Origin of the sequence: Variovorax nitratireducens (assembly GCF_051216545.1) — a bacterium.
Taxonomy (GTDB): Bacteria; Pseudomonadota; Gammaproteobacteria; order Burkholderiales; family Burkholderiaceae_C; genus Variovorax.
Map to the genome: position 1 here is coordinate 395465 of NZ_JBPJZO010000003.1, position 55115 is coordinate 450579.

The window sequence follows — 55115 nt, forward strand, 5'->3', positions numbered from 1 at the left end:
CATCACTTTGAACGCGGTGATCCTGCCGGCATCGTCCCAGCTGATCATGTCGACGCCGTTCACGCCGATGCCGTCGATCTCGACCTGAAACTCCAGCACCGCGTGGTCGGCGGCAACGGTTTCGCGCACATAGCGAAAGCTGTCGTTGAAGAACACGTTGAAGGCGGCGCGCAGGTACTGCGCCGTGACAGTTTTGCCGACCTGCGGCGTGTGCACCACGGGCGAATGGAAAACCACCTGGTCCGACAACAGCGCATCGAGGCCGCGCATATTGCGACTGCGCACGAGTTCGTGCCAGGCCGCGAGGGCATCGTTGTGCATGGCTTGTCCTTGTTCGGTCACGGCAGTGACGGTTCGGGCATTTTGGCCCTGAGCTGGCGCAAAAAGCCATCGGCGGGTTGACCACCGGCGGCACGCTCCCTGGCCACCATCGACCAGGCCCGGGCGTACAGCCCGCGCCAGTAGTACGCCGTGGCCCACGAGGCGTATACATAGCGCTTGTCGGGCTCGATCTGCTCGGCCTTGAGGTACAGCGCCTCGGCCTTGCCGAGCAACTCGTCCCGTGCCGCCGGCACGAGGGCCTGGTCGTTCACGGCGCAGAGCGTGGTGATCCGCGCGGCATCGGGGTAGATGCCCTGGAACGACGGCGGATTGCGTTTGAGCGCTTCGTCCATCATGCGCATGGCGTCGCAGATCTTGCCCTGGTCGTGCAGCACCGAAGCAAAGCCGGCATAAGGCTCGGCGTTTCGCGGGTCGAGCAGCCAAGCCTGGTTGAAGCGTCGCACCGCCATGTCGAGGTTGTTCCTTTGATAGAACATGAAACCCTGCTCGGTCCAGACGCGCGCCGCTTTTTCGCGCGAGCCGTATTGCGCGCTGACCTCGGCGATGAAGCGTTGGTCTGCCACCTTCAGTTCCGGGATCTCTGCCCGGTTCACACCGCCATACAGGGGCAGTTCGTCGGGCTTGGGCACCAGCGGCGCGGCCCGGGCGCCCGCCGTCAGCCCCAGCGCCAACAGCAGGCCGACAGCGATCGCATTCCGTCGCAGGCAATTCATGGGCGGCTACAGCGGCGAAGCGATTCCAAGCTCGGAGCAAACGCGTGCGACCAGGGCTTTCAGGTCGGCGACCTCGGCCTCGAGCCGCGCAAGGTTGGCCTTGAGCGCCGCCACTTCACCCAGCGACACATCGGCGTCGGCCGACAGCGGCTCCGGGCCTGCCGCTGCTTCGGCCGGCGCGCCGCTGAGCAGGTGGGCCCAGCGGCTTTCCCGCGCGCCGGGCAGCCGGGCCAGCTTGACCACCAGCGCGCCCGCCGGGGGCTCCGCCATTTCCTCGAGAAAACCTTCGACTGACGAGATGTCGGCAAAGTTGTGCATGCGGTCGCAGGCAATGCGCAACTCCCCGGCCGTCTGCGGGCCGCGCAACATCAGCACGGTCAGCAGGATGACTGACTGCGACGGCAGATGCAGCACGCGGTCCGCGTTGTGCGCATAGCGAAAGCTCCGGCCACCGCTGGTTTCCGACACCAGGCTGTAGCCCCTCAGGCTGTCGAGCGCAGCCTGGGCCTGCGCGTCGGACACCTCCAGCACCGGATTGCGGCTGGTCTTCTGGTTGCAGCCGGACACCAGCGCGTTGAGCGTCAGCGGGTAGCTGTCGGGCACGGTGCGCTGCTTCTCGGCCAGCACGCCGAGCACGCGCGTTTCGAGCAGGGACAGCGTGGGCAGCGTCGCCGGCATCGCGCCTCAGGCCCCGTGAATGCGGCTGACCAGGGCCTTGGTGAACGCGGCGGTGGTGGCCGTGCCGCCCAGGTCGCCGGTGCGCACCTTGTCGAGGTTGAGCGTCTCGTCGATGGCGCGGCGCAGCTGTGTCGCTTTCTCGGGCAGCTTGCAGTGGTCGAGCATCAGCGCCGCGGCCAGCAGCAACGCGATCGGGTTGGCGATGCCCTTGCCGGCAATGTCGGGCGCCGAGCCGTGCACCGCTTCGAAAATCGCCGCGTCGGCGCCGATGTTGGCGCCCGGCGCCATGCCGAGCCCGCCGACCAGGCCGGCCACCAGGTCGGACAGGATGTCGCCGAAGAGGTTGGTCGTGACCAGCATGTCGAACTGCCAGGGGTTGAGCACCAGCTTCATCGCGCAGGCGTCGACGATGATGGTGTCGAGTTCGAACCGGCCCTTGTACTTTTCCTCGTACATCTGCAGGCCCGTCTCCAGAAACAGGCCGGTCAGCACCTTCATGATGTTGGCCTTGTGCACCAGCGTCACCTTCTTGCGACCGGTGGCGATGGCGGTCTCGAAGGCGTACTCGAGCACCCTGCGGCAACCCTGGCGGGTGTTGATGCCGGTGGCCATGCCGACGGCGTGCGGGTCGCCATCGATCCGCACATAGTGCTCGTGGCCGATGTAGAGGCCTTCGAGGTTCTCGCGCACCACCATCAGGTCGATCTTGTCGAAGCGCCCGCCCGGGATGATGGTGAGGGCCGGGCGCAGGTTGGCGTACAGCTGGAATTCCTCGCGCAGCCGCACGTTCGACGAGCGGTAACCGCCGCCCGACGGCGTTTCGAGCGGCCCCTTGAGGGCCAGGCGCGTGCGGCGAATGCTGTCGAGCGTGGCCGCCGGCAGCGGGTCGCCAGCCGCCTGCACGCCGCCGAGGCCGGCAATCTGGCGATCCCATTCGAACGGGGCCTTCAGCGCCTCGAGCGCGGCCAGCGTGGCATCGACGATCTCGGGGCCGATGCCGTCGCCGGGAATCAGGGTTGCGGGAATGGGGGTTATCGTCATCGGCAGCTTTCTTTCAGGTCGGGACACGGGACACTATATTTAGCCAGAAGCCGCGCAGCAGTTTGGCGCACCACCCGGCTTCGGGGTGTTGCCGCGCGGCAAGCAGCAGCGGCCGCCACCTAAAATGCCGCTCCTCTCTCCCAGAAAGCGCCCCTTCCCGATGTCCGCCCCGCGCAAGCTCTTCGTCACCACCGCCCTGCCGTATGCCAACGGCAAGTTCCACATCGGCCACATGATGGAATACATCCAGGCCGACATCTGGGTGCGGTTCCAGCGAATGAACCGGGCCGAGGTCAATTTCGTCTGCGCCGACGACGCGCATGGCGCCGCGATCACGATCGCGGCCGACAAGGAAGGCGTGTCGCCGCAGGCCTTCGTGGCCGCGATCGCGGCCGGGCGGAAGCCCTACCTCGACGGCTTCCACATCGCGTTCGACAACTGGCACTCGACCGACGCGCCCGAGAACCACGACCTGGCGCAACAGATCTACCGCGACCTGCGCGACAAGGCCGGGCTGATCGAAAGCAAGAGCGTCGAACAGTTCTACGACCCCGAAAAGCGCATGTTCCTGGCGGACCGCTTCATCAAGGGCGAGTGCCCGAACTGCCACGCCAAGGACCAGTACGGCGACAACTGCGAGGTGTGCGGCGCGGTCTATGCGCCGACCGAGCTGATCAACCCGTATTCGGCGCTGTCGGGCGCCAGGCCCGAGCTGCGCAGTTCCGAGCACTTCTTCTTCAAGCTCTCCGATCCGCGCTGCGAGGCCTACCTCAAGGAATGGACGGCCGCGCCGGGCCACGTGCAGCCCGAGGTGCAGAACAAGATCCGCGAGTGGCTCTACAAGGACGACGAAGGCAAGGGCGGCCTCGGCGACTGGGACATCAGCCGCGATGCACCCTACTTCGGCATCGAGATTCCCGAAGCGCCGGGCAAGTACTTTTACGTGTGGCTCGACGCGCCGGTGGGCTACCTCGCGTCGCTGAAGAACCTGCTGGACAAGCGCTGCATCGAATCCGGCGGCGACGGCATCTCCTACACCGAGTACATGGCCGACCCCGAGCTGGAGCAGGTGCACTTCATCGGCAAGGACATCATCACCTTCCACACGCTGTTCTGGCCCGCAATGCTGTACTTCAGCGGCCGCAAGGCGCCCGACCACATCTTCGTGCACGGCCACCTCACGGTGAGCGGCGAGAAGATGAGCAAGAGCCGCGGCACCGGCATCGACCCGCTGCGCTACCTGTCGGTCGGGCTCAACCCCGAGCACCTGCGCTACTACATCGCGGCCAAGCTCAGCGGCCGCAACGAGGACATCGACTTCAACCCCGACGACTTCGTGGCGCGCGTAAACAGCGACCTGGTCGGCAAGTACATCAACATCGCAAGCCGCAGCGCCGGCTTCATCGGCAAGCGCTTCGGCGGCAAGCTGGGCGAGGTGTCAGCCGACGGCGCCGAGCTGCTGGCCGCGCTGCGCGCCGAGGCCGGCAACCTGCGCGCGCTGTACGACGGGCGCGACTACGCCCGCGCGCTGCGCGACACCATGGCGCTGGCAGACCGCGTGAACGAATACGTCGACGCCAACAAGCCCTGGGAACTGGCCAAGAAGGCCGGCATGGAAGAGCGCCTGCACGACGTGTGCACGGTGTGCCTGGAGGCTTTCCGCCTGCTCACGCTGTACCTCAAGCCGGTGCTGCCGGCACTGGCCGCGAATGTCGAAGCCTTCCTGAAGATCGCGCCGCTCGAATGGGCCGACGCGGCAGGTGCGCTCGGCGCGGGCCATGCGATCAACGACTACAAGCACCTGATGCAGCGGGTCGACCCTGCGCTGGTCGACCAGCTGTTCGAGCCGGCCGAAGCAGCACCGGCGCCGGCGCCGGCCGCGGCTGTGGCCGCAGCAGCGACATCCGGCGGCAACCTGCCCGGCGGCGAGGCGATCGCGCCGCTGATCACCATCGACGACTTCGTGAAGATCGACCTGCGCCTGGCGAAGATCGTGGCCTGCGAAAAGGTCGAAGGCTCGACCAAGCTGCTGCGCCTGACGCTGGATGCCGGCGAGGGCCGCGAGCGCAACGTGCTCAGCGGCATCGCCTCGGCCTACCAGCCCGAACAATTGATTGGCAAGCTCACCGTGCTGGTCGCCAACCTGGCGCCGCGCAAGATGAAGTTCGGCATCAGCGAAGGCATGGTGCTCGCGGCCGGCCATGCCGACGAGAAGGCCAACCCCGGCATCCATGTGCTCGAGCCCTGGCCCGGTGCCACCCCCGGCATGCGGGTACGCTGACGCAGCACACCCCACAATAGGCGCCATGTCCTCCCGCCTGCAGCTCGCCCGCTTTCACCCGAGACTGATCGACGCGCTCCAGGACTACAACCGCGAGCGCTTCTTCAAGGATCTCGGTGCGGGCGCCACGGTCGGCATCGTGGCGCTGCCGCTGGCCATGGCCTTTGCCATCGCCTCGGGCCTGACACCCGAGGCCGGCATCTGGACGGCCATCATCGCGGGCTTCCTGATCTCGCTGCTGGGCGGCTCTGCGATACAGATTGGCGGGCCCGCCGGCGCGTTCATCGTGATCGTCTATGGCATCGTCGAGCGCTACGGCCTCGCGAACCTGCTGATCGCCACGGCTTGCGCCGGGGTGCTGCTGTTCCTGCTGGGGCTGTTCAAGCTCGGCACGCTGGTGCGCTACGTTCCGCTGTCGATCGTGGTCGGTTTCACCAATGGCATCGCCGTGCTGATTCTTTTGTCGCAGCTGAAGGATCTGCTCGGGCTGTCTATCGCGAAGATGCCGGCGGACGTGTTTTCGCAGTTGCGCACCATGGCGCAGCACCTCGACACCTTCAACCCCTATGCGATCGGCCTGGGGCTGGTCTGCCTGCTGGGGCTGTTCATCTGGCCGCTGCTGCTGCGCATCGATTCGCGGATCGGGCACGTGGTGCACCGCGTGGCCGGCCGCGTGACGATGACCCGCGCGGTACAGCGCGGCGCGCGCACGCCGGGCCCGATCGTCGCGCTGGTCACGCTCACGCTGGTGGCATGGGCGTTCGAGCTGCCGGTGGAAACCATCGGCACACGCTTCGGCGGCATTCCACAGGGTGTGCCCGCCTTTGCGCTGCCCAACTTTTCCTGGGAAACCGTGAAGCAGCTCGTCACGCCAACCCTCACGATCGCCTTGCTCGGCGCGATCGAATCGCTGCTGTGCGCGCGGGTTGCCGACCAGCTCAGCGGCCAGCCACGCCACGACCCGAACCAGGAATTGATGGCGCAAGGGATCGCAAACGTGGTGGTGCCGTTCTTCGGCGGCATGCCGGCCACCGGCACCATTGCGCGCACCGTGACGAACATCCGCTCGGGCGGCACGTCGCCGGTCGCGGGCATCGTGCACGCGGCGACGCTCCTGGTAATCGTGCTGCTGGCGGCACCACTGGCCTACCACGTGCCGTTGTCGGTGCTGGCCGGCATTCTGGTGTTCGTGGGCTGGAACATGGGCGAGTGGCGCGAGTTCACGCCGTACCGGCTGCGCCACTTCAGCCAGCATTACCGGCTGCTGATGCTGGGCACGTTTTTCCTGACGGTGGTGTTCGACCTCACTGTGGCGGTACAGGTGGGCATCGTGCTGGCCTGTGCGCTGTTCATCCGGCGCATGAGCGGGTTGTTCACGGTCGAGCTGGTGTCGCTGCAGCCGCCGGTGCTCACCTACAAGCTCTACGGCGCGCTGTTCTTCGGCGCAGCTGCCAAGCTCGACGAGGCGATCGCCGCGGTCGAGCGCGCGCCGCGCGGCATGACGGTGGTGCTCGACGCGATGCATCTGATTTCCATCGACGCCACCGGCATCGACGCGCTGCGCCAGTTGCACCGGGCCGTGCTTTCGCGCGACGGCGTGCTGTGCATCGAGTCAGTGCAGGCGCAGCCGCTCGAAGTGATGACGCGCTCGGGGTTCGCGGACGAACTGGCGACCGGCAAGCCGGCGCACGCCTGAATCGCGCCGCCTCAGTTCGCCTCGGTCGAGCGATCGGGCGACGAGCCGCTGCGCAGCACGCGCTGGTCGCTGTTCAGAACGGCTGTAAACACCATCGGCGAATTCGGCGGCTGCACCCAGCGCCATTCCCATTCGGTTTCGTTTCTGAGCGGATAAGGCGCGACCTTGGCAGGCTTGCCAAGCATCTTGCGCAGGTCTTCCATCGCCATGCCGGGTTGCACCCTGGCGAAGTTTTCTGGCGTCAGCACCTGGCGCAGCGCGCTCATCTTGCCGTCGGTGCCGATCGTGATCATGTAGTTCTTCTGGCCGGCCGGCTGGCGGTTGTATTCGAAGACGCGGCCGCCGCCGGGCGCATCCCAGATGTTCTCGGGCTGGCCGAACTTGGCGCGCACGTCGGCCTCGGTTGCCACGCCCTCCTCCAGTTCGCTGATGCGCTGTGGATCGCAGGCGGCCAGCAACAAGAGCCCGGCCATGGCGGCCGCAGTCCAGCCCGCCCGTGCGCCCCGAAAAATGCGTTGTGTCTTTTTCGCCATCCCATCCCCCTTAAAATTCGCCTCAAAGGCTCAGTCTATGTCCATCTTCAATCGCCCCCACTACACGTCCGAGATCACGAACTTCATCGAGGAGATGAAGCAGAAGAAGCCGACGCTCGAGGCCGAACAGCGCGCCGGCCGCGCCCTGCTGTGGGACAAGAATCTGGATCGCGGCCTGCAGGAAGAGTACGGCGAGGCCCGCGTGCCGCAGCAGCCCTACGTCTACCAGACGCTCGCCAAGTAGTGCCAATTCGGCCCGTCGCGCCCGCCAGTCCTGCGCGAGGCGCTATGAATTTCGCAGCAACCCCATGATTGGCAAGACTGCCCATTCGGTGCGCGACGCGGTCGAGGCCGACGGCACGGTGGTGCTCTCCACCATGCCCGACGTGATCGACCAGGTGGCATTGGCCCGGCTCTATGGCGAGCCGCTGTTCGCACTGCCGAACGACCTCTACATCCCGCCCGAAGCGCTGCAGGTGTTCCTGGAAGCCTTCGAAGGCCCGCTCGACCTGCTGCTCTACCTGATCCGCAAGCAGAACTTCAACATTCTCGACATCCCGATGGCCGGGCTGACGCGGCAATACCTGACTTACGTCGATGAGGTGCGCCGCACCAACCTCGAGCTGGCAGCCGAGTACCTGCTGATGGCGGCGATGCTGATCGAGATCAAGTCGCGCATGCTGCTGCCGCCGCGCAAGACGGCCGAAGGCGAGGAAGCCGAAGACCCGCGTGCGGAGCTGGTGCGTCGCCTGCTGGAATACGAGCAGACCAAGGTGCAGGCCGCCGCGATCAGTGCCATGCCGCAGGCCGGTCGCGATTTCTGGAAGGGACAGGTTTACATCGAGCAGTCGCTCAAGCCGCGCTTTCCCGATGTAAATGTGGTTGACCTGCGAGACGCCTGGGCCGACATCCTCAAGCGCGCCAAGCTCGTGCAGCACCACAAGATCTCGCGCGAGGAACTCAGCGTGCGCGAGCACATGAGCATCGTGCTGCGCAAGCTGCAGGGGCGCCAGTTCGTCGAGTTCGAGAACCTGTTCGACGTGACCCGCGGCACGCCCGTGCTGATCGTGACCTTCATCGCCCTGCTCGAACTCGGGAAGGAAACGCTGGTCGACATCACGCAGGCCGAGGCGTTTGCCCCCATCTACGTGCGGCTGGCGTATTCGCCGGCCTGACCCGACCCCGATCTCGTGCCATTGGATCCACTCCCGTTCGACGTGCTGATCGTCGGCAGCGGCCTGGCCGGCCTGTCGGCGGCGCTGCACCTGGCGCCGACCCATCGCGTCGCGGTGCTGACCAAGCGCGCACTGACCGATGGTGCCAGCGGCTGGGCGCAGGGCGGGATCGCCGCCGTGCTGGCCGAGGGCGACAGCTTCGAGTCGCATGTGCAAGACACGCTGGTCGCCGGTGCCGGCCTGTGCGACGACGCAGCCACCCGCTTCGTGGTCGAGCACGCGCCCGAGTGCATTGCCTGGCTGCGCGAACTGGGCGTGCCGTTCTCGCTGGAAGACGGCGCGCTGCATCTCACGCGCGAGGGTGGCCACAGCGCGCGGCGCATCGCGCACGTGACCGACGCCACCGGCGCCGCCGTGCAGCGCACCCTAGTCGACCAGGTGCGGCGCACGCCCGGCATCACGCTGTTCGAGCAGCACACGCTGGTGGATCTGATCGGCTCGGCGAAGCTGGGCCTGCCGGGGCCCAACCGATGCCTGGGGCTGTACGCGCTGGATGCGCAAACCGACGAAGTACTGACCTTCGCCGCGCCGCAGACCATCCTGGCGACCGGCGGCGCGGGCAAGGTCTACCTCTACACCACCAATCCCGACACGGCCACCGGCGATGGCATTGCAGCCGCCTGGCGCGCGGGCTGCGCAGTGGCGAACATGGAATTCATCCAGTTTCACCCGACCTGCCTGTACCACCCGCAAGCCAAGTCCTTCCTGATCTCGGAGGCGGTGCGCGGCGAAGGCGGACGGCTGCTGCTTCCGGAATCGGCCGGCGGCACCCGCTTCATGCCCGGCCACGACGAGCGCGCCGAACTGGCGCCGCGCGACGTGGTGGCGCGGGCCATCGATTTCGAGATGAAAAAGCACGGGCTGGACTGCGTGCATCTCGACATCTCGCACAAGCCGCCGGCCTTCATTGCCGAGCACTTCCCCAACATCCAGGCGCGTTGCCTGGCGCTGGGCATCGACATCACGCAGCAACCCATTCCGGTGGTGCCGGCCGCGCACTACACCTGCGGCGGCGTGCGCGTCGACCTCGCGGGCCGCACCGACCTGGCCGGCCTGTATGCCATCGGCGAAACCGCCTGCACCGGCCTGCACGGCGCCAACCGGCTGGCCAGCAACTCGCTGCTCGAATGCATGGTGTTCGCACGTGCGGCGGCCAAGGCCATTGCCCAGGCGCCCGGCGCGGCCGTGGCCGCGCTGCCGCGCTGGGACGACAGCCGCGTCACCGACGCCGACGAATGCGTGGTCATATCGCACAACTGGGACGAGCTGCGCCGCTTCATGTGGGACTACGTGGGCATCGTGCGGACCAACAAGCGGTTGGAGCGCGCGAGCCACCGGATTGCGCTGCTGCAGGGCGAGATCGCGGAGTTCTACGCCCACTTCCACGTCAGCCGCGACCTGCTGGAACTGCGCAACCTGGTGCAGGTGGCCGGGCTGATCGTGCGCTCGGCGCAGGCACGGCACGAAAGCCGCGGGCTGCATTTCAGCCGCGACTACCCCGGGCCGGCCGAGGTGGCCGAACCCACCGTGCTGGAGCCGTCGTGAGCGGTTTAGGTTGGACACTCCACATGATGATTAGGGTAAACCCTATAATGCACTGCAGCATCAACCCGATGCCGAGGAGCGATCGTCATGCCCACCATCCTGTCCATCCCCAGCCAGACGCCGGCGCCGGCCATCGGCACCGCACTGCGCGAACTGGCCGTCGCCGCTGTCCATGTCCTTGCGGCATTGCGTGCCACGCTGTTCCAGACTGCCGCCACGCGGCCAATGAGCGCCAGCGAAGAAGCCGAACAGGTTCGCGCGCTGGCCGTGAGCTATCTCAAGACCGACCGGCGCTTTGCCGACGATCTGTTCGCCGCGGCCAACCGGCACGAGTTGCTGAACGACGCCTAGCCGGCGCTTCGCGTCGCGGCGCAAGGCGCCCGACATGAGCGAACACGCCTCCTCAGCGCGCAAGCCGCTGACCTTGCACCGCCTGCGCGAAATGCACGCGGCCGGCGAAAAAATCGCCATGCTGACCTGCTACGACGCGAGCTTCGCGCGTGTGCTCGATACCGCCGGCGTCGACTGCCTGCTGGTCGGCGATTCGCTCGGTATGGTGCTGCAAGGCCTCGGCAGCACGGTGCCCGTGACCCTGCAAGACATGGCCTACCACACGTCCTGCGTGGCGCGCGGCAACCGCAGCGCCTGGGTCGTCGGCGACCTGCCCTTCGGCAGCTACCAGGAATCGAAGGAACAGGCGCTGCGCAGCGCCACCGTGCTGATGCAGGCCGGCGCGCAGATGGTCAAGCTCGAAGGCGGCGGCTGGACTGCCGAAACCGTGCGCTTCCTGGTGCAGCGCGGCATTCCGGTGTGCGGCCATCTGGGCCTGACGCCGCAATCGGTGCACGCCCTGGGCGGCTACCGCATCCAGGGCCGCGACGAGGACAGCGCCGCGCTGCTCAAGCAGCATGCGCGCGAACTGCAAGACGCCGGCGCCAGCATGCTGGTGCTCGAGCTGCTGCCGGCCGCGCTGGGCGCCGAAGTCACGGCCGCGCTTCAGATTCCCGTAATCGGCATCGGCGCCGGCGTGCAATGCAGCGGCCAGGTGCTGGTGTTGCACGACATGCTGGGCCTTACGCCGGGCCGGCTGCCGCGCTTCGTGCGCAACTTCATGCCGGACAGCGACAGCATCGAGGCCGCTGTGCGGCATTACGTGGGCGCCGTCAAAGAGCAAAGCTTTCCTGGCCCGGAACACGCCTACTAAACCATGCAAATTGCCCACACCATCGCCGAACTGCGGCAACTGCTGAGCCGCAGCGAACGCCCGGCCTTCGTGCCCACCATGGGCAACCTGCACGCGGGCCATATCGCGCTGGTGCGCCAGGCCAGAACGCGGGGCGACGCCACCGTGGCCAGCATCTTCGTCAACCGCCTGCAGTTCCTGCCGCACGAAGACTTCGACACCTACCCGCGCACCTGGAACTCCGACTGCGCCCAACTGGCAGAAGCGGGCTGCGACGTGCTGTTCGCGCCGGACGAACGCGAGCTGTACCCCGAGCCGCAAAGCTACAAGGTGCATCCGCCGGCCGAGCTGGCCGACATCCTCGAAGGCCACTTCCGCCCCGGTTTCTTCGTCGGCGTGAGCACCGTGGTGATGAAACTCCTGGCCTGCGTGCAACCGGCCGTGGCCGTGTTCGGCAAGAAGGACTACCAGCAGCTCATGGTGATCCGCGGCATGGTGCGGCAATTTGCGCTGCCGACCGAGATCGTGGCCGGCGAAACTCAGCGTGCAGACGATGGGCTCGCGCTGTCTTCGCGCAATGGCTACCTTAGCGAAGCCGAGCGCGCCGAAGCCGTGTGGCTGTCGCGCACGCTCCATCAGATGGCCACCCAAGTGAAGGCCGGCCAACCCGTCGCAGACATCGAGGCCGAGGCCATGCAGGCACTGACCCAACGCGGCTGGCAACCCGACTACCTGACAGTGCGCCGACAAGCCGATCTGCAAACGCCAACCGCCCTCGATGCGCCGCTGGTGGTTCTGGGCGCGGCGAAGCTGGGCCAGACGCGCCTGATCGACAACCTGGAACTATGAGCACGAAGAGCGCGCCCTGACGGCGGTACTACGCCGCCCCGATGTTCGGCACTAGCGCCCCCGCGCCCTGCCCGGCCTTCAGGGCGGCGGTAAACGCCAGCATCCGGTCGATCGGCACCTTGGCCCGCTGCCCCAGCGCCGGGTCGATCCGGATTTCGTTGGCGCCGGTCTCCAGCGCATGAGCCAGGCCGGCCAGTCCGTTCATCGCCATCCAGGGGCAATGCGCGCAGCTCTTGCAGGTGGCGCTGCTGCCGGCCGTCGGCGCTTCGTAGAACACCTTGCCCGGGTTGAGCGTGCGCAGCTTGTGCATCATGCCGTTGTCGGTGGCGACGATGAACTCCCTTGCATCGAACTCGCGAGCAGCGTTGAGGATGGCCGAGGTGGAGCCCACGGCGTCGGCCAGCGCGATCACGTCGGCTGGCGATTCGGGATGCACCAGCACCCTGGCCTGGGGGTGCTCCTTCTTCAGCGCTTCGAGCTCGAAGGCCTTGAATTCGTCGTGCACGATGCAGGCACCGCGCCAGGACACCATGTCGGCGCCGGTTTCGCGCTGGATGTAGTTGCCGAGGTGCTTGTCGGGTGCCCACAGGATCTTGTGGCCCTTGTCCTTGAGGGCGCGCACGATGTCGAGCGCACAGCTGGAGGTGACCAGCCAGTCGGCGCGCGCTTTCACGGCCGCACTGGTGTTGGCATAGACCACCACGGTGCGATCGGGGTGCGCATCGCAGAAGGCTGAAAACTCGTCGACCGGGCAGCCCAGATCGAGCGAGCAGGTGGCATCGAGATCGGGCATCAGCACGCGCTTTTCGGGCGAGAGGATTTTGGCCGTCTCGCCCATGAAGCGCACGCCCGAAACCACCAGCGTCTGTGCCGCATGGTCGCGCCCGAAGCGCGCCATTTCGAGCGAATCGCTGACCAGGCCGCCGGTTTCCTCGGCCAGATCCTGCAGATCCGGATGCACGTAGTAGTGCGACACCATCACGGCGTTGCGCTCCTTGAGCAGGGCGCGGATCCGATCCTTGAGCGCGGCGCGCTCGCCGGGCGATGGCTCGGCCGGCACGCGGGCCCAGGCGTGGCGCGTGTTGCAGGCGGGCTGCTCGTATTCGATATCGATCACGGCATTCATGCCAGCATCTCCATTCGCAGCGACAGGTCGATCGCCCTCACGTCCTTGGTCAGGGCGCCGACGGAGATGCGGTCGACCCCCGTCTGTGCCAGTTCGTGCACGCGCTCCAGCGTCACGCCGCCCGAGATTTCGAGCACCGCGCGGCCGGCGTTCAGGCGCACGGCTTCGCGCAGCATCGGCAAATCCATGTTGTCGAGCAGCACCATGCCGGCCCCTGCCGCCAGCGCTTCTTCAAGCTGCGCAAGCGTTTCGACTTCGATCTCCACGAAGCGGGCCTGGTGCCCCACGCGCCCGGCCGCCCGCAGCACGGCCGATACGCCGCCGGCCGTGGCGATGTGGTTTTCCTTGATCAGCACGGCGTCGTGCAGGCCGATGCGGTGGTTGAGCCCGCCCCCCACGCGCACTGCGTACTTTTGCGCCAGCCGCAAGCCAGGCAGGGTCTTGCGGGTGTCGACGATGCGTGCGCGCGTGCCTTCGACGGCCTGCACATAGGCCGCGGTCTTGGTGGCCACGGCGCTGAGCAATTGCAGGAAGTTGAGCGCGCTGCGCTCGGCGGTCAGCAGGCTGCGCGCCGAACCTTCGATTTCCAGTAGCACCTCGTTGGCCTCGCAGTGCTGGCCCTCGCCGCGCCGCCAGTCGACGCGCAGTTCAGGATCGACCTGGTGCAATACGGCCTCGACCCAGGGTGTGCCGCACAGCACGGCCGGTTCGCGCACCAGCAAGCGGGCCCGCGCGCGCTGGGTGGCTGGCACCAGGGCGGCGGTAAGGTCGCCTGCGCCAACGTCTTCGGCCAGCGTGCGCGCGGCATCGGCACTGGCCAGTTCGGTGATCTGCGCGGGGGAAAAATCAAAAGGGACGGCGGTGGTGACGCTCATGTCGCCCCGATTTTGCCCGCGCGCATGCACACCCGGTTCAGTTGACCGCAAAGCAGTAGAGCAAGCCGCCGCCGCCGGTCTTCTTGAGCGCGTCCAGGCTGCAGCCCTGCGAGGCATGCGACGAGTTCCACGACTTCGAGGGCGCATCGTCGCGCAGCCCCATGCGGTCGTGATGGCCGACGATCGCCGAGCCGTCGCCGCTCTTCGTCCAGTTGCCGCAGGTGTTGTCCTTGCCGTCGCTCACGGCGCGGCCGTCGGGCGAAGAGCCGGTCAGGATGTCGTGCAGGTTGGTGGCATCGCCGCGCCCCATGACCGGCTGTCCGGCCTCGGTGAGGGCCGACTGCTTGGTCAGCATGTTGGAGCCATGCAATTCGTCGAGATTGGTGGCCACCAGAACGCCCTTGGCGTTGTACCAGGGGCCGGTGCCGATGCGGTCGCGCGCATTGACCGCCGGGCTGCCGGCCAGCGCGCTGTTGCTCAGGTAGGCACGCCAGGTGCGCCCACCGGCCCCGGCCTTGGCGGCCAGGCTCTGGCAATAGCGGTCGGCGCCCGGCAGGCCACCGAAGTCGGCGCCCTGCCCCGGATTGGCGCTGGTCAGGAAAAAGCCCATGGGCTTTTGTGCCGGGGCGGACGCCATCGGCCCGCCGGCACCGCAGCCGGCCAGCACCGCGGCGGCTGCCAGCGACAGGACAAGAGAATACGGACGGCAACGGGTCATGGACGGTCTCCTTGTGAATGGAGCGCTGACCGTAACTCAAGCCGGCGCAGCCATCAATCGGCCCTCACCCGGGTTCGGACGACGGCTCGCGCCCCATCAGGGCGGCCACCACCTGGGCCGGGCTGCCGGCGCCGTCGAGCAGCGCGACCACGCCCTCGGCGATCGGCATCTCGAGCCCCAGCAGCCGCGCGCGCTGCACCACGGTGCGTGCGCAGTAGACGCCTTCGGCCACGTGGCCGAGCGAATCGACCGCCTGCGCCAGCGTCTGGCCGCCGGCCAGCAACAGGCCGACCTTGCGGTTGCGCGACAGGTCGCCGGTGGCCGTGAGCACCAGGTCGCCCAGGCCCGACAAGCCCATGAAGGTTTCGGCGCGAGCACCGAGCGCAAGGCCGAAGCGCGTCATCTCGGCCAGCCCGCGCGTGATCAGCGCGGCCCGCGCATTGAGGCCCAGTGCGAGCCCGTCGCACAGTCCAGTGGCGATCGCCAGCACATTCTTGACGGCGCCACCAACCTCGACACCGACGATGTCATCGTTGGCGTAGACGCGCAGTGCCGGGCCGTGAAAGGCCTCGACCAGCACGTCGCGCACCCGGGCATGGCTGCTTGCGGCCACCAGCGCGGTCGGTCGACCCTGCGCCACCTCCTGCGCAAAGCTGGGCCCGCTGAGCACGCCGGCCAGTAGATCCGGGGCAACCTGCGCCAATATTTCGTGCGGCAGCAGGCCGAAAGACTGCGCGGCGCCGAGCGCCGGCTCGACACCCTTGCAGAGCCAGGCGACCGGCACCGGAAGATCGCGCAATGCAAGCAGTTGGCCCCGCAGCGCAGCCATCGGCGTGGCGATGATCACGAGGTCGGCGCCGTGCACGGCCGACGCTGCATCGCCCGCCTGCACCGACAACGCGGTCGGCAGCGGCGTGCCCGGGAGGTAGCGCGCGTTCTCGCGCGCGGCGCTCATGCGCGCGGCCTGCGCGGCATCGCGCGCCCACAGCGTGACGTGGTGGCGCGCGGCCACGTTGACCGCGAGCGCGGTACCCCAGGCGCCGGCACCGAGCACGCAGATTTTCATGCAGCAGCCGCGGCGCGTGGCGCGGGTTTACTGCGTGACGATCGGCGAGGGCTCGCCGGCGGCTTGCGCCTGCTGCTGCTCGTACATCGCCTGGAAGTTGATTTCGGCCAGGTGCACTGGCGGAAAACCGCCGCGCTGGATCACGTCCGCCACGTTGCCGCGCAGGTAGGGGTAGACGATCTGCGGGCAGGCGATGCCCAGGATCGGGCCCATCTGGTCTTCCGGCAGGTTGCGGATCTCGAAGATGCCGGCCTGCTTGGCCTCGACCAGGAACACCGTCTTGTCCTGCACCTTGGTCTGCACCGTGGCGGACACGGTAATTTCGAAGATGCCGTCGGCCACCGGCTGGGCGTCCACGCCAAGCTGGATGTCGACGGTCGGCTGCTCGGGATCCAGCAGGATCGCGGGCGAATTGGGTTGCTCGAGCGACAGGTCTTTCAGGTAGACGCGTTGAATCTGGAACACGGGGTCTTGGGTGTCTGCCATGGCGGAGCTTTCGGATGTCAAAACAACGCCCGCCGGGAAAAGTTTCCCGCAGCGGGCTTATGGAGGTAGCCAGCGATTATCGCCGGTCGCAAATGGCAGTCAGGCGGCCTGCAGCAGGGGTACCAGGCCGCCACGCCCGTCCAGAGCGACCAGATCGTCGCAGCCGCCGACGTGGGTGTCTCCGATGAAGATCTGCGGCACCGTGCGGCGCTGGGTAGTCTCCATCATCGCGGTGCGGGCCTGCGGGTCGGTGTCGATGCGGATCTCTTCGATCTGCTCGACGCCTTTGGATTTGAGGATTTGCTTCGCGCGAATGCAGTACGGGCAAACGGCGGTGGTGTACATCTTGACGGTTTGCATGCGCTCTACCTTGGGAAGCCTTTCACAATTTCAACAGTTTCGGCCTAGCTGCGATACCCTAGGGAAACGCCGCGGAACCGGCTTCGCCGGGCCGCTGGCGTTGCCCCCGGTAGGGGGTTGGCAAAGCGACACGAAGTGCGCGAAGTCTGGGGGGGAGCCCAATTGACTAGGCTTTTTCAACCGGCAGATTAGCGTCTTTCCAGGCCTTGAGCCCGCCCGCAATCGCTTGGGCCTGCTCGTAGCCGAGTTTCTTGGCGGTAGCGACCGCACGGTTCGCCCGCGCGCCGGTGCCACATATCAGCAGCAGCGGCACGGTCTTGTTCTTGACGGCCGAGGTCAGCTTTTCTTCCATCAGGTTGAGCGGCACGTTCTTCGAGTTGGTCACGTGGCCGGCCGCGAACTCCTCGGGTTCGCGCACGTCCACCACCACCGCGCGCTCGCGGTTGATCAACTGCACCGCCCCCTGGGCCGTCAGCGAGCCGGTACCGGCGCCGCGCAGCAGAGGCCAGGCCAGCATGCCGCCCGAGCTGAGCGTGATCAGCAGCAGCATCCAGTTGTCGACGATGAATTTCACAGGGTTCCTTGGGGAGTTGGGATTGGCAAAGCCACAGATTTTAGAATGGCGGGTTCCGCAGTCCCTGACCCCCGACACCAAAGGCCTCCTCCCATGCACAAGCTGGTACTGATTCGCCATGGCGAATCGACCTGGAATCTCGAAAACCGCTTTACCGGCTGGACCGACGTCGACCTGACCGACACCGGCGTCGAACAGGCCAAACAGGCCGGCCGCCTGCTCAGGGCCGAAGGCTACGAGTTCGATGTGGCCTGCACCAGCGTGCTCAAGCGTGCCACCCGTACGCTGTGGCACACGCTGGACGAGCTCGACCGCACCTGGCTGCCGGTGGTGCACTCCTGGCGCCTGAACGAGCGGCACTATGGCGGCCTGCAGGGCCTGAACAAGGCCGAAACGGCCAAGAAGTACGGCGACGAGCAAGTGCTGGTCTGGCGCCGCAGCTACGACACGCCGCCGCCGCCGCTGGCGCTCGACGACCCGCGCAGCGAGCGCGGCGACGTGCGTTACGCCAGGCTGGCGCCCGAGCAGATTCCCCTGACCGAATGCCTGAAGGACACCGTGGCACGCGTGCTGCCGTTTTGGAACGAGTCGATGGCGCCCGCCATCCGCAGCGGCCGCCGGCTAGTGGTGGCGGCACACGGCAACTCGATCCGGGCCCTGGTGAAGTACCTCGACGGCATTTCAGACAGCGATATCGTCGGCCTCAACATTCCGAACGGCATCCCGCTGGTGTACGAACTGGACGACGAACTCAAGCCATTGCGCCACTATTACCTCGGCGACCCCGAAGCGGCCGCGAAAGCCGCCGCAGCCGTTGCATCGCAGGGGAAGGCCTGAACTAAATGCACATCCGTTGACATGTCGACGGAACCGCGGCAGGCAAATTGCTTCCAAGGTGTGTATATTGGTTCGAGCCACTCGGCCGACACTCTCAGGACACTTCTAAATGGGCCAAAAACTCAAGATCACCGGTTGGGTTGCAGCCGGCGCCGTCGCAGGCGTACTGACGACCGTTTCACTGCAAACCGTCGCGCGCGGTTCGCTGGCCCCGCTGCCGCTGGAGGAACTGCAACAGCTCGCGGCTGTGTTTGGCATGGTCAAGACCGACTATGTCGAGCCAGTCGACGAAAAGAAGCTCATCTCCGATGCGATCTCCGGCATGGTCGCCGGACTCGATCCGCACTCGCAGTATTTCGACAAGAAGTCCTTCAAGGAATTCAAGGAAGGCACCAGCGGCCGCTTTGTCGGGGTCGGCATCGAGATTTCGCAGGAGGATGGCCTGATCAAGGTGGTGTCGCCGATCGAGGGTTCGCCCGCGTTCCGCGCCGGCCTGAAGCCGAGCGACCTGATCACCAAGATCGATGACACGGCGGTGCGCGGACTCAGTCTCAACGAGGCGGTCAAGCGCATGCGCGGCGAGGCCAACACCAAGGTGCTGCTCACGATCTTCCGCAAGGACGAGAACCGCACTTTCCCGGTCACGATCACGCGCGAAGAGATTCGCACGCAGTCGGTTCGAGGCAAGGTCATCGAGCCGGGCTATGCGTGGATTCGCCTGTCCCAGTTCCAGGAGCGCACCGTCGACGACTTCGTCAAGAAGGTCGACGAGATCTACAAGCAGGATCCCAACCTCAAGGGCCTGGTGCTCGACCTGCGCAACGACCCGGGCGGCCTGCTCGACGCGGCAGTGGCCGTTTCGGCTGCATTCCTGCCTGAAAACGTGACCGTGGTCACCACCGACGGCCAGCTGAGCGAGAGCAAGTCGATCTATAAGGCGATCCCGGCCGACTACCAGCGCCGCGCCGGCGCCGACCCGCTGCGCAGTCTGCCGGCTGCGCTGAAGTCGGTGCCGCTGGTGGTGTTGGTGAACGAGGGCTCGGCTTCGGCCAGCGAAATCGTGGCCGGCGCGCTGCAGGATCACAAGCGCGGCGTCGTGATGGGCAGCCAGACCTTCGGCAAGGGCTCGGTGCAGACGGTGCGCCCGCTCGGCCCCGACACCGGCCTGAAGATCACCACCGCGCGCTACTACACGCCGAGCGGCACCTCGATCCAGGCCAAGGGCATCGTGCCGAACGTGCTGATCGACGAAAGTGCCGAAGGCAGCCCGTTCGCCGCGCTGCGGATGCGCGAGGCCGATCTCGAAAAGCATTTGGCCAGCGGGCAAGGCCCCGAGGCCAAGAGCCCCGAGCGCGAAAAAGCACGCGACGAGGCCCGCAAGCGCCTCGAGGAAGAGGCCAAGAAGCCGCCGCAAGACCGCAAGGTCCCCGAGTTCGGCACCGACAAGGACTTCCCGCTGGTGCAGGCACTCAACCGCCTCAAGGGCCAGCCGGTGCTGGTCAGCAAGACGCAGGTGATTGTCGACAACAAGGAAGAAAAGAAAGAGAACTGATCGGGCCGGCATGCAGGACGATGAACTGCTGCGTTACTCGCGGCATATCCTGCTGGAAGAGTTCGGCATCGACGGTCAGGCCAAAGTCTCGGCGGCGCATGCCTTGGTGGTCGGCGCCGGCGGGCTTGGCTCACCGGTGGCGCTCTACCTCGCCGCGGCGGGCGTCGGGCGCATCACGCTGGTCGACGACGACACGGTCGACCTCACCAACCTGCAACGCCAGATCGCCCACACCGCGGCGCGGGTGGGCCAAGCCAAGGTGACTTCGGCCGCCATGGCGATGCTGGCGATCAACCCCACCATTTCGATCGAGCCGATCACGCAACGCGCCGATGCCGAAGCGCTGGATCGCCTGGTGGCGGGCGCCGACGTGGTGCTTGACTGCAGCGACAACTTCGCGACGCGCCAGGCCGTCAACAAGGCCTGCGTGGCCCATGCCAAGCCGCTGGTGTCCGGGGCGGCGATCCGTTTCGATGGCCAACTCAGCGTCTACGACACGCGCGATGCGGCCTCGCCCTGTTACGCCTGCCTGTTCCCGCCCGACGCCGATTTCGAGGAAACGCGCTGCGCCGTCCTCGGCGTGTTCGGGCCGGTGGTGGGCACGATCGGCACGTTGCAAGCGCATGAGGCGCTCAAGCTGCTGGCAGGGATCGGCTCGTCGCTGGCAGGTCAGCTGCTGATGTTCGATGGGCGCAGTACCCGCTTCGACACTTTGCGCACGGCGCGCGACCCGGATTGCAGCGTTTGCGGCCAGCGGCCAACCGCCTGATAGGGCCTTGCATTCAAAGCTTTATTCCGAGCGTTGATTGCCGGGCTGAGGTTCCGGGCGCTTCGGTTCGGGGGCAGGATCAGGGCGGCAGGGCACGCTGCTCCGCGAATGTCCCCCGGGCTTCGCCCTCCTCCTTTATTTCGCTGCGCAGCGCGCCCTACCGCCCTGATCCTGGACGCAGCGTGACCGTTTCGCGCTGAACATGCAGAGCGTGCCCCAAGCCGCTGGTGGTGGGTGGCCCCTGCAGCGAAATAAAGGAGGAGGCCGCAAGCCGGGGGACATTCGCGGAAGGGGCCATCCGCCGCCAGCGGCCTACCCCGAAACGTAAAGCACTTCACGTTCACTGGCGCGCAGTCTTGGCCTTGGCGGCGCCCGTGGCGGCGGCGCCGGCGGTCGGCTGGTTCGCATCGGCCAGCACACCTTTGCAGTCGGCGTCTAAGCCGGGCCCGGTTTCGATCGTTGCGAGCAATGCCAGCAACGGGTTGATGACGCCGAGCGCCACCGCGGCCAGGCCGCGCCCGGCCAGTGGGCCCGCTTCGACGCCGGCTGACGGCGAAGCGAAGGTGCCACTGATCACGAGCGGCGTTCGCAATGAAAGAATGCTCACGTCCTTCGGCTGCTGACGAACCACGAACTGCATCGTCTCGTCGGACAGACTGGCCTGGCCGCTGGCGTTGAACACGGTGTCGGCGGTGTCGAACACCATGCTGCGTCCGACCATCACCCCCTTGTTGACATCAAAAGCCACCGCCGCGCAGCGCAGCGTGACGTTGCGGTCGCCGCGCAGCAGGAACTTGATGATCTCGCCACCATCGAGCCCCAGGAACTCGAGCAGCAGGTTGCTGAACTCGCCGCGCCCGGTGATGGCAGCCACGTCGCCCGACGACCCGCCCAGCCAACTCGCGACCGAGTTGCCGCGGCCGGACAAGTTGATGCGCCCGTCGAGCTTGCCGAAACTGGTCTTGAGCGTCTCGACCTTCGGAATCAAGCGGTTGAGCTGCATCCCGCGAAGGTCGAGCGAGGCGCGGATGTCGGCCGGATTCTGCGTCGCGTCGATACGGATCGCGCCGGCCAGCTTGCCGCTGGCCAGGCCGAGGTCGAGCGGATCGAGCGTCAGCACGCGGTCGACAAGCTTCACGTGAACGCTGCCGCGGTCCAGCGGCATGTCACGCACGTTGCGGATCTTCTCTGCCGTGTATTGCACCTCGGCATTCATCGCGCGCAGCCGCTCGAAATCGAGCCTCGCGGTCGGCAACACCTTGCGGCCCGGATCCTTTTGCGCGCGTTTGACCTGCGTGATCGATGGCGGCGGCTCGACGCCCTCCACGGCCCTGGCCGCGCGCTCGGTCGGCGGCAGGCCGATCAGCGGGCCGAGGTCGTCCATGTCCATGACGCGGGAACGAAGGCTCCCGCTGAGGTGCGGCGTTTTTGGCGCCTGGTCGAAGCGCATGTCCCCGCCGATGTCCGACAGTCCGAGCTTGCCCTTCAGGCCCTGAACCTCCCAGAGCTTGGCGCGCTTGCGCAAGTCGCCGCTGAGCGCGTAGGGCGAGGTCTGCGGCAGGGCGATACCGAGGAGCGGGTAGAGATCACCGAGGGTCTGGCCCTTGAGCTGGAACTGCGCGTCGATGCCGTCGAGATCGGCCAGCGCCGCCACGGTGCCCTTGGCGGAGAGCTGCGTCTTGCCGGCCACGGCCTTGATTTCCATCGGGAACGGCGGCTGTCCGGCCGACGTGAGTTGCAGCACGTTGCCAGTGCGGCCTTCGGCAGTCAGAGGTTGCCGCTGATAGCGGCCCTTCACGCGAAAGTCGAGCGGCATCTCGCCGCGCGCAGTGTCGAACGTGAAATCGGCGTGGAGGTCGACACCGAGATGCTCCGCGAGAAAGTCGACACCACCACCGTCCACCTGCAGCAGTCCGATGGTCGGCACGGTGTCGGCGTCGTCGGTGTCCTTGCCGAGCGCCCAGGTACGGCGGCCATCCTGCTCCATCTGCAGGCCCATAGTGGGCGACACCAGCGCCAAGCGCGGAATGACCACCTTGCCCCCGAGGAGAGGCCAAAGCCGTATCTCGAACTCGGCGCGCTCCGCCCTCACCAGATACGGCTCGCGCGCCCATGAAGGGTTTGCGAACTCGATGCCGTCGAAGGCGATGGTGGCGCCGCGCCAGCCAGGCTTCACGTCGAGCCGGCGCGTGATCTCGAACTTGCGGCCGGTCTTCTCGCTGACATAGCGATTGAGTGGCTCGCGCAGCACATCCCACGGAAAGAACATCACGACGATCAGCAGCACCGCCAGCACTGCGGCAATACCGCCCGCGATGCGACCCCACAGCGGAATGCCGGAACTCCGGAGGCGCAATGCAATGTTCATTTTGCAAGCCTGCGGCCAGCGCGGTGCTTTCCGGGTCGGCTCCGGGCCGCAACCCATGTGCGCGCTCGCCTACGACACACTGTTTGTCGGAAGCCTCCTACAGCCCAAAGCCCCAGCACCTTGCATGATCAACAGGTTCGGCCATGAGCGCCACACTCAACACCTTTATCGTCGAAGACAACGAGACGATTCGCGAAAACCTCGTTGCCACGCTCGAAGAACTCGCGCGTGTCACCGCAGTGGGCTTTGCCATGTCCGAGATGGAAGCCTGCGCGTGGCTGCATGCCAATCCCACACGATGGCAGCTTGCCATCGTCGACCTGTTTCTAAAGCAGGGCAGCGGGCTGGGCGTGCTGAAGGCATGCGCGTGGCGTACGCCCTCGCAACGCGTGGTGGTGTTGAGCAACTATGCGACTGCGGATGTACGCAGGCGCTGCGCCGCGCTCGGCGTCGATGCGGTCTTCGACAAATCCAATGAAATCGATGCGCTGGTCGACTACTGCATTGCCCACGCCGCCCTGCGCGCTGGTTGAAACCTGCTGTGCCCGCTTAATCGATAAGCTTGTTCTTCAGCGCGTAATAGGTGAGGTCGCTGTTGGAGGACAGGTTCATCTTCTCCATCAGGCGCGTGCGGTAGGTACTGACCGTCTTGACCGACAGCGACAGGGTCTTGGCGATGTCGCCCGCAGTTTCGCCCTTGGCCAGCTTCAGGAACACCTGGAACTCGCGCTCCGACAACTGCTCGTGCGGTGCCGCGTCGTCTTTTCGATCGAGCTGGCGCGCCAGCAATTCGGCGACGGTCGGCGTGATGTAGCGCCGGCCCAGCGAGATGGTGCGGATTGCGTTCACGATCTCGATCGGATCGCATTCCTTGTTGAGGTAGCCACTCGCGCCCTGACGAATCAGGTTCATCGCGTAGTGCTCTTCGGGATAGCCGCTCAGGATCAGGATGCCCACATCGGGCGCCTTGGCGCGGATCATGGCCAGCGCGTCGATGCCGCTCTGGCCGGGCATCGAAAGATCCATCACGAGGACATCCAATTCAGTGGTGCGAACCAGTTCGATCGCTTCGCGGCCGCTGGCGGCTTCGCCCGCAACGCGCAGGTCGACGTGCTCCGAAAAAAACTGCCTCAGGCCGGAGCGCACGATGGCGTGGTCATCCACAATGCCGATCTTGATCATTCTTTGCTTTCGTCTTTGTGAGCGGCCTCGAGTGCCGCATCGTCCGATCCCTGTTCAGCGCCAATTATTCCCGAATTTGACGATGGAAAATTCCGTGGAGACATCATGCGCTGGTTAGTGGTTCCCAGGATGGCGCTCAGCCTGACCCTGGCGGCGCTGGCTGCCCTGGTGTTGATCGGCATCAACGAGGCCGGCTACCGGGAGTCGCGCCGCGCGCTCAACGAGATCAGCGAGGCGCAACTGGCGCGAGCGGCACTCAACGGCCTGCTTCAGAACATACTCGACGCCGAAACCGGCCAGCGGGGCTATCTTTTGACCGGGGAGGCCAGCTACCGCGAACCTTACGACGGGGCCGTGAAAAAGGTCGATGGCAACCTCGCAAGTCTGCGCGCGCTCTACGCCGAGCGACCCGATGAACAGGCCAGGCTGAGCAGGCTGTCCGGCCACGTTGCGCGCAAGCTGGCCGAGATGGACATGAGCCTGCGGTTGCGCCAGAGCGGCAGCGACGATGCCTGGAAGTTCGTCCTGACCACCGACGTGGGTCGCGAGGAAATGAACGCCATCCGCGTTCAGGCCAGTGAGCTGATCGCTGTCAGCAACCATGCGCTCGAGGTCGGACAGCAGCAGATTTCCAGGGCGCTCAAGCTCGGGCGGCTGGGCATCGGCCTGGTTGCCTTGTTTGCATTGCTGGCGTTCTGGCTGTACCTGCGGCAAACGCATGCGCTGCGCTCCGCCGGCGAGCGCCAGCAAGAGGCGCTGCAGCGCGAGCGCAATGCACTCGAAACCGAAGTCAGCGAGCGCACCGCGACACTGACCGAGCTCGCAACCCATCTGCAGGACGTGCGCGAAACCGAGCGCGGCTACCTCGCTCGCGAGTTGCATGACGAACTCGGCTCGCTGCTGACAGCGGCCAAGCTCGACGTGGCGCGGCTGAAATCGCGGCTGGCCGATTCGCCGGATGCGACGCAGCGCCTGCAGCATCTGACCGAGTTGCTCAACAGCGGCATCGCGCTCAAGCGCCGCATCATCGAAGACCTGCGCCCGTCGTCACTGTCCAATCTGGGCCTGGTGGCATCCCTCGAAATTCTGGGACGCGAGTTCGGCGACCGGTCCGGCGTGCAGATCGATCTGGCGCTCGAGCCCGTGCTGCTGGACGAGGCGCGCCAGCTCACGGTCTACCGCCTGGTTCAGGAAAGCCTCACCAATATCGGCAAGTACGCACAGGCGACCGAGGCGACCATCGTGCTCAAGAACTACGGGAACCACGTGATCGTCGAGGTGACCGACAACGGCAAGGGCTTCGAGCCCGGCACAGCGCGCCCTTCCACCCACGGGTTGGCTGGCATGCGGCACCGGGTTCAGGCCGCCAGCGGAAAGCTCACCGTCACATCGGCCCTGGGCCGGGGCACCCGCCTGATGGCGATGATTCCGGTGCAGCGCAACTGAGCGGTCCGGGTCGATTCGTTGCTCTCCTACGCACCCCGGCCGCCGCTGCTGACAGGCCTTTTGGCTGAGCCGTCCTACGCTCGAGCCAGCCCGTTCAAGCCAGAACGTGCCCCCAACAACGCGAGGTCCGCCTCGGTCAGGAGTTCAGCATGTTGCACTACGCAGTCATATTTCTGGTCATCGCGCTGGTAGCAGCGCTCTTCGGGTTCGGCGGCATTGCGGCCGGGGCGGTCGGGATCGCAAAAGTTCTATTCGTGATCTTCCTCGTGCTTGCGCTGGTCAGCTTCATTGCCAGCTTGATGCGCAGGGGCTAGCGCAGCTACCATCTTTTCGCCAGTTCACAATAATCTCCATCTCAGCAAAGGAAACAACACCATGAATGCAACCGTCAAGACCGCATCGCAACTGGCCGACGAAGCTCGCGAAACCGCCAACGACGCCTTGGAATCAACCCGCGCCTACGCGCAGAACGCGGTGAACGCGGCGGGCGAAAAGGTGCGGGGTCTGCGCGGCCAGGTCGAACCTGCCGTGGAGCAGTTGGCCAACCGGGTTCAGCAAGCCGTGCAGCGTGGCCTGGAGTCGGCATCGAAGACCAGCGCCCGTGCGCAGCGCCAGATCGAACAGGCTGCCGACGTGACGGGCAAGTACATCTCCGACCAACCGGTGCGCTCGGTGCTGATTGCCGCTGCTGCCGGTGCCGCAATCGCTGCGCTGCTGGTGCTGGCCACGCGTCGCCGGGACGACTATTGAGCTGAGGCTCCGTCCGTAGCGCCGATACTCGCAGCACCATGCTTCATCCGATTTTTTCCACGGTGCTCGGGCGGCCCGAACTGATTGCGGATCACCTTGCCAACTACGCCGCGCTAATCCGCGAGGAAAGCGTCCTGGCGAGCCGTGCCTTGATCAAGCGGGCGCTGGCCGGCGTGATCGCGGCGGTCAGTGCGATGCTGGCGCTCGGTTTGATCGGCATCGCCGTCATGCTGGGCGTATTGCATGGAAGCTTTCACTGGGTACTGGTTGCCGTGCCGGGCGTGGCGGTGGCGGTTGCCGCTCTGTCGGCCTGGGTGGCAACCCGGCCCACCGAACTCAACGCGTTCCAGGATCTGAGCGCACAACTCGACGCCGATGTGCGCGCCCTGCATCTCGCTGGAGGCTCCGATGCCGATTGACCGTGATGCCTTGACAGCGCAGCAGCGTCTGGCTATTTCGCGCCGGGCGCTGGTTCAGCAATTGCGCGGCGAAGCGCCGCCTGCCCCTGAGCGCGCGCAATCCGGCGAACTGCCTCATCGCCCGCGAAAGCCGGGCCTGTTTGATCGCGTTGCGTGGTTGCCGGTTGCCCGCTCGATGGCCGAGCGCTGGTGGCGTCGTCACCCCGCCAATGCCGTGGGCCAGCTCGCAAGACCGGTGCTCGATCGCTATGCACGGGAAAATCCGGCCAAACTGGTGGCCGTGGCTGCTGCTACGGGCGCGGTGATTGTCCTGGTTCGCCCCTGGCGACTCTTGTCGGTGGGCGCCCTGGTGGCGGCTGCCCTGAAGTCTTCGGATATCGCCGACATGGTTACCACGGTGATGCGCAAAAAGGACGGCAAGCCCTGAGTACGAGCCCGAACGCGCGCTCATAAAAAATGCCCGGCGATTGCCGGGCATTTTTTTGGAAGTCGTTTTTACATCTTGACTTCAAGCTTGTTGTTGACAGAACCGACGCCTTCAACGCTCTTGGCAATGTCACCGGCGCGCGCCTTGGCCGCCGCGGTGGGCGCGGGGCCGGCGAGCGTGACGGTGCCACCCTTGGTGTCGACGTCGATCTTGATAGCACTCAGATCAGGATCCTTGGCGAGACCTGCGGACACCTTCGCGGTGATGCTGGCATCGTCCACCTTGTTGCCCACCGTGGTGGCTGCGTCCTTCACTGCATCCTTGGTCTCGGCAGCACCTTGCTTCATGCTGGATTCCGCGGACTTGGCCGAAGACTCGGTCTTGGCGACTGTCGAGTCGACTTTTTGGCCGGCAGTGCTGTCGTTGGCCTTGTTGCCGCAGGCGCCGAGCGCCACCGCGCTGCCGGCCAGTAACACCGCCAGCAATGTGCGCGAGCGCGCGATGTGTTGATTCTTCGATGTCATATCAAATATCTCCTGAAGTTCGATGCGTTCAGAGCTTGTCCGCGCCCGATTTGATGGCATCCTTGGCCTTTTCCTTCACGTCGCCGTAGGTGCTTTGCACCTTCCCGGCCGTCTTGTCGGCAACGCCTTCGGCTTCCAGCTTTTCGCTGCCCGTCACCTTGCCGGTGACTTCCTTGATCTTGCCCTTGGCCTGCTCGACGCGGCCTGAGACTTGGTCCTTGTTCATAGCGGTTCCTTCCGTTGGATTTGACACATGGCTCGTGTGAACCACGTGTTCAATCTAGCGACACGGCAAGCCGCACTGCCGTCGCCCTCGCCGCGAACGGGTGTAGGACAGGTCAGGCTGACGATCCAGCCTTCCAGGGGGTCGATCGAATCCGGAAGGCCCCACCCGGATTGCGACGCGGCCCAGGCAGCCTGCAGCAAACACAGCACGGCATCAATCAGGTCACCCTGAGCATCGGCCAGCAGGATTTCGCGTTGCGCCGTCTCGAGCGCGAGTCGCAGGTCGAGCCGAGTGCTGCCGGACGTCACTAGGGCATCGAGCAAGTCGGCACGCGCGGCATGGCGCTGTGGCGTTTGCCGCGCGCGGTCGTCGGCCTTGTAGCTGCGCCGCCCGATCAGCTCGCGTGCCAGCAAGCCGGGATAGGCTTCCAGCGCGGTGCGTTCACAACCTTCGCGCGATACGTACAGCCCAGGCAAACAGGCGCCGGCGGCCAGCAGACGCGGCACGCCTGCGTGCAGCATGAAGGCGACCGGCGGATTGACCCATTTCATCGAGGGGCTCGAGCCGGCCGGGCCGTCGGTTGCCCGGTGCGCGAACTTGCCACCGGCTGGCCGGCCGGCACAAAACGCCGCGAACTCGGCGCGAATTTCGGCCCGGCTCAGGGCCGCGTAGTGCGTCATCAAGGCCGGCCACTGCAATGGCCAGCCCAACTGCACGACCAACTCGCGCGGCAGCCCGAAAGGAAAGTCGAATCCGCCAACCCAGGCCGGCGTGCGCGCCAGCCACCCGGCCCACGCATCGAGCGTGGCGAAGGTGTCGAGCCGCAGCAAGACCACGTGACGGCCATCGATGCCACCGTGCGCCACCACGATCGGTTTGCGCGCGGTGGGCGCGCTGGAAAAATCGCAACCGAACAGCATTGGCTTCACCCGCCAGGCTCTGCCGAGCGCAAAGGCGGAAAGCGGCAAAGCGCGAGGTTCAGGCCCGGCCGACGATGGCGGCGGTGGCCATCAGCTCTTCGAGCAGCGCCAGCGAGACCTTGCCGGAAACCGCATAGGGGTCGAGCTCCGGGCGTTCCGAATAGCGCAGCAGCGTGGCCTGGTGCCCCTTGGTCAGGTTGACCTGGCCCATGGTCCAGCCGCCGAAGCGGCGTTCGGAAATCTCTTCGTAGTGCAGCAGCACCACATCCTTGTGGCGCGGATCGCGCTGAATGTGGCCATAGAGATCGCTGATGGCGGTGCGGCCACCCTCGATCGCCTGCAGGAAGATCCCGGCGCCATAGCAGAGGATGCCGGTGACACCGCAAGCGGTGTTGTGGGCGCGCGATTGCGTGAGGATCGCCTCGATGGCGGGCGCGCTCGAATCGACGGCGCGGCTGGCGTAGAGCAGGCGTACCAACATGTCAGCCCTTTCGGGGGAGCAGGGACAGAAACTCGCGCCGCAGCGACGCGTCCTTGAGGAACACACCTCGCATCACCGAATTGATCATCTTGCTGTCCATTTCCTTGACGCCACGCCAGGCCATGCAGAAATGCTCGGCCTCCATGACGAGGGCGAGGCCATCGGGTTGGGTTTTTTCCTGGATCAAGTCGGCCAGCTGCACCACGGCTTCTTCCTGGATCTGGGGCCGGCCCATCACCCATTCAGCCAGGCGTGCGTACTTGGAAAGGCCGATCACGTTGGTGTGTTCGTTCGGCATCACGCCGATCCAGAGCTTTCCGATGATCGGGCAGAAGTGGTGCGAGCAGGCACTGCGCACCGTGATCGGGCCGACGATCATGAGTTCGTTGAGGTGTTCCGCGTTCGGAAATTCGGTCAACTTGGGCGCCGCCACATAGCGGCCCTTGAAAACCTCGTTGAGGTACATCTTGGCCACACGGCGCGCGGTGTTGCCGGTGTTGTGGTCGCGATCGAGGTCGATCACCAGGCTTTCGAGCACGCTCTTCATCTTGACCTCGACCTCGTCGAGCAAGGCTTCGAGTTCGCCCGGTTCAATGAACTCGGCGATGTTGTCGTTGGCGTTGAAGCGTTTGCGCGCAGCCTGCAGGCGCTCCCGGATCTTTACCGAGACCGGCGTGCCCTCATCATCATCTCCCCCGTGGCCGGGGCGCTCTGCAGCGTCAATTTTCTTCAGCATCCGATGATCCTAACAGTGAACGGTTTGCAAGCCATCCGGGCCTGCAGCGCCCGCCCAGTGGGCGTAGGCAGCTATTAATTCAATAGCAAAAAGTCGGTCACCAGCGGGAGGTGATCCGACATGCGCGCCCAGATCGGGCCACGCGGCACGTTGCACGCCACCGGCGAGAGGTGGCGCCCGTAGATGAAGTCGAGCTGCGCCACCGGCAACCGAGACGGGTAGGTCAGCGTGCGCGGCCCGCGCAGGTCGCTCGAATCGCGCAGACCCGCCGCATTCATCGCATGGCGCATGCGCGCGCCCCAGTCGTTGAAGTCGCCGGCCACCACCACCGCCTCACCCGCCGGAACCTCCCGGGCGATGAACTCGTTGAGCTGCGCCACCTGCCGCACGCGGCTGCCCTTGATGAGGCCCAGGTGGACGACGATGGCGTGCACCGGACGGCCTTCGACCTCGATCACCACGTGCAGCAGCCCGCGCTGTTCGAAGCGATGGTCGGAAATATCCTGGTGCCGCTGGTGCAGCACCGGCCAGCGCGTCAGCAGCGCATTGCCGTGCTCGCCGTGGCGCGTAACGGCATTGGTCTCGTAGACCGCCGTATAGCCCTCGGGGGCGAGGAAATCGGCCTGCGGCATTTCGGGCCAACGGGTGAAGCGGGCAGCCGCCTGCCGGTTCATCTTGCGCACTTCCTGCAGGCAGATGATGTCGGCGTCGAGCTGCTCGATCGCATGGCCGAGGTTGTGGATCTCCAGCCGCCGCGCGGGACCGATGCCTTGCACGCCCTTGTGGATGTTGTAGGTCGCCACGCGCAGCGTGTGGGCCGGTGAAGTCATGCTCGAAATTGTGGCAGCAACAGAATGGCTTCTGCATTCGACGGGGAAAAGCAGGCGTCGGCAGCGTCGCGGTAGGGCAGCCATTGCCAGGCGGTGTGCTCGCGTGGATTGAGCACGGGATCGATGCGTTCCGGCAGGCACAGGCCGAACAGATGCTCGGTGTTGTGCGTCACGCCCGGCGCGTAGCGGGCGCGCCAGCGCGGGTAGATCTCGTAGATGTTCTGCAGCTGCCAATCGTGCAGCCGGGAAGCGAGCGGGCTGTCTTCGCCGCAGGCGAAGCCGGTTTCCTCGGCCACCTCGCGCGCCGCGGTCAGGGCCAGCGGCTCGTCTGCGACGTCCTTGCTGCCGGTGACCGACTGCCAGAAATCGTCGGCGTCGGCGCGGCGGATCAGCAGCACGTCGAGCGCAGGCGTGTGGATCACGACCAGCACCGACTCCGGGATTTTCCAGGGCCGCGTGCTCGTCGTCATCGGCGCATCAGGCTGGCTGCGGCGTGTTTCGCAGGCGGATATGCAGTTCGCGCAGCTGCTTCTCGTCGACCGGGCTCGGCGCCTGCGTGAGCAGGTCTTGCGCACGCTGGGTCTTGGGAAACGCGATGACGTCGCGGATCGACTCGGCGCCGGTCATCAGCATCACGAGGCGGTCCAGGCCGATCGCGATGCCGCCGTGCGGCGGCGCACCGTACTGCAGTGCGTCGAGCAGGAAGCCGAACTTGAGCTGCGCATCTTCGGCGCTGATCTTGAGCGCCCGGAACACCTTGCTCTGCACTTCCTCGCGGTGGATACGCACCGAGCCGCCGCCCATCTCGATGCCGTTGAGCACCATGTCATAGGCCTTGGCGATGCACTTTTCGGGCGCCGTGTCCATCAGGTCTTCGTGGCCATCCTTGGGCGCGGTGAAGGGGTGGTGCACGGCCGACCAGCGCTGGCCTTCCTCGTCGAACTCGAACATCGGGAAGTCGACCACCCAGAGCGGCGCCCAGCGGTCTTCGAACAGGCCGCTCTTGCGGCCGAAGGCGCTGTGGCCGATCTTCACGCGCAGCGCGCCGATCGCGTCGTTCACGACCTTTTCCTTGTCGGCGCCGAAGAACAGGATGTCGCCGTTGCGGGCGCCGGTGCGCGCGACGATCTCGGCCAGCGCCGCATCGTCGAGGTTCTTGACGATCGGGCTTTGCAGGCCTTCGCGGCCGGCTGCCGCGTCGTTGACCTTGATGTAGGCCAGGCCCTTGGCGCCGTAGATCTTGACGAACTCCTGGTAGGCGTCGATCTCGCCGCGCGAGAGGCCGCCTTCGGCAGCGCCGCCCGGCACGCGCAGCGCCACGACGCGGCCGCCGACCATGGTGGCGGCGTTCGAGAACACCTTGAACTCGACGCGCTTCATGAGCTCGGTCAGTTCGGTGAACTCGAGCTTGACGCGCAAGTCGGGCTTGTCCGAGCCGTACTTGAACATCGCGTCGCCATAGCTCATGGTCGGGAACACCGGCAGGTCGATGCCCGCGGCGTTGCGGAACACGGTACGGATCATGCCCTCGAACATCTCGCGGATTTCCTCTTCGGCGAGGAACGAAGTCTCGATGTCGATCTGCGTGAATTCGGGCTGGCGGTCGGCGCGCAGGTCTTCGTCGCGGAAGCACTTGACGATCTGGTAGTAGCGGTCGTAGCCGGCCACCATCAGCAGCTGCTTGAACAGCTGGGGCGACTGCGGCAGCGCAAAGAAGCTGCCGTCGTGCACGCGGCTGGGCACCAGGTAGTCACGCGCGCCTTCGGGCGTGGACTTGCCGAGCATCGGCGTCTCGATGTCGATGAAGCCGTTGGCATCGAGGAACTTGCGCGTTTCCATCGTGACCTTGTAGCGCAGCATCATGTTGCGCTGCATCGCCGGGCGGCGCAGGTCGAGCACGCGGTGCGTGAGGCGCGTGGTTTCGCTCAGGTTGTCGTCGTCCAGCAGGAACGGCGGCGTCACCGACGGGTTCAGCACCTTGAGCTCGTGGCACAGCACTTCGATCTTGCCGCTCTTGAGCGACTCGTTGATGGTGCCTTCCGGACGGCCACGCACCAGCCCCTTGATCTGCACGCAGAACTCGTTGCGCAGGTCTTCGGCCACGGCGAAGGTCGCAGCGCGATCCGGGTCGCACACCACCTGAACATAGCCTTCGCGGTCGCGCAGGTCGATGAAGATCACGCCGCCGTGGTCGCGTCGGCGATTGACCCAGCCGCAGAGGGTGACGGTTTCGCCCAGCAGGGCTTCGGTCACGAGACCGCAGTAGTGAGAACGCATGGCCATAAGAAGATTCCGGCGCCGCTGGGGCGCGTTTTTAGTGCTTGATCGCGACGGTGGCGGGGCCGCCCGGGACGACCACGCCCATCGACACGATGTACTTGAGCGCCTCGTCCACGCTCATCCTGAGTTCGATGCAGTCGCTGCGCTTGAGCATCACGAAGTAGCCGCCGGTTGGGTTCGGCGTGGTCGGGACATACACGCTGAGATAGTCCCCGCCGCCCAGATGGCCGAGCACCTCGCGGCCCGGCGCGCCGGTCACGAAGGCAATGGTCCAGACGTTGGCACGTGGCCATTCGATCAGCACCGCCGTTCGGAAAGCGTTGCCGCTCTCGGAAAACAGCGTGTCCGACACCTGCTTGACGCTCGAATAGATCGAGCGCACCACCGGGATCCGGCGTACCACGGCGTCACCCCAGCCGAGCAGGCGCTTGCCGACGAAGTTGCTGGCGATCGCACCGACCGCCAGCAGAATGCCGAGCGTCAGCAGCACGCCGAGCCCGCGAATGTTGTTGTCGTAGAGCCATTTCTGCCAGACCAGCGGCAGCACCCAGAGCGTCTGGTCGAGCGTGTCGATGATCCACTTGAGCACCGCCAGCGTGATGAACAGCGGCACGATGACCAACAAGCCCGACAGCAGCCATTTGCGCAGCGCGTGCATGGGCAGCCTCAATCGGTTTTGGCCGCGGAAGCGGGGCTGGCAGCGGGCGCGACGGCAGGGGCGGTGGCAGGCGCAGGTGCGGTTGCCGCGCCGGCACCGGCATCGGTGGCTGACTTGGCGTCGGTGCCTGCGCCGTTGGCCGCAGGCGTCGTCGCATCGGCCGGCTTGGCATCGGCCGGCTTTTTGCCGCTGCCCTCGCGGAAATCGGTCACGTACCAGCCAGAGCCCTTGAGCTGAAAGCCGGCGGCAGTGAGCTGCTTTTCAAACGCGCTCGCGCCGCAATTCGGACACACCGAGAGCGGCGCGTCGGACATTTTGCGCAGCACGTCCTTGGCAAAGCCGCAGGCACTGCACTTGTAGGCGTAGATAGGCATGGGATGGGGGGTCGGAAAGAGCGGCGCAGCTGCCGCCCGCAAAGCCCACGATTATAGGGCGCGGGCGCCCTCCATCCGGATCAGGCCGGCTCGACCGCCAGGGGGCGATGCGGCGTGTGCTGGTTCGCCACCCATTGCGGCGCCAGCGAGCCTGCCACCATGCCGAATGCCGAAGCCAGCACGCCCGCCAGCTGGGCCGGAAACACGGCGCCCCACGGCAGCGCCAGGAGCAGCAGCCAGCAACCGATACCGAGCACCACGGCCGCCATGGCACCCTGTGTGGTGGCGCGTTTCCAGTACAGCCCGGCCACCAGCGGCACGAACGCGCCGACCAGCGGCACCTGGTAGGCCCCCGACACCAGCTCGTAGATCGGCGTGCCCTGCATGCGGATGGCATAGGCGAGCACCGCGGCGCTGAACACCAGCACGGTAATGCGCATGGTCAGGAGGTTCTCGCGATCGGTGCCCGCGGGCTTGAACTGGCGCCAGATGTTCTCGGTGAAGGTGACGCTCGGCGCCAGCAGGGTGGCCGACGCGGTCGATTTGATGGCCGACAGCAGCGCGCCGAAGAAAAGCACCTGCATCACGAACGGCATTTTCTCGAGCACGAGCGTGGGCAGCACCTTCTGCGGATCTTCTTTCAGCAGCGTCGCGGTCTGCTCCGGCATGATGAGCAGCGCGCTCGCCACCAGGAACATCGGCACCGACGCGAACAGGATGTACGCCACGCCCCCAATGACGGGCCCGCGCGTGGCCGCCTTGACGCTGTTGGCCGACATCACGCGCTGGAACACGTCCTGCTGCGGGATCGATCCCAGCATCATGGTGATGGCCGCGGCGAAGAAGAAGACCATGTCGTGGAAGTTCGGCTCGGGCCAGAACTTGAACAGCTCCTTGCTGGTCGCGAACTCGATCACCTTGCCGGCGCCGCCCGCCATGTTGCCGGCGAACACCGCGATCACGGCCAGGCCGACCACGAGGATGATCATCTGGATGAAATCGGTGACCGCCACCGACCACATGCCGCCGAACAGCGTGTAGGCGAGGATCGAGACGACACCGATCGTCATGCCCACGGGAATCGAAATGGCGCCGGCCGACAGCAGGTTGAACACCAGCCCGAGCGCAGTGACCTGGGCAGACACCCAGCCGAGGTAGCTCAGCATGATGATCAGCGAGCATGCCACCTCGACCACACGACCGAAGCGCTCGCGGTAGTAGTCGCTGATGGTCAGCAGCGTCATGCGGTAGAGCTTGCCCGCGAAAAACAGCCCCACCAGGATCAGACAGGTGCCGGCGCCGAACGGGTCTTCGACCACACCGTTGAGCCCGCCTTCGATGAACTTGGCCGGAATGCCGAGCACCGTTTCGGAGCCAAACCAGGTCGCGAAAGTGGTGGTCACGATCATGAAAAGCGGCAGGTGCCGCCCGGCAATCGCGAAGTCGGTGGTGTTCTTCACGCGCCGGGCTGCGACGAGCCCGATGGCGATTGTGATCAGCAGGTAGACGATGACCAGGGTAAGCAACACGGCGGCTCTCCAGAGGCAGGGGTGGTGGCGAAAAAGCGAACTAGAACAGGCGGACGCGCAGCATCACCTGCATCACGATCAAGCCCAATACAAAACCCATGCCACCGTAGATGATGGCCTGCAGCAGCCTGTTGGTGCGCTTCTGCGTGGCGAGCAGCTCGAGCAGCTCGCGGCGGTGGTCGGCCGGCCGGTTCTCGAGGTAGTCGTGCAGCAGGCGCGGCAGCTGCGGCAGCAGCTTGGCGTAGCGCGGCGCCTCGGCGCGCAGCTGCGAGAACAGCTTTTTCGGGCCGATCTGGTCGACCATCCACTTTTCGAGGAAAGGCTTGGCCGTGGCCCACAGGTCGAGCTCGGGGTCGAGCTGGCGGCCCAGGCCTTCGATGTTGAGCAATGTCTTTTGCAGCAGCACCAGTTGCGGCTGGATCTCGACGTGGAAGCGGCGCGATGTCTGGAACAACCGCATCAGCACCATGCCGAGCGAGATTTCCTTGAGCGGCCGGTCGAAGTACGGCTCGCACACGGTGCGAATCGCGCCTTCGAGCTCGTCGATGCGCGTGCCTTCCGGCACCCAACCGCTTTCCAGGTGCAATTCGGCCACGCGCTTGTAGTCGCGCCGGAAAAAGGCGACGAAGTTCTGCGCCAGGTACTCCTTGTCCGACTCCGTCAGCGTCCCGATGATGCCGAAGTCGAGCAGGATGTAGCGCCCGAAAGTGGCCGCATCCAGGCTCACCTGGATGTTGCCGGGGTGCATGTCGGCATGAAAGAAGCCGTCGCGAAACACCTGGGTGAAGAAGAGCGTGACGCCGTCGGTCGCAAGCTTGGGAATGTCGACGCCAGCCGCGCGCAGGCGGTCGAGCTGGGCGATCGGCACGCCGTTCATGCGCTCCATCACCATCACCTCGGGATGGCAGAAATCCCAGAACATCTCGGGGATCATCACCAGCTCGAGCGGGGCCATGTTGCGCCGCAGCTGGGCGGCATTGGCGGCCTCGCGCACCAGGTCGAGCTCGTCATGCAGGTACTTGTCGAACTCGGCCACCACCTCGCGCGGTTTCAGGCGCTTGCCGTCGGCCGACAGGCTCTCGACCCAGCCGGCCATCATGGCCATCAGCGCCAGGTCTTTCTCGATCACGCCGCGCATGTTGGGCCGCAGCACCTTCACGGCCACGTCGCGCATCGTGCCGTCGCGCGCACGCAGCGTCGCGAAGTGCACCTGTGCGATCGACGCACTGGCCACCGGCGTCTCCTCGAACTGCACGAACACGTCGCCCACCGGACGCCGGAACGCGCGCTCGATGGTCGCGATGGCCACGGCCGAAGGGAACGGCGGCACACGATCCTGCAGCCGGGCCAGTTCGTCGGCGATGTCGGGCGGCAGCAGGTCGCGCCGGGTCGACAGCACCTGGCCGAACTTGATGAAGATCGGGCCCAGGCCTTCCAGCGCCTCGCGCAGGCGCTGGCCGCGCGGCGCCTCCAGATTGCGCCCCGCCGAGAGCACGCGGATCACGGTGCCAAGCCAGGGCTTCTGGAAGCTGGTCAGCACCAGCTCGTCCAGGCCGTAGCGCAGTGCGACCCAGACGATGTAGATGCCGCGGTAGAAACGCGTCATTCGGCGCCCGAGGCTGCCGCAGCGCGCCCGGTGCGATCTCCGACGAACTTCCGCAGCGCCGCCACGACGCGCCGTGCGCCGGTGCCGATGGCATGGGCGGGCACGTCGCCGATCAGGCGTGCCAGGTCGTCCTCGACATCCCAGCGCACATGGTCGACCAGCCAGTTGACCTCGGCCGCGAGTTGGACGTCGCCGGTGATCTGCACCGCCGGCTTGTCCCCGCGCAACGAGCTGCGCACGATGTCGAAGGGCGAATCCTGGGTGATGGTGAGCGTGAGCTCTGGCGTGGAGCCCTCGGGCGCCAGATCGAGCAAGCCGGCCGGCGTGGCGACCAGCTGCATCGTGACGAAACGCCACTGGAATTGCACCACCCTGCCCTGCTGGCGCAGCAGCCGCTGCTGGGCCTCGGGTTCCTGCTGCAGCACATGGTTGAGGAACAGCACCGCGCGGTGCTGGATCTCGTGCACCGCCCAGGCCGGCGGCTGCAGACGCTCGCCGATCTTGTTGAACAGCTCGTCGAAAAAAGCAAATGGGGACGATGGTGTGGCCATAGTCCCCATTATTCCCGACCCGCCCCGTCTGCGAGGCCGTCGTGTCGCCGGACGGCGCTTATTGCAGAGCTTGCACCCCTGCCACCAGCCAGCCGCCACGGCCGTCGGTCGGCTTGGTCATGTTCCAGACCTCGCGGAACGGGCTCGGGCCGGCCGAAGCGTCCTCGCGGATCATGCCGGAGAACTCGACACTGGCCAGGAAAGCCTCGGGCGTCTCCTCGATGCCAAGCAGCTTGGCATCGAGCATCACCACGTCGGTCTTGTTCGGCTGGCTGCCGGTATGGGTCTCGCGTTCGGCCAGTTGCGCGCGGATTTCGCCGACCATGCTGTCGGTCATCATCGAGCGCAGCGTCTGGATGTCGTCGCGATCCCAGGCGTCCTGCAGCGTCACGAAGTTGCGCTTGGCCGCCGTGAGAAAACCCTCGACATCGAAACCGGTCGGAATGCCCCACGACTGCGCGCCACCCAGGGCCGAACCGATCATGCTGCCGCCACCCGCGACCGCCGCGCCGGCCATCGACGAACCACCGGTGTGCGGGGCCGGCGTGGCGTCGAACGCCGCACCCTGGCGCTCCCATGGCCGCGCCGACGCGTCGTTGCCGACGTTGCCGGGGCTGTACTGCGCCGGAGCGCCCGGGTTGCCGGGGCCGCCCGCACCTTCGAAGGCAAAACCGCCGGGACGCGAACCCGCGGACCGCGAGCGCGCCGCGAAGATGCGCCACACCACCACCGCCGCCAGCACCAGCAGGCCGATCAGCAGGATGTTGCCGAAGGCGGCGCCAAGGCCCAGCGAGTGGGCCAGCCAGGCCAGGCCCAGGCCTGCGGCCAAGCCGCCGAGCATGGCACCCCACGGGCGCTTCGGCGCCGCAGCGGCAGGTGCCGCAGCGCCGGGCTTGGCAGCCGCGTTCGTGGCGCTCTGGGCCGGCGCGCCCGGCGCCGGCGAAGCTGCCTCACGCTGGGTGACGTTGTTCGACTGGCGGCCCATCGACTTTCCGCCGCCAATGCGGGCCGCATCGGCCTGCACGCTGATCAGCGCCATCGCGCACACCAACAAGATAGATCCAAGTTTTTTCATGAGGTCTCCTCTGGTCGCCGGGAACGGCGGTTCTTTCAACACTTGATTCCAACATGCAGGGCCACCACGCCACCTGTCATGTTGTGATAGTCCACATGCCCGAAACCGCCCTCTTTCATGAGGGTCTTGAGTTCGTCCTGCCCCGGATGCATGCGGATCGATTCGGCCAGGTAGCGATAGCTCGCGTCGTCGCCTGCCACCAGCTTTCCGAGCCGCGGCAGGACGTTGAACGAATACCAGTCGTAGGCCTTGGCCAGCGGCTTGGCAACTTTGGAAAATTCGAGCACCAGCAGCTTGCCGCGCGGCTTGAGCACGCGGTTCATCTCTTTCAGCGCCAGATCCTTGTGCGTCATGTTGCGCAGACCGAAGGCCACGGTCACCACGTCGAAGTGGTCGTCGGGGAACGGCAGCTTCTCGGCGTCGCACACCATCGTGGGCAGCGACACGCCGGCGTCAAGCAAACGGTCGCGGCCGGTGCGCAGCATCGCTTCGTTTATGTCGGTGTGCACCACTTCGCCGCTGGCACCGACTTTCTTCGCGAAAGCCAGTGCAAGGTCGCCTGTGCCGCCCGCGATGTCCAGCACTTTCGAGCCCTCGCCGACATTGGCGACCATCACGGTGTAAGCCTTCCACGCGCGGTGAAGCCCCATTGACATGAGGTCGTTCATGAGGTCGTAGCGCGTGGCGACAGAGTCGAACACGCCGCGAACGCGTTGCGCCTTTTCCTTTTCGTCGACCGATTCGAAGCCGAAGTGGGTGGTACTCATACGCCTGATGTTAGGCCGTATGGACTCATATCAAGGCGACGACCCCGCTGGCTCGGCGGACATTCGCCCAATAAAGGCTGCTGTGGCGTCAGTGCGAACTGCAGGCGTGGCCCCCCTTGTCGGCCATCGGCGCATCGCGATCCACGCCGGCCGCGGCCAGCCGCGCCTGGTATTCGCCCCAGAGTTGCTCCTGCTTCGCGCCGAGTTCGTAGAGCAAATCCCACGAAAAGATGCCGGTGTCGTGCCCGTCGCTGAATACCGGCTTGACCGCATAGTTGCCGACCGGCTCGAGCTCGACCAGGCCGACCTCGCGCTTGCCGGTCTGCAGAATTTCCTGGCCCGGGCCATGGCCCTGCACTTCGGCCGACGGCGAGTAGATGCGCATGAGCTCGAACGGAATGCGAAAGCTCGCGCCGTCCGAAAAGCCGACCTCCAGCACGCGCGAGGCGCCATGCACGGTGATCGATCGGGGCGTCGGTGCGCCGGGTTGCAAACCTGCCATGAAGAAGCTCCTGTTGCTAGACCAGCACCCGCTCGATGCCGCCCTGGTTGGCCGCGGCCACGTATTCCGGCAGCCATTGCTCGCCAAGAATACGGTTGGCCATCTCGACCACGATGTAGTCGGCCTCGAGGAGGCCGTTGTTCAGGTCATTGCCGTAACGGCTCAGGCCCTGCAGGCAGCTCGGGCAACTGGTCAGGATCTTGACGTTCTCGTTGGCGCCGATCTTGCCGCTCTCCCGCAGCGCCGCTTCACCCTGCTTCAGCTCTTCTTCCTTGCGGAAACGGATCTGCGTCGAGATGTCGGGCCGCGTCACGCCGAGTGTGCCGGATTCGCCGCAGCAGCGGTCGTTCTTCAACACGTTGTCGCCGACCAGCGCCTTGACGGTCTTCATCGGATCCTGCAGCTTCATCGGGCTGTGGCAGGGGTCGTGGTACAGATACCCGCCACCGCCCGCGTCGCCGAGCGTGATGCCCTTTTCGAGCAGGTACTCGTGGATGTCGATGATCCGGCAGCCCGGGAAGATCTTGTCGAACTGGTAGCCCTGCAACTGGTCGTAGCAGGTGCCGCAACTCACCACCACCGTCTTGATGTCGAGGTAGTTGAGCGTGTTGGCGACCCGGTGGAACAGCACCCGGTTGTCGGTGATCATCTTCTCGGCCTTGTCGAACTGGCCGCTGCCGCGTTGCGGATAGCCGCAGCACAGGTAGCCCGGTGGCAGCACGGTCTGTACGCCGGCGTGCCACAACATGGCCTGCGTCGCCAGGCCCACCTGCGAGAACAAGCGCTCCGAGCCGCAGCCCGGGAAGTAGAAAACCGCTTCGGTCTCCGACGTCGTCGCCTTCGGGTTGCGGATGATCGGCACGTAGTCTGCGTCTTCGATGTCGAGCAGCGCCCGCGCCGTCTGTTTGGGCAGGCCACCCGGCATCTTCTTGTTGATGAAGTGGACGATCTGTTCCTTGATCGGTGCCGGGCCCAGCGTGGCCGGCGGCGCTGACGTCTGCTTCTTCGCGACGCGGCGCAGCAGGTCGTTGGCCAGGCGCTGCGCCTTGAAGCCGATGCCGACCATGCCGACGCGCATCGCCTTGATGGTCTGCGGATTGGTCGCGTTCAGGAAGAACATCGCGGCCGCGTTGCCGGGCCGGAAGCTCTTCTGCCCCATCTTGCGCAGCAGGTTGCGCATGTTCATCGAGACATCGCCGAAGTCGATCTTCACCGGGCACGGGCTCAGGCACTTGTGGCACACGGTGCAGTGGTCGGCCACGTCCTCGAACTCTTCCCAGTGCTTGATGCTGACGCCGCGCCGGGTCTGTTCTTCGTAGAGAAAGGCCTCGACCAGCAGCGAGGTCGCGAGGATCTTGTTGCGCGGGCTGTAGAGCAGGTTGGCACGCGGCACATGCGTGGCGCACACGGGCTTGCACTTGCCGCAGCGCAGGCAGTCCTTCACGCTGTCGGCGATGGCGCCGATGTCGCTCTGCTGCATGATCAGCGACTCGTGCCCCATGAGGCCGAAGCTGGGCGTGTAGGCGTTGGTGAGGTCGGCATGCAGCGCGTCGGCGCCGGTGTCTTCCACCCGCAGAAGCTTGCCCTTGTTGAAGCGTCCTTCCGGATCGACTTTCTTCTTGTAGTCGGTGAACGGCTGCAGCTCTTCGTCGCTCAGGAACTCCAGCTTGGTGATGCCGATGCCGTGCTCGCCCGAGATCACGCCGTCGAGCGACCGGGCCAGCGCCATGATGCGCACCACCGCGGCATGCGCGGTCTGCAGCATCTCGTAGTTGTCGCTGTTGACCGGGATGTTGGTGTGCACGTTGCCGTCGCCGGCATGCATGTGCAGCGCGACCCACACGCGGCCCTTGAGCACGCGCTGATGGATCGCATTGCACTCGTCCAGGATCGGCACGAACTCCACGCCGGTGAAGATCTGCGTAAGCGGCGCGCGAAGTTGCGTCTTCCAGCTCGCACGCAGGGAGTGATCCTGCAGCTGCGCAAACAGTGCATCGACGTTCTTCAACCAGCCGGCCCAGAGCGTGCGCACCTCGCGGATCAGCGCGATGGCCTGCGCCACGCGGTCTTCGAGCAAATCGGCCGAAGGGATGTCGTTGGCGTCGTCGGTCTTGCCGAGCGGTAGATTCCCGCGCGTGAAAAATGCTTCGAGCGCGTCGGCAAATGCCAGCTTGTTCTGCAGCGACAGCTCGATGTTGATGCGCTCGATACCATCGGTGTACTCGGCCATGCGCGGCAGCGGGATCACCACGTCTTCGTTGATCTTGAAAGCGTTGGTGTGCCTGCTGATCGCGGCGGTACGCTTGCGGTCGAGCCAGAATTTCTTGCGCGCCTCGGGGCTGATCGCGATGAAGCCTTCGCCGCTGCGCGAGTTGGCGATGCGCACGACTTCGGACGTGACGCGCGCCACCGCATCAGCGTCGTCGCCGGCGATGTCGCCGAACAGCACCATCTTCGGCAGGCCACCGTGCTTCTTCGATTTGGTGGCATAGCCGACGGCCTTCAGGTAGCGGTCGTCCAGGTGTTCGAGCCCGGCCAGCAGCACGCCCGAGCGCTTCTGCTCGGCGAACATGAAGTCCTTGATCTCGACGATGCTTGGCACCGCGTCTTTGGCGTTGCCGAAAAACTCCAGGCACACCGTGCGGGTGTGCGAGGGCATCTTGTGAACCACCCAGCGGCAGCTCGTGATGAGGCCGTCGCAGCCTTCTTTCTGGATGCCCGGCAGGCCCGACAGGAACTTGTCGGTCACGTCCTTGCCGAGGCCTTCCTTGCGAAAGGTCTTGCCGGGGATGTCGAGGCGCTCGGTGCACAGCTTGGTCTTGCCGTCAGCCGCGAAATACTGCAGCTCGAACACGGCGCTGTCGGCGTCGTGGATTTTGCCGAGGTTGTGGCCGATGCGCGTGACTTCGAGCCACTCGGCCTGCGGCGTCACCATGCGCCAGGAGGCGAGGTTGTCCAGCGCCGTGCCCCACAGCACGGCCTTCTTGCCGCCAGCGTTCATCGCGACGTTGCCACCAACGCACGAGGCTTCGGCCGAGGTCGGATCGACCGCGAATACATAGCCCGCGCGCTCGGCCGCATCGGCCACGCGCTGCGTCACCACGCCGGCCTCCGTCCACACCGTGGGCACCGGCGCTTCGAGCCCCGGCAGCGACACCAGCTCGACCTCCGTCATCGCTTCGAGCTTTTCGGTGTTGATGACCGCGCTGTTCCACGTCAGCGGAATCGCGCCGCCCGTATAGCCGGTGCCGCCGCCACGCGGAATGATGGTCAGGCCGAGTTCGATACAGCCCCTGACCAGCAGGGCCATCTCGGCCTCGGTGTCGGGGCACAGCACGACGAACGGGTATTCCACGCGCCAGTCGGTGGCGTCGGTCACATGCGACACGCGCGACAGGCCGTCGAACTTGATGTTGTCTTTCGCCGTCAGGCGGCGAAACGCACGCGTCGCCTTGCGGCGCAGCGCGGCCACATCGCGGAACATGAGGTCGAACGAGGCGATGGCCTTCGACACCAGGGCCGCCAGTTCGCCGACCAGCAGATCGCGCTCGGCATCGATGTCAGGCGTGCGGCGCTTGCCGACTTCGGTGAGACGGTGGTTGAGGGCGTCGACCAATTGGCCGCGCCGGCGCGGGTTGTCGAGCAGGTCGTCGACCAGGTAGGGATTGCGCTGCACCACCCAGATATCGCCCAACACCTCGTACAGCATGCGGGCCGAGCGGCCGGTGCGGCGCTCGGCCCGCAGCACCTGCAGCAATTCCCAGCCGCGCGCGCCCAGCAGCCGGATCACGATTTCGCGATCGGAGAAGCTGGTGTAGTTGTAGGGGATTTCGCGCAGTCGCACGGGCTCTTCGGCCTGCGACAACAGCGCGGTCAACGCGATCGGAGCATTCATCGGGGGTGGGCCTCGGTCGAGCGCTGCGCGCCCAGCAACCAGGGGACACGATTTTAGGTCAGGGCTTGGATGATTGCCCTGCGCCCTTTGGCAAGAGCGCCCGGTGAGCGGTACGGGCTGTCCGACCCTGCTGCGCCGGCCGCTTCGCGGCTGCCCTGCGGTGCTCGCGTTTTGCGGGGTCTCGCAGAACTCGCCTGCGGCTCAAACAGCTGCGAGCCCTGATCCGCAAAACGCTGCGCTCCTCGGCGGCGCAGAAGGGATCGGCCACCCCGTACCGCACACCGGGCTTGGGGTGGTGCGAAGGTTTGCGTATTCCGGATGCAACCCCAAGGTGTCCACGTCGGTGGGCGGTATGCGCTGGGCCGGCCGTTGAGGCACCGCCGAGCAGCACAGCGGCAGGCGGATCAGGGCCGCGTGCTGTTTGAGCCGCAGGCGAGTTCACGCGGACCCCGCCTGCTGCGAGCAGCGCAGGGCAGCCGCGAAGCGGCCGGTGACGTCGGCCGGCCCAGCGCATACCGCCCACCGACGCGCCCCCAAATGTCAGAACAGCACGCGGCTGCGAATAGTCCCCGGCACCTCGGCCAGCTTTTCCAGCGCGATGTCCGAATAGGCCGCGTCGATGTCGGTCACCACGTAACCCACCTGCTCGTCGGTCTGCAGGTACTGCGAGGCGATATTGATGCGGTTGTCGGCAAACACCTGGTTGATCGCCGACAACACGCCTGGCACGTTGTGATGGATGTGCAGCAGACGGTGCTTGCCCGGGTGCGCCGGCAGCGCCACCTCCGGAAAATTCACCGACGAGATCGATGTGCCGTTGTCGCTGTACTTCACCAGCTTTTCGGCGACCTCGCTGCCGATATTGGCCTGCGCCTCCATCGTCGAGCCGCCCACGTGCGGCGTGAGGATCACGTTGTCCAGGCCGCGCAGCGGCGACTGGAACTCTTCGTTGTTGCTGCCCGGCTCGACCGGAAACACATCGATGGCCGCGCCCCAGAGCTTTTGGCTCTTGATGCCTTCGGCCAGTGCATCGATATCGACCACCGTGCCACGCGCCGCATTGATCAGAATGCCGCCCGGCTTCATCGCTGCGATCTCGGCCGGGCCGATCATCCACTTCGTCGACGGCAGCTCCGGCACATGCAGGCTCACGATGTCGCTCTGCGCCAGCAGCTCGTGCAGCTTGGGGATCTGGCGGGCGTTGCCCAGCGGCAGCTTGCTGACCACGTCGTAGAACGTGACGTGCATGCCGAGCCCTTCGGCCAGCACCGACAACTGCGTGCCGATCGAGCCGTAGCCGACGATGCCCAGCGTCTTGCCGCGGATCTCGTGCGAATTGGCGGCCGATTTCATCCAGCCGCCGCGGTGCACCAGCGCGTTCTTCGCGGGGATGCCGCGCAGCAGCAGGATCGCCTCGGCCAGCACCAGTTCGGCCACCGAGCGGGTGTTGGAATACGGCGCGTTGAACACCGCCACGCCGCGCTCGCGCGCCGCGCCCAGATCGACCTGGTTGGTGCCGATGCAGAAACAGCCCACGGCCACCAGCTTGGGCGCGGCCGACAGCACATCGGCCGTGAGCTTGCTTTGCGAACGGATGCCCAGAAAGTGAACATCGGCCAGCTTGGCCTTCAGCTCTTCGCCCTGGAGCGCCTTTGACAGCGTCTCGATTTGCGTGTAACCCGCTCCCCGGATGGTTTCCACCGCCGAAGGATGGATGTTCTCCAGCAACAGGAACTTGATCTTGCTTTTTTCAAGGGAGGTCTTGTTCATCCCTGAAGGCTAGCATGGTGCACTGCAACAAGCAGGCATGCACCAATGGCGGGCACCCAAAAGGGTTTCCCCGCTTGGTCGCCCCGACGACTCCATGCGACAACCAGCGACGCGGAACCGTCATGCAGATGACCTAGCATCCGCGCTTTTGTTTTTCCCCCTTCAGGAGTCTTCATGCGATTCAAAACGCTTGCCGTCGTCTCGGCGCTCGCTGCCACCTTGGCCGGCACGGCTCAGGCCCAGACCGAGATTCAGTGGTGGCACTCGATGACCGGCGGCCTGAACGACTGGGTGCTGGATCTCGCCAACGGCTTCAATGCCAGCCAGAAGGATTACAAGATCGTGCCCACGTACAAGGGCACCTACGACGAGACGATGCCCGCTGCCGTGGCCGCTTTCCGCGCAGGCACCGCGCCGCACATCCTGCAGGTCTACGAAGTCGGCACCGCGACGATGATGGCCGCCAAGGGCGCCGTGGTTCCGGTCGGCAAGGTGCTGGCCGATGCTGGCTACAAGTTCGACCCGAAGGCCTACATCCCCGCCGTGGTCGGCTACTACACCGCGCCGAACGGGCAGATGCTGAGCTTCCCGCTGAACAGTTCGACGACCATCTTCAACTACAACAAGGATCTGTTCAGGAAGGCCGGCCTCGACCCGAACAAGCCACCGGTGACGTGGCCTGAAGTGATTGCCGCGGCGGCCAAACTCAAGGCAGCAGGCGTGGCTTGCCCGTTCACGACCAGCTGGCAGGGCTGGACCCAGCTCGAGAGCTTCTCGACCTGGCACAACACCCTGTTCGCTACGCAGAACAATGGCTTCGGCGGCACCGGAGCCCGCCTTGCCTTCAACAGCCCGCTGCATGTGCGCCACATCGAGAATCTGGCCAACATGGCCAAGCAGGGGCTCTTCGTGTACCGCGGCCGCGGCAACGCGGCCGACGCACCGTTCTATTCCGGTGAATGCGCAATGACGACGGCCTCCTCGTCCACCTACGCCAGCATCAAGAAGAACGCCAAGTTCGACTTCGGTATCGCCCCGCTGCCCTATTACCCCGATGTGGCCGGCACGCCGCAGAACACCGTGATCGGCGGCGCCTCGCTGTGGGTCATGGGCGGAAAGAAGGCCGAGGAGTACAAGGGCGTGGCCGCGTTCTTCAACTACCTGACGAACGCCGACATCCAGGCCAAGAGCCACCAGCGCACCGGCTACCTGCCGATCACGCTGGCTTCGTTCGAGGCAACCGAGAAGGCAGGCTTCTACAAGGAGAATCCCGGCACCGACGTGGCGGTGAACCAGATGATCCGCAAGACCACCGACCGGTCGCGTGGCATCCGCCTGGGCAACTTCGTGCAGATCCGCGCGATCGAGGACGAAGAGCTCGAATCGGTCTGGTCGGGCAAGAAGACGGCCAAGGAAGCACTCGACAGCGCCGTGGCGCGCGGCAACGAATTACTGGTACGCTTCGAGAAGGCGAACAAGAACTAGTACCGAGCCGTACGGGTCACGCCCGTCGGCATCCCGCAACCAGCCACCCGCCGCTCCATGAGCGGCGGAACTGTTTCCGATCACAACAACAGGTCCTGACGCCCGTGGCATCAGAAAAACGCGTCGTCTTCCGTTCCGGCTGGTTGCCCTGGGCATTGCTTGCACCCCAGGCCGCCGTCATCGGGATCTTTTTCTTCTGGCCGGCGGCGCAGGCGCTGCTGCAATCGTTCCAGCAATCCGATGCGTTCGGCCTGTCGACCGAGTGGGTCGGCTTGCAGAATTTCGCCAACCTCTGGCACGACGACACTTACCTTGCCTCTTTCAAGACCACCGCGGTCTTTTCCGTGCTGGTGGCGGGGCTGGGGCTGCTGATTTCGCTGGTGCTGGCGGTGTTTGCCGACCGGGTGGTCAGGGGCTCGCATATCTACCGTACGCTGCTGATCTGGCCCTATGCAGTGGCGCCGGCCGTGGCCGGCGTGCTGTGGCTGTTCATGTTCGCGCCGTCGATCGGCATCATCTCCTATGCGCTGCGCGCGATCGGCATCGACTGGAACAATTTGCTCAACAGCACCCACGCGATGACGCTGATCGTGATGGCGGCGGTGTGGAAGCAGATCTCCTACAACTTCCTCTTCTTCCTGGCCGGTCTGCAGAGCATCCCGAAGTCACTCATCGAGGCCGCTGCCATCGACGGTGCAAGCCCGTGGCGCCGCTTCTGGAGCATCCAGTTCCCATTGCTGTCGCCGACCACCTTCTTCCTGTTCGTGATCAACGTGGTCTACGCCTTCTTCGACACCTTCGCTATCGTCGATGCGGCGACCCAGGGCGGCCCCGGCAAGGACACGGCGATCCTGGTTTACAAGGTGTATTACGACGGATTCAAGGCGCTCGACCTTGGTGGCTCCGCCGCGCAGTCGGTGGTGCTGATGGTGATCGTGATCGTGTTGACCATCGTTCAATTCCGGTTCGTCGAAAAGAAGGTGCAGTACTGACATGGTGGAGCGTCGCCCCGGCCTCGGCATCCTCGCCCATGCCATCCTGATCCTCGGTGTGCTCGTCGTCGCATTCCCGCTGTACGTGACCTTCGTCGCGTCGACACAGACCGCCGCAGAAATCGTGCAGGCGCCCATGTCACTGTTGCCCGGCAAGCATCTGGTCGAGAACTACACTGCCGCGCTCCAGGGCACCGGCATGGGCGCGGCCTCGAATGCGCCGGTGGGCCGGATGATGCTGGTTAGCCTGATCACCGCGCTTGTGATCGCCTTCGGCAAGATCGCGATCTCGCTGTTGTCAGCGTTCGCGATCGTCTATTTCCGGTTTCCGTTCCGGATGTTCTTCTTCTGGGCGATTTTCGTCACGCTGATGCTGCCGGTGGAGGTGCGCATCGGCCCCACCTACGCCGTCGTTGCCAACCTCAACATGCTCAACACCTATGCGGGCCTGACGGTGCCGTTGATCGCTTCCGCCACGGCGACCTTCCTGTTCCGGCAGTTCTTCCTAACCGTGCCCGACGAGCTCGTAGAAGCGGCACGCGTGGATGGCGCCGGCCCGATGCGATTCTTCAAGGACATCCTCGTTCCCTTGTCGACCACGAGCATCGCGGCGTTGTTCGTGATCCAGTTCATCTATGGCTGGAACCAGTACCTCTGGCCCCTGCTCGTGACCACCGACGAAAGCATGTACCCGGTCGTGATCGGCATCAAGCGCATGATCAGCGGCGGCGACGCGGCGACTGACTGGAACGTCGTGATGGCCACGGCTGTGCTGGCCATGATCCCGCCCGCGCTGGTGGTGATGCTGATGCAGCGCTGGTTCGTTAAGGGCCTGGTCGACACCGAGAAATAAGAACGCCGGCAGCAAGGCATTGAAGTAAACAGAAACACCATGGCGGCCATTTCCCTTCGCAACGTCATCAAGCGCTACGGCCACGGGCCGAAAGCCAACCAGGTCATCCACGGCGTCAGCGCTGAGGTGGCAGACCAAGAGTTCATCGTCATCGTCGGCCCTTCGGGTTGCGGCAAGTCGACGCTGCTGCGCATGGTCGCGGGCCTCGAGGAAATCTCCGCAGGCGAGATCCGCATCGGCAACCGCGTGGTCAACGACCTCGAACCCTTCGAGCGCGACATCGCGATGGTGTTCCAGAACTACGCGCTCTATCCGCACATGAGCGTGTTCGACAACATGGCCTATGGCCTGAAGATCGCGAAGGTTCCGAAAGACGAGATCAAGACGCGCGTCGACAAGGCCGCGACCATCCTGGAACTGGGCCATCTGCTGCAGCGCAAACCGCGAGAGTTGTCGGGTGGCCAGCGCCAGCGCGTGGCCATGGGCCGTGCGATCGTGCGGCAGCCGCAGGTGTTCCTCTTCGACGAGCCGCTCTCGAACCTCGACGCCAAGCTGCGCGCCCAGACCCGCATCGAGATCCAGAAACTGCACCGCGAGCTCGGCATCACCTCGTTGTTCGTCACCCACGACCAGGTCGAGGCGATGACGCTCGCGCAGCGCATCATCGTGATGAACGGCGGCGTGATGGACCAGTTCGGCACGCCCGAAGAGGTCTACAACCGCCCGGCCACCACCTTCGTTGCGAGCTTCATCGGCTCGCCGCCGATGAACCTGCTGCAGCACGCGCCGGGCGTGCGGCCCGGGCAGATCCTCGGCGCGCGCCCCGAGCATCTGACGCTCGACGAAAGCGGCTGGACGGCGCAGGTCGAATCGGTGGAGCTGCTGGGTGCCGAGCGGCTCGTGTACGCCCGCATCGGCGAGGAGCAGGTCATCATGCGCACCGCCGAAAGCGATCATCCCCCCGTTGCAGGCGACACCGTGAAGATCGCGGCACAAATCGACAAGCTGCACTGGTTCGACGCCGGCTCCGGAAAGCGCGCAGCTTGAGCGCCGCGCCGGGCCGCCCCAAGCAACCTCGCTCCCCCGCGGTAGGGCCAAGATGACCCCCTGGCCCTACCCGCGCTGGATTGCCCACCGTGGTGCCGGCAAGCTGGCGCCGGAAAACACGCTGGCCGCGTTCCGTCTGGGCGCGGCGCATGGCTACCGGATGTTCGAGTGCGACGTGAAGCTCAGTGCCGACAACGTGCCGTTTCTGATGCACGACACCACCTTGCAGCGCACCACCAACGGGGCTGGCACGGGCGGCGACAAGTCCTGGGGCGAGTTGTCGCAACTCGACGCCGGCAGTTGGCATTCGCGCGCTTTCGCAGGTGAACCGCTGGCGAGCCTCGAGAACGCGGCACGGTTCTGCCTGCGCAACGGCCACCTGCTCAACATCGAGATAAAGCCCACGCCGGGCGTCGAGCACCGCACCGGCGAAGTGGTGGCGCAGCACGCGAAGCGGCTGTGGGCCGGCGCGGTGCTGCCGCCGCTGCTGACATCGTTCCATCCCGCAGCGCTGGCCGGCGCACGCGACCATGCGCCCGGATTGCCGCGCGGCCTGCTGCTCGACACCCTGCGCGCGGACTGGCTCGACGCCGCGCTCGAACTCGGCTGCGTCGCGATCGTCTGCAACCACGCGCTGTGGGACGCAGCCACCGTGGCGCAGGCGCGGACAGCTGGCCTGCGCACGCTGAGCTACACGGTCAACGACGAGTGGGCCGCCGAGCGGCTCGGTGCGCTCGGCACCGACGGCATCATCACCGACCGCGTCGACCTTTTTGCCCCGGCCGGCTGACCGCCGGGCTTCCGTCGGCCTTCTATGATGCGCCGATGAGTCTGATTTCACGCTGCTGCGCGGCTTTCATGCTGGCACTGCTGCTGGGTTCGGCCTGCGCGCAGGATCGTGCGCCCACTGCACCCGCCGCGTCCGATGCGTCGGCTGCGACCGACGGCGCGCAAGCGCCGGCCCAAGCGACCGTGGCCGACCTGCGCGCCGCGTTCGCCAGGCTGCCTGCCAAGGCAGAGAGCAACGAGGAAATGCGCGGCCTGCTCAAGCAGATAAACGCCATCGGCACGCAGGCCGATGCCTTCGTCAGCTCGCGCAGCGGGCCGCTGACCGACCTCAACGCCCGGCTCGGCGAACTCGGCAATGCACCGACCGCGCCCGGCAGCACAGAAGACCCCGACATCACGCGCCAGCGCAGCGCGCTGCTCAAGGAACGCAATGCGCTCGATGCCGATGTGCGGCTCGCCAAGCTGTTGGTGGTCGACGCGCAGCAGCGCGGCAGCGAGTTGCTGAGCCAGCGGCGCAAGCTGTTCGAGGCGCAACTCACCGAGCGCGCACCTTCCCCGCTGGGCCGCGAGTTCTGGCTCGATATTCGCGACGCCTGGCCCGACGACACGGCACGGCTGCATGCACTGGGCGCCGAGCTGCGCAGCGGTCTGGCCGTCGTGCGCCAGCCGGCGCACCGCACTGCCGTGCTGTTGAGCATTGCCGCCGCGCTGCTGGTGGCGCTGCTCGGCAACTGGCTGGCAGAACTCGGCCTGGTGAAACTGGCGGCCCGGGTGCTGCCGCCGGGGCGGCTGCGCCGCTCGTTGCTGGTGATCTCCATCGTCGGCACCAACGTGGCGCTGGTCGGCATGGCGGCGCAATGGCTGCACGCCGTGCTCGACACGCATGGCGCCTGGGGTCCGGCCACGCGCAAGGTGGCGCAGGCGGTGGTGGCGTCGAGCATCTTCATTGCGTTCGTGGTCGGACTGGGGCGCGCGCTGCTGTCGATCCACCGGTCGTCATGGCGACTGCCGCCGATTCCCGACGCTATGGCGGCACGGCTGGCGCCCTATCCCTGGCTGATCGCCCTGATCGGCACGCTGGTGTGGGCACCGGCCCAGGTCAACGCGGTGGTCGACGCCAGCTTCGCCGCGGTGGTGGCAACGCATGTGGTCACGGCGCTCGCGCTCACCGCGCTGATCGCCGCGATCGTGCTGCGGCTCGGGCCTGGCCAGCCGGCCGGCCGGCCCGCCGGCAACGCCGAGCCCGGCGCCGACGCGCCGCCGGAGCGCCCGGTCTGGGTCGGCATGTTGCTGAGCGCCGTGGTCGTCATCGTCGTTGTCATTTGGGTGCTGGTGGCCGCCGGCTACGTGGCGATGGCCAGTTTTCTGGCCGGGCAGCTGACCTGGGGCGGCATCGTGGCTGCGGCGTTCTACGTGCTGTTCAAGTTTGCCGACGACCTGTTCACGGCGGTGGTGTCCTCCAGAAGCAGCTTCGGTGCGCGGCTGCAAAAGAGCTTCGGCTTCGCGCCCGCGACACTCGACCAGGCGGCGGTGGTGCTGTCGGGCCTGAGCCGGGTCGCGCTGTTCTTCTACATGGTGATCGCGCTGGTGGCGCCGCTGGGCACCAGCCCGGGCGAGGTGTTCCAGCGCAGCGGGCAATTCGGCTCCGGATTCAAGATCGGCGAGTTCGAACTGGTGCCCGGCGCGATCTTCAGCGCCATCGGCGTGGCGCTGGGCGGCTTCGTCGCGCTGCGCGTGCTCAAGCGCTGGCTGGAGCAGCGCTACCTGCCGAGCACCACGCTCGAGCCCGGCATGCAGAGCTCGATCACCACGCTGCTGAACTATGCGGGCGGCATCCTGGTGGTGGCGTTCGCGCTGTCGGCGCTGGGCATCGGCATCAACCGCATCGCCTGGGTGGCGAGCGCGCTGTCGGTCGGCATTGGCTTCGGGCTGCAGGCGATCGTGCAGAACTTCATCTCGGGGCTGATCCTGCTCGCCGAACGGCCGGTGAAAGTCGGCGACTGGGTGGTGCTGGGCGCCACCGAGGGCGACGTGCGGCGCATTAACGTGCGTGCCACTGAAATCCAGCTCGGCGACCGCTCGACGCTGATCGTGCCGAACTCCGAGTTCATCACCAAGACCGTTCGCAACATGACGCTGGCCAATGCCGAAGGGCGTGTGCTGATCCGGCTGCCGATGCCGCTGAGCACCGATGCAAAGAAGGTGCGCGAGCTGATGCTGGCCGCCTGCGGCGCGCACGCGGGTGTGCTGGCCACGCCCGAGCCCTCGGTCACGCTCGAAGGCATCGAAGGCGGCACCCTGATCTTCCAGGCCATCGCCTATGTACCGAGCCCGCGGCTGGCCGGCGGGGTGCGCAGCGACCTGCTGTTCGAAATCCTCGATGCGTTGCAGGCGGCCGACCTGCCGCTGTCGGTGCCGACCATGCTGGTCGCGCCCGGCGGGGCCACGCCGATGGCGACGCCCGGGGAAAGCCCGCCGGCCGCGCCGCTGCAGAACTGAGCCTCAGCGCTTCCAGCCGCGGCCCAGCCACCACTGGGCGGTGCCGCAGACGACCACCAGCGCGGCATAGGTCAGCATCATTCCATCGCGCCCGAAGTACGCGAGCCCGGCGCACAGCACGATCACACCCGCTATCAAATTAATAGCGAAATGAGCCCACCGGCCGGGCGCCCCGGCCGCTTGCGGCAACAGAAAACGGGCCAGCAGCGCGAGCACCCCCGCCACGAAGAAGGCAGGTGCCGCGAAATTCAGCAGGTGGTAGAGCAGGTCGAGCGCGGACATCTGGAAAGTTGGAAAGCGGGGTTTTGCGCCGCGCTATGGAGGTCATAGCGGCCGTGTCCTCCGGACAGCCCCAGCAAATTTTATAATCCGGGAATGTCAGTCTGGGCCCTTGGGTTGAACCACACGACCGCGCCGCTCGATCTGCGCGGTCGTTTCGCGTTCGCGCTCGACCAGATCGCCCCCACGCTGCACAGCCTGCGCAGTTCGTTCGAGGGCGCCGGCAGGGGCCGCCATCCGCAGGTCGAGGCCGCCATCCTCTCGACCTGCAACCGCACCGAGATCTATTGCGCCGCCGATCACATGGCGCTCGACCACACGGTCGGCTGGCTCGCGCAAAGCGGAGGCGTTTCGCCTGCGCTGCTGCGCTCGCACGCCTACACGCTGCACGACGACGAGGCCGCGCGCCACGCCTTCCGCGTGGCCAGCGGACTCGATTCGATGGTGCTCGGCGAGGCGCAGATCCTGGGCCAGATGAAGGACGCGATCCGCGCCGCCGAAACCGCCGGCGCGCTTGGCAGCACACTGAACCAGCTGTTTCAGCGCTCGTTCGCCGTGGCCAAGGAAGTGCGCACCGCCACCGAGGTTGGCGCGCACTCGATCAGCATGGCGGCGGCCTCGGTGCGGCTCGCCGCCCAGCTGTTCGAAGACTTGCAGCAAACGCGCGTGCTGTTCGTCGGCGCCGGCGAAATGATCGACCTCGCCGCCACGCATTTCGCGGCAAGGCAGCCCAAGTCCATCGTCATCGCCAACCGCACGCTCGAGCGCGGCGAGAAGCTGGCTTCGCGCTTCGGCGGCGAGGCGATGCGGCTGGCCGAGTTGCCCGCTCGGCTGGCCGAGTTCGACATCGTCGTGAGCTGCACCTCGAGCACGTTGCCGCTGATCGGCCTGGGCGCGGTGGAGCGCGCGCTCCGCCAGCGCAAGCACCGCCCGATGTTCATGGTCGATCTGGCCGTGCCGCGCGACATCGAACCCGAAGTCAAGAAACTCGAAGACGTGTACCTCTACACCGTGGACGACCTGGCCCAGGTGGTGCAGCAAGGCCAGGCCAGCCGCCAGGCCGCGGTCGCGCAGGCCGAGGTGATCATCGATGCCGGTGTGCAGAGTTTCATGCACTGGCTGGACCAGCGTGGCACGGTGCCGCTTATCCAGCAGCTCAACGCACAGGCCGACGACTGGCGCGCGGCCGAACTTGCCCGCGCGCGCAAGCTGCTGGCCAAGGGCGAAGACGTCGAGACGGTGCTGCAGGCGCTGTCGCGCGGCCTGACGCAGAAGATGCTGCACGGCGCGATGGCCGAGTTGCATGCCGGCGACGCCGCAGCGCGCGAGCAGACAGCGCAGACGCTGTCGCGCCTGTTCCTGCGCAAAGAGCGTTAGCGACGCCTGCCCGTCGCAT

General features: G+C 66.0%; 57 protein-coding genes (1 of these 57 cut by a window edge). 24 read left to right on the forward strand and 33 right to left on the reverse strand.

Features of this window, described 5'->3' with window-relative positions; all coding sequences use genetic code 11:
* The 4 genes in view from ACSFA8_RS11030 to ACSFA8_RS11045 are tightly spaced (at most 17 nt apart) and all read right to left on the reverse strand, a layout consistent with a single transcriptional unit that may run on beyond the window.
* On the reverse strand, nt 1-321 hold the 5' portion of the coding sequence (locus ACSFA8_RS11030; protein WP_435479548.1) for a nuclear transport factor 2 family protein. It extends 69 nt beyond the left edge of the window; 321 of the gene's 390 nt are visible here — the first part of the coding sequence; its start codon is at nt 319-321; its stop codon lies off the left edge, out of view.
* Between the two features lie 17 nt (nt 322-338).
* Nucleotides 339-1055, reverse strand: coding sequence for a tetratricopeptide repeat protein (locus ACSFA8_RS11035; protein WP_435479549.1), 717 nt, complete (start codon nt 1053-1055; stop codon nt 339-341).
* Nucleotides 1056-1061: 6 nt separating this feature from the next.
* Nucleotides 1062-1733: a YceH family protein gene (locus ACSFA8_RS11040; protein ID WP_435479550.1), complete on the reverse strand. Its 672-nt coding sequence runs from the start codon at nt 1731-1733 to the stop codon at nt 1062-1064.
* Nucleotides 1734-1739: 6 nt separating this feature from the next.
* Entirely contained in the window at nt 1740-2774 is a 1035-nt protein-coding gene (locus ACSFA8_RS11045; protein ID WP_435479551.1) for an isocitrate/isopropylmalate dehydrogenase family protein, read from the reverse strand.
* 160 nt (nt 2775-2934) lie between these two features.
* On the opposite strand from ACSFA8_RS11045, the gene metG reads away from it, so the two are divergent.
* On the forward strand, nt 2935-5055 hold the full coding sequence (gene metG, locus ACSFA8_RS11050; RefSeq protein WP_435479552.1) for a methionine--tRNA ligase: 2121 nt from the start codon (nt 2935-2937) through the stop codon (nt 5053-5055).
* A 25-nt stretch (nt 5056-5080) separates the two neighbouring features.
* Complete coding sequence (locus tag ACSFA8_RS11055) at nt 5081-6751, forward strand: SulP family inorganic anion transporter (protein WP_435479553.1); 1671 nt, start codon at nt 5081-5083, stop codon at nt 6749-6751.
* 11 nt (nt 6752-6762) lie between these two features.
* Here ACSFA8_RS11055 and ACSFA8_RS11060 read toward each other — a convergent pair whose 3' ends face one another.
* Nucleotides 6763-7224, reverse strand: coding sequence for an outer membrane protein assembly factor BamE (locus ACSFA8_RS11060; RefSeq protein ID WP_435479764.1), 462 nt, complete (start codon nt 7222-7224; stop codon nt 6763-6765).
* 97 nt (nt 7225-7321) lie between these two features.
* Between ACSFA8_RS11060 and ACSFA8_RS11065 the strand changes: the two genes are divergently transcribed.
* The 6 genes from ACSFA8_RS11065 to panC all read left to right on the forward strand — a co-directional run bounded on the left by ACSFA8_RS11065 (nt 7322) and on the right by panC (nt 12096).
* A complete protein-coding gene (locus ACSFA8_RS11065) occupies nt 7322-7528 on the forward strand; it encodes a DUF3460 family protein (protein ID WP_435479554.1) in 207 nt (68 codons plus the stop codon).
* Nucleotides 7529-7661: 133 nt separating this feature from the next.
* Nucleotides 7662-8459 carry a segregation and condensation protein A gene (locus ACSFA8_RS11070; protein WP_286543534.1) on the forward strand — a complete coding sequence of 266 codons (798 nt, stop codon included), beginning with the start codon at nt 7662-7664 and terminating at the stop codon, nt 8457-8459.
* Nucleotides 8460-8480: 21 nt separating this feature from the next.
* Nucleotides 8481-10064, forward strand: a complete 1584-nt coding sequence (gene nadB, locus ACSFA8_RS11075; protein WP_435479555.1) for an L-aspartate oxidase — start codon at nt 8481-8483, stop codon at nt 10062-10064.
* 87 nt (nt 10065-10151) lie between these two features.
* A complete protein-coding gene (locus tag ACSFA8_RS11080) occupies nt 10152-10415 on the forward strand; it encodes a hypothetical protein (RefSeq protein WP_435479556.1) in 264 nt (87 codons plus the stop codon).
* Between the two features lie 34 nt (nt 10416-10449).
* Complete coding sequence (panB, locus tag ACSFA8_RS11085; protein ID WP_435479557.1) at nt 10450-11268, forward strand: 3-methyl-2-oxobutanoate hydroxymethyltransferase; 819 nt, start codon at nt 10450-10452, stop codon at nt 11266-11268.
* A gap of 3 nt (nt 11269-11271) precedes the next feature.
* The gene (panC, locus tag ACSFA8_RS11090; protein WP_435479558.1) at nt 11272-12096 is read left to right on the forward strand and encodes a pantoate--beta-alanine ligase; all 825 of its coding nucleotides are present in this window, start codon (nt 11272-11274) and stop codon (nt 12094-12096) included.
* A gap of 28 nt (nt 12097-12124) precedes the next feature.
* On the opposite strand, the gene nadA is transcribed toward panC, so the two are convergent.
* From nadA to ACSFA8_RS11125, 7 genes are all read right to left on the reverse strand, one after another.
* Nucleotides 12125-13222 (reverse strand): quinolinate synthase NadA, encoded by a 1098-nt coding sequence (gene nadA / locus ACSFA8_RS11095; protein WP_435479559.1) that lies wholly within the window; start codon nt 13220-13222, stop codon nt 12125-12127.
* Nucleotides 13219-14097 (reverse strand): carboxylating nicotinate-nucleotide diphosphorylase, encoded by an 879-nt coding sequence (gene nadC / locus ACSFA8_RS11100; protein ID WP_435479560.1) that lies wholly within the window; start codon nt 14095-14097, stop codon nt 13219-13221. The genes nadA and nadC overlap by 4 nt, the downstream gene beginning before the upstream one ends.
* 37 nt (nt 14098-14134) lie before the next feature.
* A complete protein-coding gene (locus ACSFA8_RS11105) occupies nt 14135-14815 on the reverse strand; it encodes a hypothetical protein (RefSeq protein ID WP_435479561.1) in 681 nt (226 codons plus the stop codon).
* Nucleotides 14816-14879: 64 nt separating this feature from the next.
* Nucleotides 14880-15881 (reverse strand): NAD(P)H-dependent glycerol-3-phosphate dehydrogenase, encoded by a 1002-nt coding sequence (locus tag ACSFA8_RS11110; RefSeq protein ID WP_435479562.1) that lies wholly within the window; start codon nt 15879-15881, stop codon nt 14880-14882.
* A 27-nt stretch (nt 15882-15908) separates the two neighbouring features.
* Complete coding sequence (gene secB, locus ACSFA8_RS11115; RefSeq protein ID WP_286541983.1) at nt 15909-16367, reverse strand: protein-export chaperone SecB; 459 nt, start codon at nt 16365-16367, stop codon at nt 15909-15911.
* A gap of 99 nt (nt 16368-16466) precedes the next feature.
* Nucleotides 16467-16727: a glutaredoxin 3 gene (gene grxC, locus ACSFA8_RS11120; RefSeq protein WP_435479563.1), complete on the reverse strand. Its 261-nt coding sequence runs from the start codon at nt 16725-16727 to the stop codon at nt 16467-16469.
* A 166-nt stretch (nt 16728-16893) separates the two neighbouring features.
* A complete protein-coding gene (locus ACSFA8_RS11125) occupies nt 16894-17301 on the reverse strand; it encodes a rhodanese-like domain-containing protein (protein ID WP_435479564.1) in 408 nt (135 codons plus the stop codon).
* 93 nt (nt 17302-17394) lie between these two features.
* Here ACSFA8_RS11125 and gpmA point away from each other — a divergent pair, with 93 nt between their 5' ends.
* From gpmA to ACSFA8_RS11140, 3 genes are all read left to right on the forward strand, one after another.
* Nucleotides 17395-18138, forward strand: a complete 744-nt coding sequence (gene gpmA / locus ACSFA8_RS11130) for a 2,3-diphosphoglycerate-dependent phosphoglycerate mutase (protein WP_435479565.1) — start codon at nt 17395-17397, stop codon at nt 18136-18138.
* 109 nt (nt 18139-18247) lie between these two features.
* Entirely contained in the window at nt 18248-19690 is a 1443-nt protein-coding gene (locus ACSFA8_RS11135) for a S41 family peptidase (protein WP_435479566.1), read from the forward strand.
* A 10-nt stretch (nt 19691-19700) separates the two neighbouring features.
* Complete coding sequence (locus ACSFA8_RS11140) at nt 19701-20459, forward strand: HesA/MoeB/ThiF family protein (protein ID WP_435479567.1); 759 nt, start codon at nt 19701-19703, stop codon at nt 20457-20459.
* Between the two features lie 340 nt (nt 20460-20799).
* Here ACSFA8_RS11140 and ACSFA8_RS11145 read toward each other — a convergent pair whose 3' ends face one another.
* Nucleotides 20800-22827 (reverse strand): AsmA family protein, encoded by a 2028-nt coding sequence (locus ACSFA8_RS11145; protein ID WP_435479568.1) that lies wholly within the window; start codon nt 22825-22827, stop codon nt 20800-20802.
* A gap of 143 nt (nt 22828-22970) precedes the next feature.
* On the opposite strand from ACSFA8_RS11145, the gene ACSFA8_RS11150 reads away from it, so the two are divergent.
* Entirely contained in the window at nt 22971-23360 is a 390-nt protein-coding gene (locus ACSFA8_RS11150) for a response regulator (RefSeq protein WP_435479569.1), read from the forward strand.
* Between the two features lie 16 nt (nt 23361-23376).
* On the opposite strand, the gene ACSFA8_RS11155 is transcribed toward ACSFA8_RS11150, so the two are convergent.
* Nucleotides 23377-24009, reverse strand: a complete 633-nt coding sequence (locus ACSFA8_RS11155) for a response regulator (protein WP_286541976.1) — start codon at nt 24007-24009, stop codon at nt 23377-23379.
* A 105-nt stretch (nt 24010-24114) separates the two neighbouring features.
* On the opposite strand from ACSFA8_RS11155, the gene ACSFA8_RS11160 reads away from it, so the two are divergent.
* The 5 genes from ACSFA8_RS11160 to ACSFA8_RS11180 all read left to right on the forward strand — a co-directional run bounded on the left by ACSFA8_RS11160 (nt 24115) and on the right by ACSFA8_RS11180 (nt 27051).
* Entirely contained in the window at nt 24115-25455 is a 1341-nt protein-coding gene (locus ACSFA8_RS11160) for a sensor histidine kinase (RefSeq protein ID WP_435479570.1), read from the forward strand.
* 149 nt (nt 25456-25604) lie between these two features.
* Nucleotides 25605-25769, forward strand: coding sequence for a DUF1328 domain-containing protein (locus tag ACSFA8_RS11165; RefSeq protein ID WP_435479571.1), 165 nt, complete (start codon nt 25605-25607; stop codon nt 25767-25769).
* 61 nt (nt 25770-25830) lie between these two features.
* Nucleotides 25831-26205 carry a hypothetical protein gene (locus ACSFA8_RS11170; RefSeq protein WP_435479572.1) on the forward strand — a complete coding sequence of 125 codons (375 nt, stop codon included), beginning with the start codon at nt 25831-25833 and terminating at the stop codon, nt 26203-26205.
* Nucleotides 26206-26243: 38 nt separating this feature from the next.
* Complete coding sequence (locus ACSFA8_RS11175) at nt 26244-26624, forward strand: hypothetical protein (protein WP_435479573.1); 381 nt, start codon at nt 26244-26246, stop codon at nt 26622-26624.
* Nucleotides 26614-27051 (forward strand): hypothetical protein, encoded by a 438-nt coding sequence (locus ACSFA8_RS11180; RefSeq protein ID WP_435479574.1) that lies wholly within the window; start codon nt 26614-26616, stop codon nt 27049-27051. Before ACSFA8_RS11175 ends, ACSFA8_RS11180 begins: the two co-directional genes overlap by 11 nt.
* Nucleotides 27052-27119: 68 nt before the next feature.
* Here ACSFA8_RS11180 and ACSFA8_RS11185 read toward each other — a convergent pair whose 3' ends face one another.
* The 18 genes from ACSFA8_RS11185 to serA all read right to left on the reverse strand — a co-directional run bounded on the left by ACSFA8_RS11185 (nt 27120) and on the right by serA (nt 45775).
* A complete protein-coding gene (locus ACSFA8_RS11185) occupies nt 27120-27575 on the reverse strand; it encodes a BON domain-containing protein (RefSeq protein WP_435479575.1) in 456 nt (151 codons plus the stop codon).
* A gap of 28 nt (nt 27576-27603) precedes the next feature.
* Complete coding sequence (locus tag ACSFA8_RS11190) at nt 27604-27801, reverse strand: CsbD family protein (RefSeq protein WP_435479576.1); 198 nt, start codon at nt 27799-27801, stop codon at nt 27604-27606.
* Nucleotides 27798-28721 (reverse strand): DUF429 domain-containing protein, encoded by a 924-nt coding sequence (locus ACSFA8_RS11195; RefSeq protein WP_435479765.1) that lies wholly within the window; start codon nt 28719-28721, stop codon nt 27798-27800. The genes ACSFA8_RS11190 and ACSFA8_RS11195 overlap by 4 nt, the downstream gene beginning before the upstream one ends.
* Before the next feature lie 58 nt (nt 28722-28779).
* Nucleotides 28780-29202, reverse strand: a complete 423-nt coding sequence (locus tag ACSFA8_RS11200; RefSeq protein ID WP_435479577.1) for a BLUF domain-containing protein — start codon at nt 29200-29202, stop codon at nt 28780-28782.
* A 1-nt stretch (nt 29203) separates the two neighbouring features.
* Nucleotides 29204-29938 carry a GTP cyclohydrolase I gene (gene folE / locus ACSFA8_RS11205; protein ID WP_435479578.1) on the reverse strand — a complete coding sequence of 245 codons (735 nt, stop codon included), beginning with the start codon at nt 29936-29938 and terminating at the stop codon, nt 29204-29206.
* 74 nt (nt 29939-30012) lie between these two features.
* Nucleotides 30013-30768, reverse strand: a complete 756-nt coding sequence (locus ACSFA8_RS11210) for an endonuclease/exonuclease/phosphatase family protein (protein ID WP_435479579.1) — start codon at nt 30766-30768, stop codon at nt 30013-30015.
* Nucleotides 30765-31238 (reverse strand): dihydroneopterin triphosphate diphosphatase, encoded by a 474-nt coding sequence (gene nudB, locus ACSFA8_RS11215; RefSeq protein WP_435479580.1) that lies wholly within the window; start codon nt 31236-31238, stop codon nt 30765-30767. Before nudB ends, ACSFA8_RS11210 begins: the two co-directional genes overlap by 4 nt.
* A 7-nt stretch (nt 31239-31245) precedes the next feature.
* Nucleotides 31246-33051, reverse strand: a complete 1806-nt coding sequence (aspS, locus tag ACSFA8_RS11220) for an aspartate--tRNA ligase (RefSeq protein WP_435479581.1) — start codon at nt 33049-33051, stop codon at nt 31246-31248.
* Between the two features lie 31 nt (nt 33052-33082).
* Nucleotides 33083-33706 carry a DUF502 domain-containing protein gene (locus tag ACSFA8_RS11225; protein ID WP_286541962.1) on the reverse strand — a complete coding sequence of 208 codons (624 nt, stop codon included), beginning with the start codon at nt 33704-33706 and terminating at the stop codon, nt 33083-33085.
* Between the two features lie 8 nt (nt 33707-33714).
* On the reverse strand, nt 33715-34080 hold the full coding sequence (locus ACSFA8_RS11230) for an FmdB family zinc ribbon protein (RefSeq protein ID WP_435479582.1): 366 nt from the start codon (nt 34078-34080) through the stop codon (nt 33715-33717).
* 80 nt (nt 34081-34160) lie between these two features.
* The gene (locus ACSFA8_RS11235) at nt 34161-35609 is read right to left on the reverse strand and encodes a high affinity choline transporter 1 (protein ID WP_435479583.1); all 1449 of its coding nucleotides are present in this window, start codon (nt 35607-35609) and stop codon (nt 34161-34163) included.
* 40 nt (nt 35610-35649) lie between these two features.
* Nucleotides 35650-37215: a ubiquinone biosynthesis regulatory protein kinase UbiB gene (gene ubiB / locus ACSFA8_RS11240; protein WP_435479584.1), complete on the reverse strand. Its 1566-nt coding sequence runs from the start codon at nt 37213-37215 to the stop codon at nt 35650-35652.
* On the reverse strand, nt 37212-37766 hold the full coding sequence (locus tag ACSFA8_RS11245; protein WP_435479585.1) for a hypothetical protein: 555 nt from the start codon (nt 37764-37766) through the stop codon (nt 37212-37214). The genes ubiB and ACSFA8_RS11245 overlap by 4 nt, the downstream gene beginning before the upstream one ends.
* Nucleotides 37767-37824: 58 nt before the next feature.
* Nucleotides 37825-38841 carry a Tim44 domain-containing protein gene (locus tag ACSFA8_RS11250; protein WP_435479586.1) on the reverse strand — a complete coding sequence of 339 codons (1017 nt, stop codon included), beginning with the start codon at nt 38839-38841 and terminating at the stop codon, nt 37825-37827.
* Nucleotides 38842-38876: 35 nt separating this feature from the next.
* Nucleotides 38877-39608: a bifunctional demethylmenaquinone methyltransferase/2-methoxy-6-polyprenyl-1,4-benzoquinol methylase UbiE gene (gene ubiE / locus ACSFA8_RS11255; protein WP_435479587.1), complete on the reverse strand. Its 732-nt coding sequence runs from the start codon at nt 39606-39608 to the stop codon at nt 38877-38879.
* An 88-nt stretch (nt 39609-39696) separates the two neighbouring features.
* Nucleotides 39697-40110 carry a gamma-butyrobetaine hydroxylase family protein gene (locus ACSFA8_RS11260; protein ID WP_435479588.1) on the reverse strand — a complete coding sequence of 138 codons (414 nt, stop codon included), beginning with the start codon at nt 40108-40110 and terminating at the stop codon, nt 39697-39699.
* A gap of 16 nt (nt 40111-40126) precedes the next feature.
* A complete protein-coding gene (locus ACSFA8_RS11265) occupies nt 40127-44005 on the reverse strand; it encodes a DUF3683 domain-containing protein (protein WP_435479589.1) in 3879 nt (1292 codons plus the stop codon).
* A gap of 540 nt (nt 44006-44545) precedes the next feature.
* Nucleotides 44546-45775, reverse strand: coding sequence for a phosphoglycerate dehydrogenase (serA, locus tag ACSFA8_RS11270; protein ID WP_435479590.1), 1230 nt, complete (start codon nt 45773-45775; stop codon nt 44546-44548).
* A 174-nt stretch (nt 45776-45949) separates the two neighbouring features.
* Between serA and ugpB the strand changes: the two genes are divergently transcribed.
* The 6 genes from ugpB to ACSFA8_RS11300 all read left to right on the forward strand — a co-directional run bounded on the left by ugpB (nt 45950) and on the right by ACSFA8_RS11300 (nt 53440).
* Nucleotides 45950-47260 (forward strand): sn-glycerol-3-phosphate ABC transporter substrate-binding protein UgpB, encoded by a 1311-nt coding sequence (ugpB, locus tag ACSFA8_RS11275; protein ID WP_435479591.1) that lies wholly within the window; start codon nt 45950-45952, stop codon nt 47258-47260.
* A 104-nt stretch (nt 47261-47364) separates the two neighbouring features.
* Entirely contained in the window at nt 47365-48252 is an 888-nt protein-coding gene (gene ugpA / locus ACSFA8_RS11280) for a sn-glycerol-3-phosphate ABC transporter permease UgpA (protein WP_435479592.1), read from the forward strand.
* A 1-nt stretch (nt 48253) separates the two neighbouring features.
* Nucleotides 48254-49105: a sn-glycerol-3-phosphate ABC transporter permease UgpE gene (gene ugpE, locus ACSFA8_RS11285; RefSeq protein WP_435479593.1), complete on the forward strand. Its 852-nt coding sequence runs from the start codon at nt 48254-48256 to the stop codon at nt 49103-49105.
* Nucleotides 49106-49144: 39 nt separating this feature from the next.
* Entirely contained in the window at nt 49145-50152 is a 1008-nt protein-coding gene (ugpC, locus tag ACSFA8_RS11290; RefSeq protein ID WP_435479594.1) for a sn-glycerol-3-phosphate ABC transporter ATP-binding protein UgpC, read from the forward strand.
* A 52-nt stretch (nt 50153-50204) separates the two neighbouring features.
* Complete coding sequence (ugpQ, locus tag ACSFA8_RS11295; RefSeq protein WP_435479595.1) at nt 50205-50942, forward strand: glycerophosphodiester phosphodiesterase; 738 nt, start codon at nt 50205-50207, stop codon at nt 50940-50942.
* A gap of 35 nt (nt 50943-50977) precedes the next feature.
* Nucleotides 50978-53440: a DUF3772 domain-containing protein gene (locus ACSFA8_RS11300; protein WP_435479596.1), complete on the forward strand. Its 2463-nt coding sequence runs from the start codon at nt 50978-50980 to the stop codon at nt 53438-53440.
* A 3-nt stretch (nt 53441-53443) separates the two neighbouring features.
* On the opposite strand, the gene ACSFA8_RS11305 is transcribed toward ACSFA8_RS11300, so the two are convergent.
* The gene (locus ACSFA8_RS11305; RefSeq protein ID WP_435479597.1) at nt 53444-53722 is read right to left on the reverse strand and encodes a hypothetical protein; all 279 of its coding nucleotides are present in this window, start codon (nt 53720-53722) and stop codon (nt 53444-53446) included.
* A 93-nt stretch (nt 53723-53815) separates the two neighbouring features.
* Here ACSFA8_RS11305 and hemA point away from each other — a divergent pair, with 93 nt between their 5' ends.
* On the forward strand, nt 53816-55096 hold the full coding sequence (hemA, locus tag ACSFA8_RS11310; RefSeq protein WP_435479598.1) for a glutamyl-tRNA reductase: 1281 nt from the start codon (nt 53816-53818) through the stop codon (nt 55094-55096).
* Nucleotides 55097-55115: the final 19 nt, after the last annotated feature.

Excerpts from the sequence above, each read along its gene's own strand:
- ACSFA8_RS11230 (WP_435479582.1), bottom strand. The coding sequence starts at position 34,080 with ATGCCTATCTACGCCTACAAGTGCAGTGCCTGCGGCTTTGCCAAGGAC.
- ACSFA8_RS11300 (WP_435479596.1), top strand. The coding sequence starts at position 50,978 with ATGAGTCTGATTTCACGCTGCTGCGCGGCTTTCATGCTGGCACTGCTG.
- metG (WP_435479552.1), top strand. The coding sequence starts at position 2,935 with ATGTCCGCCCCGCGCAAGCTCTTCGTCACCACCGCCCTGCCGTATGCC.
- aspS (WP_435479581.1), bottom strand. The coding sequence starts at position 33,051 with ATGGCCATGCGTTCTCACTACTGCGGTCTCGTGACCGAAGCCCTGCTG.
- ACSFA8_RS11180 (WP_435479574.1), top strand. The coding sequence starts at position 26,614 with ATGCCGATTGACCGTGATGCCTTGACAGCGCAGCAGCGTCTGGCTATT.
- ACSFA8_RS11245 (WP_435479585.1), bottom strand. The coding sequence starts at position 37,766 with ATGGCCACACCATCGTCCCCATTTGCTTTTTTCGACGAGCTGTTCAAC.
- ACSFA8_RS11060 (WP_435479764.1), bottom strand. The coding sequence starts at position 7,224 with ATGGCCGGGCTCTTGTTGCTGGCCGCCTGCGATCCACAGCGCATCAGC.
- ugpC (WP_435479594.1), top strand. The coding sequence starts at position 49,145 with ATGGCGGCCATTTCCCTTCGCAACGTCATCAAGCGCTACGGCCACGGG.
- ACSFA8_RS11160 (WP_435479570.1), top strand. The coding sequence starts at position 24,115 with ATGCGCTGGTTAGTGGTTCCCAGGATGGCGCTCAGCCTGACCCTGGCG.
- panB (WP_435479557.1), top strand. The coding sequence starts at position 10,450 with ATGAGCGAACACGCCTCCTCAGCGCGCAAGCCGCTGACCTTGCACCGC.
- ACSFA8_RS11065 (WP_435479554.1), top strand. The coding sequence starts at position 7,322 with ATGTCCATCTTCAATCGCCCCCACTACACGTCCGAGATCACGAACTTC.
- ACSFA8_RS11110 (WP_435479562.1), bottom strand. The coding sequence starts at position 15,881 with ATGAAAATCTGCGTGCTCGGTGCCGGCGCCTGGGGTACCGCGCTCGCG.
- ACSFA8_RS11080 (WP_435479556.1), top strand. The coding sequence starts at position 10,152 with ATGCCCACCATCCTGTCCATCCCCAGCCAGACGCCGGCGCCGGCCATC.
- ACSFA8_RS11200 (WP_435479577.1), bottom strand. The coding sequence starts at position 29,202 with ATGTTGGTACGCCTGCTCTACGCCAGCCGCGCCGTCGATTCGAGCGCG.
- ACSFA8_RS11165 (WP_435479571.1), top strand. The coding sequence starts at position 25,605 with ATGTTGCACTACGCAGTCATATTTCTGGTCATCGCGCTGGTAGCAGCG.
- ACSFA8_RS11040 (WP_435479550.1), bottom strand. The coding sequence starts at position 1,733 with ATGCCGGCGACGCTGCCCACGCTGTCCCTGCTCGAAACGCGCGTGCTC.
- nadA (WP_435479559.1), bottom strand. The coding sequence starts at position 13,222 with ATGAATGCCGTGATCGATATCGAATACGAGCAGCCCGCCTGCAACACG.
- nadC (WP_435479560.1), bottom strand. The coding sequence starts at position 14,097 with ATGAGCGTCACCACCGCCGTCCCTTTTGATTTTTCCCCCGCGCAGATC.
- ACSFA8_RS11140 (WP_435479567.1), top strand. The coding sequence starts at position 19,701 with ATGCAGGACGATGAACTGCTGCGTTACTCGCGGCATATCCTGCTGGAA.
- ACSFA8_RS11105 (WP_435479561.1), bottom strand. The coding sequence starts at position 14,815 with ATGACCCGTTGCCGTCCGTATTCTCTTGTCCTGTCGCTGGCAGCCGCC.
- hemA (WP_435479598.1), top strand. The coding sequence starts at position 53,816 with ATGTCAGTCTGGGCCCTTGGGTTGAACCACACGACCGCGCCGCTCGAT.
- ACSFA8_RS11150 (WP_435479569.1), top strand. The coding sequence starts at position 22,971 with ATGAGCGCCACACTCAACACCTTTATCGTCGAAGACAACGAGACGATT.
- ACSFA8_RS11145 (WP_435479568.1), bottom strand. The coding sequence starts at position 22,827 with ATGAACATTGCATTGCGCCTCCGGAGTTCCGGCATTCCGCTGTGGGGT.
- serA (WP_435479590.1), bottom strand. The coding sequence starts at position 45,775 with ATGAACAAGACCTCCCTTGAAAAAAGCAAGATCAAGTTCCTGTTGCTG.
- ACSFA8_RS11035 (WP_435479549.1), bottom strand. The coding sequence starts at position 1,055 with ATGAATTGCCTGCGACGGAATGCGATCGCTGTCGGCCTGCTGTTGGCG.
- ACSFA8_RS11045 (WP_435479551.1), bottom strand. The coding sequence starts at position 2,774 with ATGACGATAACCCCCATTCCCGCAACCCTGATTCCCGGCGACGGCATC.
- ACSFA8_RS11265 (WP_435479589.1), bottom strand. The coding sequence starts at position 44,005 with ATGAATGCTCCGATCGCGTTGACCGCGCTGTTGTCGCAGGCCGAAGAG.
- ACSFA8_RS11305 (WP_435479597.1), bottom strand. The coding sequence starts at position 53,722 with ATGTCCGCGCTCGACCTGCTCTACCACCTGCTGAATTTCGCGGCACCT.
- ugpB (WP_435479591.1), top strand. The coding sequence starts at position 45,950 with ATGCGATTCAAAACGCTTGCCGTCGTCTCGGCGCTCGCTGCCACCTTG.
- ACSFA8_RS11195 (WP_435479765.1), bottom strand. The coding sequence starts at position 28,721 with ATGCTGTTCGGTTGCGATTTTTCCAGCGCGCCCACCGCGCGCAAACCG.
- ubiE (WP_435479587.1), bottom strand. The coding sequence starts at position 39,608 with ATGAGTACCACCCACTTCGGCTTCGAATCGGTCGACGAAAAGGAAAAG.
- ACSFA8_RS11210 (WP_435479579.1), bottom strand. The coding sequence starts at position 30,768 with ATGACTTCACCGGCCCACACGCTGCGCGTGGCGACCTACAACATCCAC.
- folE (WP_435479578.1), bottom strand. The coding sequence starts at position 29,938 with ATGCTGAAGAAAATTGACGCTGCAGAGCGCCCCGGCCACGGGGGAGAT.
- ugpE (WP_435479593.1), top strand. The coding sequence starts at position 48,254 with ATGGTGGAGCGTCGCCCCGGCCTCGGCATCCTCGCCCATGCCATCCTG.
- panC (WP_435479558.1), top strand. The coding sequence starts at position 11,272 with ATGCAAATTGCCCACACCATCGCCGAACTGCGGCAACTGCTGAGCCGC.
- ACSFA8_RS11185 (WP_435479575.1), bottom strand. The coding sequence starts at position 27,575 with ATGACATCGAAGAATCAACACATCGCGCGCTCGCGCACATTGCTGGCG.
- ubiB (WP_435479584.1), bottom strand. The coding sequence starts at position 37,215 with ATGACGCGTTTCTACCGCGGCATCTACATCGTCTGGGTCGCACTGCGC.
- secB (WP_286541983.1), bottom strand. The coding sequence starts at position 16,367 with ATGGCAGACACCCAAGACCCCGTGTTCCAGATTCAACGCGTCTACCTG.
- ACSFA8_RS11250 (WP_435479586.1), bottom strand. The coding sequence starts at position 38,841 with ATGAAAAAACTTGGATCTATCTTGTTGGTGTGCGCGATGGCGCTGATC.
- ACSFA8_RS11135 (WP_435479566.1), top strand. The coding sequence starts at position 18,248 with ATGGGCCAAAAACTCAAGATCACCGGTTGGGTTGCAGCCGGCGCCGTC.
- ACSFA8_RS11070 (WP_286543534.1), top strand. The coding sequence starts at position 7,662 with ATGCCCGACGTGATCGACCAGGTGGCATTGGCCCGGCTCTATGGCGAG.
- gpmA (WP_435479565.1), top strand. The coding sequence starts at position 17,395 with ATGCACAAGCTGGTACTGATTCGCCATGGCGAATCGACCTGGAATCTC.
- nudB (WP_435479580.1), bottom strand. The coding sequence starts at position 31,238 with ATGACGACGAGCACGCGGCCCTGGAAAATCCCGGAGTCGGTGCTGGTC.
- ACSFA8_RS11155 (WP_286541976.1), bottom strand. The coding sequence starts at position 24,009 with ATGATCAAGATCGGCATTGTGGATGACCACGCCATCGTGCGCTCCGGC.
- ACSFA8_RS11225 (WP_286541962.1), bottom strand. The coding sequence starts at position 33,706 with ATGCACGCGCTGCGCAAATGGCTGCTGTCGGGCTTGTTGGTCATCGTG.
- ugpQ (WP_435479595.1), top strand. The coding sequence starts at position 50,205 with ATGACCCCCTGGCCCTACCCGCGCTGGATTGCCCACCGTGGTGCCGGC.
- grxC (WP_435479563.1), bottom strand. The coding sequence starts at position 16,727 with ATGCAAACCGTCAAGATGTACACCACCGCCGTTTGCCCGTACTGCATT.
- ACSFA8_RS11190 (WP_435479576.1), bottom strand. The coding sequence starts at position 27,801 with ATGAACAAGGACCAAGTCTCAGGCCGCGTCGAGCAGGCCAAGGGCAAG.
- ACSFA8_RS11260 (WP_435479588.1), bottom strand. The coding sequence starts at position 40,110 with ATGGCAGGTTTGCAACCCGGCGCACCGACGCCCCGATCGATCACCGTG.
- ACSFA8_RS11175 (WP_435479573.1), top strand. The coding sequence starts at position 26,244 with ATGCTTCATCCGATTTTTTCCACGGTGCTCGGGCGGCCCGAACTGATT.
- ACSFA8_RS11170 (WP_435479572.1), top strand. The coding sequence starts at position 25,831 with ATGAATGCAACCGTCAAGACCGCATCGCAACTGGCCGACGAAGCTCGC.
- ACSFA8_RS11055 (WP_435479553.1), top strand. The coding sequence starts at position 5,081 with ATGTCCTCCCGCCTGCAGCTCGCCCGCTTTCACCCGAGACTGATCGAC.